This is a genomic window from Nitrosomonas sp. (assembly GCF_040240425.1).
Classification (GTDB): Bacteria; Pseudomonadota; Gammaproteobacteria; order Burkholderiales; family Nitrosomonadaceae; genus Nitrosomonas.
On the sequence record NZ_QPHG01000013.1, the window covers coordinates 1 to 57,671 of the forward strand.

44 protein-coding genes and 1 pseudogene (1 of these 45 running past the window's edge) are annotated in these 57,671 nt (G+C 51.5%); 16 read left to right on the plus strand and 29 right to left on the minus strand.

Annotation, left to right across the window (positions count from 1 at the left end; translation table 11 throughout):
• The 22 genes from DU481_RS06620 to DU481_RS06725 all read right to left on the minus strand — a co-directional run.
• On the minus strand, positions 1 to 3,727 hold a 3,727-nt coding region (locus DU481_RS06620), incomplete at its 3' end, for a contractile injection system tape measure protein (protein ID WP_350133434.1).
• 4 nt (positions 3,728 to 3,731) lie between these two features.
• A complete protein-coding gene (locus tag DU481_RS06625; protein ID WP_350133435.1) occupies positions 3,732 to 6,848 on the minus strand; it encodes a baseplate wedge protein in 3,117 nt (1,038 codons plus the stop codon).
• A complete protein-coding gene (locus tag DU481_RS06630) occupies positions 6,835 to 7,164 on the minus strand; it encodes a hypothetical protein (RefSeq protein WP_090318262.1) in 330 nt (109 codons plus the stop codon). Before DU481_RS06630 ends, DU481_RS06625 begins: the two co-directional genes overlap by 14 nt.
• The gene (locus tag DU481_RS06635) at positions 7,165 to 7,989 is read right to left on the minus strand and encodes a hypothetical protein (RefSeq protein WP_350133436.1); all 825 of its coding nucleotides are present in this window, start codon (positions 7,987 to 7,989) and stop codon (positions 7,165 to 7,167) included. It lies immediately after the preceding gene.
• Entirely contained in the window at positions 7,962 to 11,810 is a 3,849-nt protein-coding gene (locus DU481_RS06640) for a baseplate J/gp47 family protein (protein ID WP_350133437.1), read from the minus strand. The genes DU481_RS06635 and DU481_RS06640 overlap by 28 nt, the downstream gene beginning before the upstream one ends.
• A 13-nt stretch (positions 11,811 to 11,823) precedes the next feature.
• Complete coding sequence (locus DU481_RS06645) at positions 11,824 to 12,249, minus strand: GPW/gp25 family protein (protein WP_350133438.1); 426 nt, start codon at positions 12,247 to 12,249, stop codon at positions 11,824 to 11,826.
• A 15-nt stretch (positions 12,250 to 12,264) separates the two neighbouring features.
• Positions 12,265 to 12,564, minus strand: coding sequence for a PAAR domain-containing protein (locus tag DU481_RS06650; RefSeq protein ID WP_121167321.1), 300 nt, complete (start codon positions 12,562 to 12,564; stop codon positions 12,265 to 12,267).
• Positions 12,565 to 12,612: 48 nt separating this feature from the next.
• On the minus strand, positions 12,613 to 14,403 hold the full coding sequence (vgrG, locus tag DU481_RS06655; protein WP_350133439.1) for a type VI secretion system tip protein VgrG: 1,791 nt from the start codon (positions 14,401 to 14,403) through the stop codon (positions 12,613 to 12,615).
• A 7-nt stretch (positions 14,404 to 14,410) separates the two neighbouring features.
• On the minus strand, positions 14,411 to 15,112 hold the full coding sequence (locus DU481_RS06660) for a CIS tube protein (protein WP_121167317.1): 702 nt from the start codon (positions 15,110 to 15,112) through the stop codon (positions 14,411 to 14,413).
• On the minus strand, positions 15,113 to 15,277 hold the full coding sequence (locus tag DU481_RS06665) for a DUF5908 family protein (protein WP_176776388.1): 165 nt from the start codon (positions 15,275 to 15,277) through the stop codon (positions 15,113 to 15,115). It lies immediately after the preceding gene.
• 18 nt (positions 15,278 to 15,295) lie between these two features.
• Positions 15,296 to 15,766 (minus strand): phage tail protein, encoded by a 471-nt coding sequence (locus DU481_RS06670; protein WP_090318285.1) that lies wholly within the window; start codon positions 15,764 to 15,766, stop codon positions 15,296 to 15,298.
• A gap of 33 nt (positions 15,767 to 15,799) precedes the next feature.
• Positions 15,800 to 16,258 (minus strand): phage tail protein, encoded by a 459-nt coding sequence (locus DU481_RS06675; RefSeq protein WP_090318288.1) that lies wholly within the window; start codon positions 16,256 to 16,258, stop codon positions 15,800 to 15,802.
• 77 nt (positions 16,259 to 16,335) lie between these two features.
• Positions 16,336 to 17,892: a phage tail sheath family protein gene (locus tag DU481_RS06680; RefSeq protein WP_350133440.1), complete on the minus strand. Its 1,557-nt coding sequence runs from the start codon at positions 17,890 to 17,892 to the stop codon at positions 16,336 to 16,338.
• 191 nt (positions 17,893 to 18,083) lie between these two features.
• Positions 18,084 to 21,452: an EAL domain-containing protein gene (locus DU481_RS06685; protein WP_502889919.1), complete on the minus strand. Its 3,369-nt coding sequence runs from the start codon at positions 21,450 to 21,452 to the stop codon at positions 18,084 to 18,086.
• A gap of 5 nt (positions 21,453 to 21,457) precedes the next feature.
• Entirely contained in the window at positions 21,458 to 21,880 is a 423-nt protein-coding gene (locus DU481_RS06690) for a response regulator (RefSeq protein ID WP_350133442.1), read from the minus strand.
• 17 nt (positions 21,881 to 21,897) lie between these two features.
• Positions 21,898 to 25,530 (minus strand): ATP-binding protein, encoded by a 3,633-nt coding sequence (locus DU481_RS06695; protein ID WP_350133443.1) that lies wholly within the window; start codon positions 25,528 to 25,530, stop codon positions 21,898 to 21,900.
• A 230-nt stretch (positions 25,531 to 25,760) separates the two neighbouring features.
• Positions 25,761 to 26,621 carry a hypothetical protein gene (locus tag DU481_RS06700; RefSeq protein ID WP_350133444.1) on the minus strand — a complete coding sequence of 287 codons (861 nt, stop codon included), beginning with the start codon at positions 26,619 to 26,621 and terminating at the stop codon, positions 25,761 to 25,763.
• A gap of 60 nt (positions 26,622 to 26,681) precedes the next feature.
• Entirely contained in the window at positions 26,682 to 27,251 is a 570-nt protein-coding gene (locus DU481_RS06705) for a Pvc16 family protein (protein WP_090318300.1), read from the minus strand.
• Positions 27,252 to 27,412: 161 nt separating this feature from the next.
• Positions 27,413 to 27,763 (minus strand): hypothetical protein, encoded by a 351-nt coding sequence (locus DU481_RS06710; protein WP_350133445.1) that lies wholly within the window; start codon positions 27,761 to 27,763, stop codon positions 27,413 to 27,415.
• Complete coding sequence (locus tag DU481_RS06715) at positions 27,760 to 29,133, minus strand: C13 family peptidase (protein WP_350133446.1); 1,374 nt, start codon at positions 29,131 to 29,133, stop codon at positions 27,760 to 27,762. Before DU481_RS06715 ends, DU481_RS06710 begins: the two co-directional genes overlap by 4 nt.
• 281 nt (positions 29,134 to 29,414) lie before the next feature.
• Positions 29,415 to 29,702: a P-II family nitrogen regulator gene (locus tag DU481_RS06720; RefSeq protein WP_350133447.1), complete on the minus strand. Its 288-nt coding sequence runs from the start codon at positions 29,700 to 29,702 to the stop codon at positions 29,415 to 29,417.
• Between the two features lie 128 nt (positions 29,703 to 29,830).
• Entirely contained in the window at positions 29,831 to 30,031 is a 201-nt protein-coding gene (locus DU481_RS06725; RefSeq protein WP_107801705.1) for a hypothetical protein, read from the minus strand.
• 350 nt (positions 30,032 to 30,381) lie between these two features.
• On the opposite strand from DU481_RS06725, the gene DU481_RS06730 reads away from it, so the two are divergent.
• Both DU481_RS06730 and DU481_RS06735 read left to right on the plus strand, forming a co-directional pair.
• Positions 30,382 to 31,296, plus strand: coding sequence for a LysR family transcriptional regulator (locus DU481_RS06730; protein ID WP_121167299.1), 915 nt, complete (start codon positions 30,382 to 30,384; stop codon positions 31,294 to 31,296).
• A 154-nt stretch (positions 31,297 to 31,450) separates the two neighbouring features.
• On the plus strand, positions 31,451 to 32,338 hold the full coding sequence (locus tag DU481_RS06735) for a hypothetical protein (protein WP_350133448.1): 888 nt from the start codon (positions 31,451 to 31,453) through the stop codon (positions 32,336 to 32,338).
• 161 nt (positions 32,339 to 32,499) lie between these two features.
• Here DU481_RS06735 and DU481_RS06740 read toward each other — a convergent pair whose 3' ends face one another.
• The 3 genes from DU481_RS06740 to DU481_RS06750 all read right to left on the minus strand — a co-directional run bounded on the left by DU481_RS06740 (position 32,500) and on the right by DU481_RS06750 (position 34,967).
• Positions 32,500 to 32,838 (minus strand): hypothetical protein, encoded by a 339-nt coding sequence (locus DU481_RS06740; RefSeq protein ID WP_350133449.1) that lies wholly within the window; start codon positions 32,836 to 32,838, stop codon positions 32,500 to 32,502.
• Positions 32,839 to 32,872: 34 nt separating this feature from the next.
• Positions 32,873 to 33,262, minus strand: a complete 390-nt coding sequence (locus DU481_RS06745; RefSeq protein WP_350133450.1) for a hypothetical protein — start codon at positions 33,260 to 33,262, stop codon at positions 32,873 to 32,875.
• A 184-nt stretch (positions 33,263 to 33,446) separates the two neighbouring features.
• Positions 33,447 to 34,967, minus strand: coding sequence for a helicase HerA-like domain-containing protein (locus DU481_RS06750; RefSeq protein ID WP_350133451.1), 1,521 nt, complete (start codon positions 34,965 to 34,967; stop codon positions 33,447 to 33,449).
• Positions 34,968 to 35,124: 157 nt separating this feature from the next.
• Between DU481_RS06750 and glk the strand changes: the two genes are divergently transcribed.
• The 3 genes from glk to DU481_RS06765 all read left to right on the plus strand — a co-directional run bounded on the left by glk (position 35,125) and on the right by DU481_RS06765 (position 40,352).
• Complete coding sequence (gene glk, locus DU481_RS06755) at positions 35,125 to 36,123, plus strand: glucokinase (RefSeq protein ID WP_350133452.1); 999 nt, start codon at positions 35,125 to 35,127, stop codon at positions 36,121 to 36,123.
• A 117-nt stretch (positions 36,124 to 36,240) separates the two neighbouring features.
• Positions 36,241 to 38,793 carry an alpha-glucan family phosphorylase gene (gene glgP / locus DU481_RS06760; protein WP_350133453.1) on the plus strand — a complete coding sequence of 851 codons (2,553 nt, stop codon included), beginning with the start codon at positions 36,241 to 36,243 and terminating at the stop codon, positions 38,791 to 38,793.
• Between the two features lie 245 nt (positions 38,794 to 39,038).
• Positions 39,039 to 40,352, plus strand: coding sequence for a porin (locus DU481_RS06765; RefSeq protein ID WP_350133454.1), 1,314 nt, complete (start codon positions 39,039 to 39,041; stop codon positions 40,350 to 40,352).
• A 107-nt stretch (positions 40,353 to 40,459) separates the two neighbouring features.
• Here DU481_RS06765 and DU481_RS06770 read toward each other — a convergent pair whose 3' ends face one another.
• A complete protein-coding gene (locus DU481_RS06770) occupies positions 40,460 to 40,915 on the minus strand; it encodes a hypothetical protein (protein WP_350133455.1) in 456 nt (151 codons plus the stop codon).
• A gap of 562 nt (positions 40,916 to 41,477) precedes the next feature.
• Here DU481_RS06770 and DU481_RS06775 point away from each other — a divergent pair.
• Entirely contained in the window at positions 41,478 to 41,858 is a 381-nt protein-coding gene (locus DU481_RS06775; protein ID WP_350133456.1) for a VOC family protein, read from the plus strand.
• A 70-nt stretch (positions 41,859 to 41,928) separates the two neighbouring features.
• Here DU481_RS06775 and DU481_RS06780 read toward each other — a convergent pair whose 3' ends face one another.
• Positions 41,929 to 42,504: a hypothetical protein gene (locus DU481_RS06780; RefSeq protein ID WP_350133457.1), complete on the minus strand. Its 576-nt coding sequence runs from the start codon at positions 42,502 to 42,504 to the stop codon at positions 41,929 to 41,931.
• A gap of 344 nt (positions 42,505 to 42,848) precedes the next feature.
• Between DU481_RS06780 and DU481_RS06785 the strand changes: the two genes are divergently transcribed.
• The 5 genes and pseudogenes from DU481_RS06785 to DU481_RS06805 form a co-directional block, all read left to right on the plus strand.
• Positions 42,849 to 43,148 carry a putative quinol monooxygenase gene (locus tag DU481_RS06785; RefSeq protein ID WP_350133458.1) on the plus strand — a complete coding sequence of 100 codons (300 nt, stop codon included), beginning with the start codon at positions 42,849 to 42,851 and terminating at the stop codon, positions 43,146 to 43,148.
• Positions 43,149 to 43,266: 118 nt separating this feature from the next.
• A complete protein-coding gene (locus tag DU481_RS06790) occupies positions 43,267 to 43,875 on the plus strand; it encodes a sigma-70 family RNA polymerase sigma factor (protein ID WP_350133459.1) in 609 nt (202 codons plus the stop codon).
• A complete protein-coding gene (locus DU481_RS06795) occupies positions 43,872 to 44,705 on the plus strand; it encodes a cupin domain-containing protein (RefSeq protein WP_350133460.1) in 834 nt (277 codons plus the stop codon). Before DU481_RS06790 ends, DU481_RS06795 begins: the two co-directional genes overlap by 4 nt.
• Before the next feature lie 17 nt (positions 44,706 to 44,722).
• The gene (locus tag DU481_RS06800) at positions 44,723 to 45,616 is read left to right on the plus strand and encodes an ROK family protein (RefSeq protein ID WP_350133461.1); all 894 of its coding nucleotides are present in this window, start codon (positions 44,723 to 44,725) and stop codon (positions 45,614 to 45,616) included.
• 119 nt (positions 45,617 to 45,735) lie between these two features.
• A pseudogene (locus tag DU481_RS06805) lies at positions 45,736 to 45,930 on the plus strand (AbrB/MazE/SpoVT family DNA-binding domain-containing protein); the annotation flags it as partial.
• A gap of 201 nt (positions 45,931 to 46,131) precedes the next feature.
• Here DU481_RS06805 and DU481_RS06810 read toward each other — a convergent pair.
• On the minus strand, positions 46,132 to 47,034 hold the full coding sequence (locus DU481_RS06810; protein ID WP_350133462.1) for an FRG domain-containing protein: 903 nt from the start codon (positions 47,032 to 47,034) through the stop codon (positions 46,132 to 46,134).
• 79 nt (positions 47,035 to 47,113) lie between these two features.
• The gene (glgB, locus tag DU481_RS06815) at positions 47,114 to 49,315 is read right to left on the minus strand and encodes a 1,4-alpha-glucan branching protein GlgB (protein ID WP_350133490.1); all 2,202 of its coding nucleotides are present in this window, start codon (positions 49,313 to 49,315) and stop codon (positions 47,114 to 47,116) included.
• Positions 49,316 to 49,481: 166 nt separating this feature from the next.
• Between glgB and glgC the strand changes: the two genes are divergently transcribed.
• The 5 genes from glgC to glgA form a co-directional block, all read left to right on the plus strand.
• Complete coding sequence (gene glgC / locus DU481_RS06820) at positions 49,482 to 50,807, plus strand: glucose-1-phosphate adenylyltransferase (protein ID WP_350133463.1); 1,326 nt, start codon at positions 49,482 to 49,484, stop codon at positions 50,805 to 50,807.
• Positions 50,808 to 50,879: 72 nt separating this feature from the next.
• On the plus strand, positions 50,880 to 52,583 hold the full coding sequence (locus DU481_RS06825) for a glycoside hydrolase family 57 protein (RefSeq protein ID WP_350133464.1): 1,704 nt from the start codon (positions 50,880 to 50,882) through the stop codon (positions 52,581 to 52,583).
• Positions 52,584 to 52,671: 88 nt separating this feature from the next.
• Positions 52,672 to 54,684 carry an alpha-amylase/4-alpha-glucanotransferase domain-containing protein gene (locus tag DU481_RS06830; RefSeq protein WP_350133465.1) on the plus strand — a complete coding sequence of 671 codons (2,013 nt, stop codon included), beginning with the start codon at positions 52,672 to 52,674 and terminating at the stop codon, positions 54,682 to 54,684.
• Positions 54,685 to 54,735: 51 nt separating this feature from the next.
• Complete coding sequence (pgi, locus tag DU481_RS06835; RefSeq protein ID WP_350133466.1) at positions 54,736 to 56,370, plus strand: glucose-6-phosphate isomerase; 1,635 nt, start codon at positions 54,736 to 54,738, stop codon at positions 56,368 to 56,370.
• Between the two features lie 9 nt (positions 56,371 to 56,379).
• On the plus strand, positions 56,380 to 57,671 hold the 5' portion of the coding sequence (gene glgA, locus DU481_RS06840; RefSeq protein ID WP_350133467.1) for a glycogen synthase GlgA. 184 nt of this gene lie beyond the right edge of the window; the window shows 1,292 of its 1,476 coding nt (coding positions 1–1,292); it begins with the start codon at positions 56,380 to 56,382; its stop codon lies off the right edge, out of view.

The following is a 57,671-nucleotide window of genomic DNA, read 5'->3' on the forward strand; positions in this document are numbered from 1 at the left end:
CGGCGCTATGCGCCAGCAGGCGTTCGATCAGCAGCGCCGCTGGCGGCGACAGCCAGTAGCTGATGTCCAGCAGAACCGGTTGCGGCAGCTGGAGCAGTTGGGGTTTTATTGCTGGTGATTGCAGTAAACGATGCAACCGTTGCCGCCGTTCAGCCACTTGCAGCCGCAGCACGCTCGACGCAAATTCCGCGTCAATCAGCTTTGCCTGTTGCAGCGCCGCTACGATGCGGAAGTACAATGCTTCATGCACCGGCCGGGTTTGTTCCGCTTCAGCGGGCTGTGGAGCGATCTCCGGCAATCTGATTGCTTCTACATTCTCAGTCTCTTTTATTGCCTCCAATTTTGCCGGTTCACTGTGCGCCCCATCCGCTCTCCCCTTTGCCTGAGTGCTCGCAGCAAGACTTCTCAGCAATGTATGCAATGCACCGGAAGTGTTGCGCTGCGCCAGCGCTTCATGCCAAGCCTGTAATGTAACTTGTGCATCGGCTTCGCCCGATACACCACGTGCAAGCGCTTGCAAATAAGCCGCCGGTGCAATATTGGCAGTATCCTCAGTCAACAAATAACGCATGCTGGCCGTCCATAAGCACTGTTCCCATTGCTTCTGGCTGCTTTGTTCAACCCGGGCAGTCGCCCGGTATAGCGTATCCGCGTGCGCCAGCAGATGTTCGTTCAGCACGGCCGCTGGCGGAGCTAACAAATAGGCAATATCCATCCGGATTGATTGCGCCAGCTGATTCACCCAGTCGTGTGCGGCTATCGCACGCAATGCAGTCCGTAACCGTTGTCTGAGGTCCGCGGGCTGAATACTTTCTTCTATAGCCGCGAGACGCTCATGAATCAGCCCTAATCTACACAGTTCCGCCATAACGGTGACATACAGCGTCTCAAAACCGGTTTGGGGTTGCGGCGCCATTGGCTGGAAAGTCGATCCGGTACTCACCGGTTCCGCGGTGATCGGCTTGTCCCGATTTTTATGGGCAGAATCGTTTTCAAGCAATGTTTGCTGCGGTAACGCTGCAATCGCTTTCGGATCAATTTTCCGTTCTTCTAACTGGCTCTCCGGCAGCGGTTGAAAGTCAGCCGTTTGCGCTTTATCACCAGCTTCGCCTTGCACCAACACGTCATACCAAGCCCGTAGCGTGATCTGCACACCAGTCTCGTCCGATACGCCGCGTGCGAGTGCCTGCAAGTAGATCGCCGGTGTGATTTCAGCAGTGTCCAGGGTCAACAGATACCGCAGGCTGGCAGCCCATAAACGCTGTTGCCATTGCTGCCGGTCATTTTGTCCGGTTACCCGGTATAGCGTGTCTGTCTGCGCCAGCAGGTGTTCATTCAGCACGGCCGCTTGTGGCGCCAGCAGGTAAGCGATCTCCATCCGTATGGATGGCGGTAGTTTGTTCACCCAGCCGGGTACGGCTATCGTGCGCAGTGTCATGCGTAACCGTTGCCTGAGTTCAGCCGGTTGAGTGCTTGTCTCAATCGTTGCATGATGAGCGTCGATCAGCTGCGCCTCGCGCAAGGCTACGATTACTGTTGCGTACAGTGCTTCATCGCCTGCCAGGGAGTGTTGTGACGTTGATCCAGTTGCTGATTCCGTTTCGGCTTGTTTGGCTTGTTTGGTTTGCTTGCCTTGTTCGTTCCAATCCTCACGGGCATTACTCGATTGGAAAGGTGTTTGCTGCGACTGGATTGCAATCGCTTCCAGGTCGATTTCCCGGTCATGCAGTAGCTCTTCCAGCAGCAGCCGGTAGTAGGCTTGCCGGTCATTGGCGCGATCCGCGTACTTTTCTATTGCTTGCAGGAAGGTGTGCCGGTCGGCAGTGTCGCTGGCGGATTCCATCCGCAGCAGTTGTTCAACCAGGCTGTGCAGTTCGATTTCGTCCAGTTGCGCTGCCGTTACATCGTAGCGGCGGTTGCGCAGGTCTTGATACAGTTGCCGCAGTTGCGCCGGGTGATTGGTTGCTAACGTTTCCAGCAACGCGCTCAGACTGTACCCGGCAGCCGGTTGACCGGTTGTGAAACGTTGCTGAATCTGCCAGTAAGCAGCATGTGCTTCGCTTGCTGGGTTTAACTCCTGAACGGAATGCGGGGTTTCTTCGGTTGTCCGCTGCCATGCCGGTGCGCCGCCGATGAGCGTTCGCAATAACGCCGCTATCGCGCTGCCGGTTTTGCTGTGTTCCAGCGCTACGTGCCAGGCGCGCAGGGTCGTCTGTAAGTTCGCTTCTGCTGGAGAGACAGCGCGCACGAGTGTTTGCAAGTAAGCAACCGGATCGATCTCTGTAGCGGTTTCGGACAACAGATAATTCAGGCTCGCACCCCATAGCCGCTGCTTCCAGTGTTTTTGCGTTGCTTTCCCGGACGATCCGGACAACCGATACAAGGCGGCGCTATGCGCCAGCAGGCGTTCGATCAGCAGCGCCGCTGGCGGCGACAGCCAGTAGCTGATGTCCAGCAGAACCGGTTGCGGCAGCTGGAGCAGTTGGGGTTTTATTGCTGGCGATTGCAGTAAACGATGCAACCGTTGCCGCCGTTCAGCCGCTTGCAGCCGCAGCATGCTCGAAGCAAATTCCGCATCGATCAGCTTCGCCTGTTGCAGCGCCGTTACGATGCGAAAATACAATGCTTCATGCACCGGCTGGGTTTGTATTGCTTCAGCGGGTTGTGCAGTGATCTGCGGGGGTTGCACCTCCTCTTCCCAGCGCTCGCTTTCTATCCCTTTCGTCTTGCTTCGTGCTGCATCCCGATCGTCATTCCGGGGCATCGGCAAAGCTGAGTTTCCTGTGGAATCTGCATGCGGATTCCGTGCATAGGCATTTTCCATGGCCAGCAATGCGTCATGCAGTAAGCTGCCGGTTCTCCCTTCGTGACGAAACTGCGCGGCAAATTGGCGGATTCTTTTCAGCAGGGCGAGTGATTCTCGCGCTTGCGGCGGTGCAATTTCCCGGAAAAGGCGATCCAGTAAAGTCACCCGGTTAGCCTCAGGCTGGCCGTTTTGCAGCAGCATCGCCAAGAGCTTTTCCCAGGCAGCATTGACCGCCTGTGTTTGAGCGGCTGGCATGGTATCCGTATGTGACATTGCTCGTTGATATAGCCGCAGGAAATCCAGCAGCGGATGCGCATAATCCGGCGTGATACGGCTTAAAACATCCTCCAATGCACTGCGTGGAAACTGCGAAACCAAGCGGTTAATGACTACCGCTCTTTCCGCAGACGGCAAACGTTTGAGCAGATGAACCCAAGCTGCGCTGGCGCTGTGTTCCCGCAGCACTTGCTGCAGCATCTTTTCGTGCACATGCCGATCCGCCGTGTCCATAGGCCAGGGCATCCGGCCCGTCAGCAAAAAATCCTGCAATTTTTCCAAATCTGTTTGGATTTTACTTAACCGCTGTACCGGCAATCGGGTTGGCAACGTCTTGACCGGTATCGATCCGGATTGCGCAAAATTGCTTTGCAGCGCGCGCAGCTGGTCGCTCAACTCTTCCTGCACGCGCTGAATCAGTTCAGCATAAAAATCCACGCCGGGAATATTGCCCAGGTCAATTTCCACCCGATCCAAACGCCAGACCGCATCGGTCTCATCGAATTCATCCAGGATTGAATCAATGGCAGGCAACAGCTTTGCTGTCAGGAAAGCATTCATTTCCGGCTCGTGTTCGTTGGCTAGCGAGAAAGAGTCAAACGAACAGTCAAAAATAAATTCATCAATGCGGTGCGTGCTCGACATAGTATTAAAGCCAGCATTCACAATCGGTTTCTCCTCTGTTTTTCAGCAGAAAAGAGATTATTCGTTCCGATGCTCTGTTTAGTTGCTTGAAATTATCCTGATGGTGATCGAGGTTGGCCTGCTGTAGACAAAATAACCAAGTTTTATAGCGTTGCTCGAGATCCTGCATCGGTACAAAGTCGAGCCAGTAAAACTCGGGGAGAATATGCGCGGGAAGATTCTTGATCACCGTTTCCTCGGCAAATTTACGGAATGCGGTATTTGCAAACCTCGCCGTCCAGGATGGGAAAATCACGCTGACACGAAAATCAAAAAAATCTTCAGTACCGGGGATAGCGGTAGCAACATCCTTTCCTCGATGCCGCAGCAGCACGTGCTCGATCATGTGAAAACTCTCGCATGCGATATTCAGTTGTGTAATCGCGTTGCAGAATTCATGCGCGTATCGAACCGCATCATCCCGGTTGCGTTTGCGGCTCAACGGCCATAAGCGGGTATTCTGTCCGGACTTCAAACACACGGCGGTATATTCCCTGGTGCTGATCAGCCGGAAATTTTTTATCTCGACGCCATCCTTAAAAACACCGTAACCAAACGGCGGAAGCTTTGCGGGGATAGCAATTTGTGCAAATTTTTCTTCCTCGAATACGACCGGAATTGCGCGATCTTCCATTTTCTCCGGTAAGAATTGCACACTTTCCGCCAGAATATGATCGGGAATCAGGCGGCTGTTTCTTTCCGCGAGAACATCGGTGATTAATGCAATGCGATCGAATGACTGCAATCCCAGCAGAATACTGATCCGTTTATGCGCACCGGCGAGATTTTCTTCCAGCTCGCCATGGTGTGGGTGCAATACCGGTTTCAGGTAGTTAAAACCCTTCGCCCGGTCGCGCGTGATTTCCCGGATGCATTTCAGATAATTGATTTTGTTCTCGATCACCCACTTGGCTTGATCGGGCCGCCGGTAACAATCGAATTCCTGCAAGGAGCGTTGCGGATATTGTTCGCCGTACATCGCCAACACCGTATCCAGCACGCGATTCCTGCGCTCGGTGAAGCGATCGTAACGCTCCAGAATCTTGGACAGTGTCGTCCGGCTATGATGATTGCCATCCGCATACAGCGATTCGATGCCGGGAATATTCCGGTCATCGAGAAATTGGGAAAAATAGGACTGTTCCAACCCGGAATCGAGCGAAAACAAGCGCGGCATTTCTTGCAGATGCTGCAAGTAATCCGCCATCAATTGCTCGTACGGAAAGAGGTATGCTTTGAGCTGCTTTGCCTTTGCTTTCACGTCAGGCGATTCCGACTGCGGAATACCGTAGCGGTTAATCCCGTAAACGGCCGGAAAATGATTCTGAATCGAGTAATAATCGGGGGATACCCGCCGCTCTCCTTTGGGCAGCGGGATTAAATGCGCAAACGACGGGCGATTATTTCTGAATGCATGGTATGCAAAAATTAATTTCTTCAGTTCCAGACGCGTTTCTTCCAGCAACGCTTCGTCTTGCGCATTCTCGTAGGGTGTAAATCCCGTCGCCTTGCCGTCATGATTCTTGCGGCTCACATCCTGGGGAAGCACCAGCCGCAATAGTTGTTTCGGCTTGCCGGATTTAGGAAAACACAGATCGGGAAATACGTAGCGCGATGAGTCATAGGAAATGCTGGTGTACTTCTTGTTTTCCTGGTCAATCAGGTATAGATCGTGCACCTTGCTCACACCATCGATTTGACTGATCAGGGAAATCAAATCGACTACGCTGAGAATCTCCTCCGCGCCTTCAAAGCACCGGTCGCTGATAAAACCATGCCTTGTCAGCGGGCCGGAAAAAACCTGTTCGTAATTGCCCGTTTGACTCAGAATCGATTCATAGCGGTCAATCTGAATGCCGGAAGAAATGTAGTGGGCGCATTGGAGGAAGATTTCAGCATAAATTTTGGCGCTATTGTGAGCCGGTTGTATTTCGATCTCACCCGCCAGAAAATAGGGCACCGTATGGATAACTTCAACGCGATGAATATCCTCGCACAGATTGCGATGCGCGGCGAAAACAGACCGGATTCTTTGTATGACGGCCTTTTCATCGAGTTCCCCGGCGCTTTGATCCGGTGTATTGATTTCTGAAAACAAACCATCGCCGATTCCGGCCAATATTTTATCCAATCGGGATAACACACTCCCGAAGCGCGACAGGGGAATAACCAGCTTTGCCAGCAACTCACCGCCATTGGCTATCCAATCGTCCGGGTTTGATTCGATCGCAGCCAGAATATTTTTTAACGCATCGTTGAGTTTCGCATAATGAAATACCGCGTCCAGCTTGAATAACACTTCGTTCAACCGGGTACTCAAATCCGTGCTCAGCGATGAATCCATCAAGACCGACCAGATGGAGCCAATCTTGCTCCAGATATCGTCGACACTCGATAAACTCGCATCCAGTTGATGCAGGATATCGCCTATTTGATCAGCCAGTTGCTCGTATGCCGGTAACGGCAAGTCAATATCAGCCGCAAAATCGCGCCCTCGTTTTAAGTTTTCGTGATCAGTGTCCAGTTGATGGCCGAGTTGATCCAGCAGCGAGCGAACATGCTCCGAAGCGATATTGATCCGTTCCAGCTTACCGGATAGCTCGCTCAGATTCTCATCTTGCTTGGGTGAATCCGCCCGGCTTTGAATCAGCTCATCGTCAAGCTTCACAAATACGGTGTAAAGACCGTTGGCTAACGCGTTCTCTTCCGTCGCGCTGGGTTCGAGCCAGACATAATCGATTTCCGGAATAGCGTCGTAGAGAATTTTCTGATAATCGATTCCGGTCACTGCGGCGCTGGGAAGAATTTCTTCCGGCGAGTAGAGCGCTTGCTGCTGATAATCGATCGTTCCTTTTGCACCGGTCAAATAATCCGGCACGGTAAATCCGGAACGGTAAGACAGATCGGTCAACCCATAGCAGAGTTGTTCCAGAATGGTAACGCCGGGATCATGCAGGTTATAGTCGGTCCATAGGTCACCGGATAAATCCTGAACCTTGCCGATGGCTTCCTTGCGCAACGTTTCAAAATCCAATCCATCGGGATCGATCCGGATACGCGGTATTTGCTCAGAGGCCGGCATACTCTTGCGAAGCTGCGAATGAATGCGGGTTGCTCAATTGCGCCTGGATTTGCTGGTGCAAACCGGACAGCAATGCATGGACGCGATGATAAGGCAAATTCCCCAGCGCCTTGATGGCCAGTGACAGTTCAGCCTCGATAAACACAAAGCGCTGCCGTTCCTGCGGCGCGATACCCGGCGCAAACAATTCATTGGCTTGTTGATTTAACTTGCCGATCAGTTCGAATACGGATTTGAACGGCAGCTCGGCCAGCGCTTCCAGCAGCAGATTGCCTTCCTGCAAACTCAAATGAATGACTAGCATGCGCGCGGACATTTATTTGCCTTCCTGTCTTTTGCGTAAAACTTTGGGGTACGCCGATTCCGGCTCTTTTTCGCTTTCATACATCACCGGGTCATACCATAACCGGGTAATGTAATAATTCACCCAGATCTTGTCACCGTATGACGATTCCACACGAAGCTGTAGCGTGTATTCAAAGTTTTCGATATTCGCGCCGCGCTCCCAGCGTAATTCGAGGCGATTGCACTTCGCGCCATAGTGCGCCTGATGATAGGTGATCTGGCTCTTGTCGTTATAGGCGTTGAGCGCGAAAGCATGCATCAAGGCATACTTGCCGTCGGCATCTTTACCGCCGACACCGGCCATCACCTCGAAGGCCTGACAGCCGGTCAACGTTTCGGTGATATCGTGCCAGTTTCCATCCGCTGGCACCGGCAGCTCTCCGCGGCGTCCGACTCTGCCATGCGAAGCGATGGTACCGGCGACATCCAGTTCAAAGCGGGGATTGTCGGTATTGATACCGACACCGGCTGTTATCGCATCGCCAGACTCGGCGCTGCCATCGGTACTGCGCAATGTCAGAATATGCGGGTTATTTTTATTGCCGAAGCTCAAATTTCCCGTTGCTTTATCGATACCGGCAGACCACATGGCACTAAGCGTTGCCATATTCTGATAAAAACTCATCAGCTTGCCGTCGCCCAGCTGAAAAATTTTCAACCCCTCTTCGGCGGTTTTCTCGAATCCATCATCAATCAGATTCAGCGTCGAATCGATTAAATCGGCAAATGCCACTTCAGAAGGCATCCTGCCATTCTTGAATTTGGCTTCTAGTGTTTTTCTATCTTTTCGCGCCATTTTTCGTCAGAAATTATAAAAGTACTGCCAATCTCGAGTTCGCCGATGCCGGTGATTTGCGGCTCGATTAAATCGTAGCGATCGTCCATCTCGATAAAATGCTGCTTGATAGGCGCCACGATACTCCAGGGATAGACCGGAATAATATCTTTTACTTCCGAATCCTCCGGTTTATCCGCGCTGTCTAACAGGTCGAAATAGTCTTCGCCCGCCGGTGCAATTCGCAGTATGGAAAGATTGGTGACACGATCGACATAATCGAGACTCTGGATAAAAGACTCAATATCATGTTTACTGACCATCCAGCCGAAGTGACGGGTATACCCTATGGTCTCGTTCCACGGCGACAGAAAATCCGTGATCGCCTGATTCAAACGCTCCAGATACATACCGGCCAGTAATGGATTTTTCAGCTTGACCGTGCAGCGCACCTGGATGACTTCGTAAACCGGGTTAAGGATATGCGCAGTCACAAAAGGCGGCACATACTGGTTGATAAAATCCTGTATTTCAGTAATCAGGTGACCATTCAGAAGCGGCTTCTGCGTGACACTTTCGTTCTGAGCGAGATAAGGCACCACCACCATCAGCACATGGCCGGGACTGAAGCGCTGCCTGATCACAAAATCAGGGCTCATGCCAGGAAAACACTTAACCTTATAGATTTGCGGAAACTGCTCGAGTATCAGCAGCTCATAATCGGCTGGCAGCAACGCGCGTTTTTTATGCCTCAACCGCTCGCTGACACGAATGCGCAGATGAGCGCGGTCTTCCGCCAATCGGCCGCCAAAAGAGGGTTGAATTTGTTTGACGGCGCCTATGCCCGGAATTGATTTGCGCGCACGCGACACCGCACCGGCCGGTAAGCGGATGGAATTGCCCGGCACGGCATCCTGTTCCAGATGCCGGCTGGCTCTTAACGCCTGCGCATGAATTGAATACAAACTGCAAAATTTTTCCAGATCATGATCGGACGACACCCGCAACCAGGATAATCCGGCCGGTAACACGGTATTGTCCTGGGAAATATCCGCCGGAATATTCAACGTGATTATTCCCGATCTCATGAACCGCTGCGTGGAGTCGGATACGATCTCTCTAGCGCTTAGCGCAACCCATTGGTTATCCGTCAGATAAAACCACTGCATCTCCTTCAGCGAAGCGGCTTCTACCGGCAATGAATTCTCCCGCAAATAAAAATATAGCGTAATCACACCGCCACCGGTCAAACCTTTTAAGCCAATTAATAAATTCCCGGAGTGGAGAAATTGCGGCAATAAATAATGGGCTTGATCGGCTCGCATAGTGACATTTTTCCATCCTAGCGGATGCAAATAAATCATCCTCTCTTGCAGCGCCGCAACGCAATTGACTTCTTCCTTGCCCATGATCATTTGCGCAGAAGCTTTATAGTTGACTGCGATGGATGTGATCATCGGTGTGTACGGCGGATTAGGCACGTGTTTAAGAAACTTGGCATGTTTCTGTTTGGCGTTGAAAGTCAGTACATTAGCCAATGCAGTGGGATAATCGCGGTGACCGAATGCTTGCCCCGGCGCCGCCAGGGTGAATTTGAAGAAGCCTCGATGCGTGGAGGGCGTGTAAGCGAATTCTGCCAAAGCATTGCGATATTCAAAAGGACTCCAATAGGAAATGACCGGAGCACACGACAATTTACGGTATGCGCTGACTTCACTGCCGCCATCCAAACTGGCTTTAATTTGAAAAAGAGAATTGACAACCGCCGCTTTGGCATTCTCCGGCAGCCATTTGCCATTTGACAGTACCGTTGTACTGACCCGGAAGTCGGTATCGCCGAAAGTTTCATAGCCCCGGTAATGGGTTTTAAAACCGCCGATACCGGCAGGTAAACCGCCCCACTGGATCTCGACATTGAAATCCGATAATTGCTTACCGGCCGCTTCCGGGCAACCCACGATCAGATACGAACCAACCTCCGGCAGCGGGCCAAACGGCGCAAACGGCGCGAGCGGGGATAATTGTCCGATGTTATTGTGCAATTGCACCGTGCGGCATCCTTCCACCGCGACATCAATGCGGATCGAATCCAATTCCAGCTCGCTCAAAATCCCATAGGGATATAAGTAGCTCTTGGGATTCAGAACCAATCGCACCACAGGCAATCCGGTTTCATAACCTTCGCCGTGAATTTTGGAATCGTAGGGAACAACCGCCGGAAAGTTTTCCGGCAGGAAAAAAGTAAGCGTCAGGCTATTTTCTTCCTGCCGTTGTTCAACGCCTGAGTAGGATGGCAGATACTCGGCGATCTCCCGCCACCCGCCTTCGGCCGATAAACTGATAATGAAAATATCCCGGAACGCTTTGAAAAAAGCTTGCTGCTCTTGAACCGACCTTTTTTCATCGGCACTTCCAGACAGTTGCATGGCTACCGCGATTTTCCGGATCCATTGTTCCAGGGTGATTTTATTATCACCCTCCAGTCCAGTGGCGTATTTCATATGGATAGAGACCGTCCGCCGTCCTTCTTGTAACCACAACGCCTTGCTGGCCAGCGCAAACCCGATGCGGGCATGCTGCACCAGAATGGTTTCCTCTCCTTTTTTAGGGGCGCCGAATAATGGGTACATCTGAACATTATCGCTATCTGGCGCGCTATCGCCGGCTAAAACCGGCACATCATTCAACCAGCCGCCAGTAGGAATCTGCCGGGTGATCGCGCCCGCTTGATCATTCAGCACAACCGATTCGCACAAACCATTTTCGGGAAAATTTAATGGATCACGCTTAAAAAATAACGTATGGATAGCGCTCACCGAGGCGTCGTTTATCAAAACATCGTCGTCAGCGGTATAAATAATATCCTGCTTGTTCTCATCCTTACCCGCCAGAAATTCCGTTCCTTTCGGTATCAATACGCTGTGATTTTTTTTGTTGGGAACGAGCGCCACATAAACATGATCGGGTGTGAAACCACGTGGCTGAACTTTGAGCACCTGGTCGTAATAAAAATCGACATAGTTCAAGGTGAAGCGATTAATTTTATTGTGCAGTTTCTGAAACAACTGCAAAAAGGCAAGCAACAATCCTGCGGCGGGTTCATGATCCTTGCTGGTTAACGATACGGACAATAATTTTTCCGCACTGCCTTGCACCATCTCAATGGCTTTGACGAACGCATAGAAACTGGACCGGATAGGAACGGCATCGGCGACATCAACCGCCGCATTGGTGTGACTGAGCGCGGTTTCTTCCGTTACTTGCAACAATGTCATCAAATCGCGGGAGAAAATTGTCTCGAGCGTGTGACGCGAAACATGCTCAGCCAAATATTGCCCGAGCACATCGATATCTTTCCTGAGTCCGGTAATGACGCTTTCCAACACCTTGCGCAATTCGGTACCGATGGCATTTTTTGTCCGCGCCAGTAATTGCAACCACCGGTCCAGCAACCTGACCGCAGTATAAGACGACATCATATGCTGGCTGATTTCTTTTGCGGACAATGCACGCAATGCCTTTGTCAATTCATCGTCAGCCATATTGCCCTGACCGGCAGCGCCGGTCACCAGCTTATCCAGATCGACAGCCAGAATCGTGGCAATGACAACCGTCTCGTCCAGCGAGAAAAAATGCGCCCAGGTTCCGTCTTCCCGATTATTCAGGTTATAAAACTTCATCACTTGCGCATATTCAACCAGCAGCGCCAATAAGGTGTGAAAACGCATATCGGCGACGTTGAAATAATCCTTCTCCAGCGCCGGTAATAATCTTTTCTCCTGATTCTTACCGTCACTGATGTGCAGATGATATTGTGTTGACCAATCGGTGCGAAGCTTCATTCACCCAGAAACCTTATAATTTAACATTCGTGCCTTCAGTGAAATAAAACGGGTACACGATATTGTGGCGGTTATTTGTGGTCCGCACGATGTAGGTAATATCAATCTTGATCAAGCCATTCAAGATATCTTCCTGGTTACCGGAATCCACCCGGATATTTTCCACCACCACGCGAGGTTCAAAAAAAAGTATCGCGCGCTTGATCAGGTCAACCATGACCGTGACCGTCGTTTCATTAATCTCTTCAAAGACCTGACTTTTTAAACCGCAGCCGTATGTGGGTTGCATCACGCGCTCGCCGGGATTGGTCGATAAGAGGATATACAAGCTTTCATGGATATCCTCTTCTGCCGACACTTTCCGCATCGATCCATATTGACCGAATTCAGGCGGAAATCCCCAGCCAGTTCCCAGGAATGATTTATCGTCGGTACTCATCGATTTGCTTCCATGCTAACCACCGATCATCACCGTCGGAAAACCCAGCACGATCGTGCCGCCGTGCGCCGTTGTGTCACCCATCCGGGCAGCCGGGCGGTTGCTGATCATGACCGTCGCCGATCCTTTCACAATACTGTCGGGCGGACCGACGCAGACGCACATATCCCCTACCACAGCCGCCGGCATATTGCCGATCAATACAGTGGGCACGCAAGGACCGCTGATCGGTCCGCCCACATGAGGAATCGGCGGCACGCCCGGTGTTTGCATCGGGCAAGTATGCATATCGGTGATACGTGCGGCTGGGGGCATCGTTAAATTCCTTTCAAAACAATTGCAATCCTGAGCATTCAATACAGCTTAATTGATCATCACAATGGCGCCTTTTACCGTGGTCTGGCCGCTGGCCGACAGCTCGGCCGTGGCGTTACCTTTGGCGCTGAAACCGACATTGGCTTGATGATTGATGTTGAGTCCCTGATTCTTGATATCCGCTTGCGCCGTCAATTCGATATTGCTCACCGCATCGATGGTTACCTTGCCCTTGGCGCTGATCTTGATGTCTTTCGGGCTGTCGATAGTAATGCCGCTGGAATTGAGCTCGATTTTGTTGGAATTCTGGTCTTGCAGCAGTATCGATTTCTGATCGTCGCTGATGACGATTTTGTTATTGCCCGGTGTAATCACGGTGATCACTTTCTTGTCATCATCAAACTCAAGCTTGAGCTTGCTGCGGGTAACCACTGCTTTAATGAAATTATCGGCGGTCAATTCGTAGGGCATTTTTTGTTTGCTGCTGTACAAACTGCCGAGAATGACCGGATGCGAAGGATCGTCGTTGAAGTATCCCAGCACCACTTCGTCGCCGATTTCCGGAATGAAGAAAGCGCCGATACCGTTGGAACCGTAGAAACTGGCCAATCGCGCCCACACGCCATCGGTTTCTGCCTGCAAAACCGGCACGGATACTTGAATCTTGTATTGCCCTTCCGGATCGGCATCGAGCTTTTTCACCACACCGATGTGCAAACCGTTGACTCCGGGTACCCAGCCCGAAGCAAGCGGCGCTTCGGTTTTATACTGCTCGGCGAACCACTGTGGCGATAGACCGAACTCAATTTCCGTCACCCAGTTGCCCTGCCTGATGTCATGTTTCACTGCCGTCACCAGCACTTTGCCGTTAAAGCGGTTGCCCACGCCTTTCAACTCAACCAGAGTGCCAAGTTTCACTTTGGCGCTCCCTTGAAACGCCGCGTAACCTCGGATACGCGCCAAACCGGACTTGATTTGCTGCCCCTTCGCCCAACCGGTGAGCGAAGCATTCTCCAGCGGCACATCGGTTTGCAGGCGGAAATAATCCGGCGCCATCACGTCCGCCAGAACACTCGCGGCAAGATCACCCTGCCCGGTTAATTGTTCGGGACTCGCCTGCGCTTCCTGCACCGCCTGATCGGTCAGGCTCCATGCGATGCCTTTCACCACGGAAAATTGCGCAGCGGCATCGACCTCTGCGCTGAACGCCATCAAATCGATACCGTACGTCACGGTCAGAACCGCTTCACCATCAACCTGCGGCGCTTTGACCGTTACTTTTCCGGCGTCGATCGTCACTAGAAAACCATTAACTTCCGCTCGCGCCAGCAAATAATCCCAGTCGCTGCAATAGTACTGCACCAGTTCTTTATAACTCACCGTCGTATCCGTCACATCGGAACTCAGTCCGCTGTATGCGCCGATCAGCTTACTAATGATGTCGCTATCCTTCGAATCGACAAAATTGGCGTTCTTGCGGCCCACCGTCATGGCAACCGAACTGTCTTTACACTGCACGATCAACCGGGAGAAATTGTCACCATCCAATTTTATGCCATGCTTGACGACAATACCTTTGAACACAGTGCTCGTTTGATTGGCATAACCGGCGTTGATCGTGATTACCGCGCCGGGTTTAAAATCATCCGCATCACTGACCGGAAATTTGTTGCTCGGCATATCCCCGTCCAGCAAGACGATCTTGGCGCCGGGAATTTTATTGACCCCGTACATGATCTCGACCGAAACAACTTGAATGGTATCGGCTATGGCATTGCCATCACTCTGAATAGTCACAGATACGACACCCGTGCTGCCCGTTAATGGGGAATCTGCCATAGTGAACCTAGTTTAATGGAGGGAACTGAAGCTTAGTTCCGGGTTTAAGATCACGAAAATCCGTCAGATGATTAATCTTTGCAACATCGATATAGTAGTTACAGTCCTGATAAATCCGGTAACACAACAGCGGTAAAGTATCTCCCGCTTTCACCTCGATCAAGTGCGTCAAATCCGGGGATTCTTGCGCGGCTTCCTTGGATATTTCCTCTTTGCTCTGATATTCGACAAAAGCCAGTGTGACTTTGGCACGCAATGGCACGCCACTGGGTTTGAACAAGGTGTAGTCAAATTTCAGTGACTCCACCCGCCCGTAGAAAAGCAATTCGCCCCATTTCAATTGCACAATCGGCGCTTCGTGCTTGGTACCCCGGTAGCGATACACAACGTCTTTCAATAATTCAATCTGCTCCTTGACCGGAACCGGATCGCTGACGACCGAGAGCGGATTAGCCGAGACAGCTCCGGTGGCGTCCAGTATCAATTCCTTGAGAACAAATTTTTCCGGGTGGCTTGCATCGTACTTGGTTTCGGTTCCCGGTTGCCCCAGCACCTTGTTTTTGGAATAGCTCAGCTTGAACGTTTGCTCGTAACCGGCGGGATTGATCATGGCTTCAAATTTTTTCAGCGAGCCATCGACGCTGATTTTGCCGTTATTCACAGCGCAGGGCGAAATCGTCAACAGCGCCTTGGCACCGCCCAGCGACATTTAGCGCTCCCCCTGTTCGCGCAGAAAATCCGCGATCATGCGACGGCATTCCGCCAGCACTTCTTCTTTCAATAACCGGTGCTCTTCGGATAAATCGAGATCCTCGTTCCCGGTACGCTGCACGATATTGGACTTGATCAGCAGTTGTTTAATCTCTATCGCCATTGGGTATTCTTACGCCTGCTAGATAATGCGCATGGAAACGGTATAACTCAGAATGATCTTTTCGATGGCGACTTCGTTTTTAGTGGAGCCGAAGCTTTCGACTTCCCATTTCAACGGGTAAGCCGAATCGAAAGACCAGCCGCGAATCGGCATTTTGTCTTCATTCATCAGATACACCAGAACAGGCAAGGGCTTAATCGCCAAATTAAAACCGGATTCAAGCGTTGATTTGCACCACACCACCAACGGTGAAGTCAATGGCGCAATGCCGCGCTTCAAGGATAAATTGGGATGCTTGATGCCTTTCGGCAATTGCCGCACGAACCGGTTTTCACCGCCTTCGACAACCGATTCCACTTCCATTTCCGTTTCGATTCCGGATACTTCCTGAAAAGAAGTGTCCGCCGACAGTCCAGCCGGTGGCCCGATCACGACCTTAAAATAGAAAGCAGAGGGTGGATAAACATTTCCGGATAATGAAATATTCATGAGTCACCCATCTGCTGGCAAGATTTAAAAACACTAACTGTTGGCGATCGTCAGGCCTTCATGCACGATTTCGATGGATTCTATCGCCACTTCGTTGCCTTCCGATTTTAAATCGGTACCGGTAATCTTGGTCGGCCAAGCGTTCGTGAGCGTCCACACCATCGTCGCCTTACCGCCTTCATCCAGCAAACTGATGGTAACCGGCAAGCGCTTAATGGTATTCATCTTGATCTGTTTAAACCAATCCCAGAATTTATTATCGCCTTTGAAAACGCCTTTCTTCATGGTGATATTGCCGACTTTTTTCATCCCCGGCATCTTGATCACGGAGAATTCCGGGCTATCGCCATGGCGGTATTTGATCTCTTCCGATTGAATATCCAGACCACTGACTTCCTGAAACCGCATGACTTGAGAATCCCACTTAACCTGAAAATAAAACTTTGGCATAGGCCAAACTGTCGTCGACTGAGCTGATCCATCATCTGCCATAATGCACTCCCAATTTTATGATTAAGAAATAAACGTTGTTTTTGTCAATTGCACCGATTAACGCGCTAACTTTCAGATTAAGATTTCTGCATTTGCTGCTGGAAGGTAATTTCAATAAATTCTGCCGGGCGGCTCAATGCAACCAGCACGGTCACTTTTAACATACCGTCCAGAATATCCTGCGGCGTCATGGTTTCACCCAAGCCGACAAACACGCCAAAAGCATCTTCCGGTGTCGCGCCAGCCAAGCCGCCACGTTTCCAGATGCTGGTCAGGAAGTTACTGATCATGCTTTTGATCGTTACCCAAGTGCTGGAGACATTGGGTTCGAATACATACGCTTTGGTCGCCAGTCTGATGGATTCTTCCAGCATGATCATGGTGCGGCGCACGTTGATATAGTTCCAGTCCAAACTGTTGCCATCGAGTGTGCGGGCACCCCAAACCAAAGTGCCTTCGCCGATGAACGTCCGGATCGCATTGATCGATTTACCGGCGGTTGTGACGTTCAAGTCCTCCTGCTGCGCATTGGTAATCTCAACGGCGGGTGAAATGACCGCGTTCAGGCTGACATTGGCAGGTGCTTTCCACACTCCGCGTGAATTGTCGACCATGGTATAAACACCGGCCATGCCCGCGCTGGGCGGCAGCAGATTGAGTTTGAGTTTGATACTTTCGATGATGCTCTTGTACAGCGGGCAAACGGCTGTCAGAATTTTGTGCAGATCGACATCGGTCGACATGGTTGCTGTTTTGGGTGTCACGCCGATTTCCGCAATCTTGCCGTTGATTTCGGTTTTTTTCTTATCATCCAAATCGCTGCCGTCGACTTCCGCTTTGAGTAATTCCTGCAATTTATCCGCATTGGAAATGTTAGCGAAGTTCAAATCACCGGTTTGCACGATGGACGTATTGAGCCACGGATAGTAGGCTGCGGCAAAATCCAGGCTATTCGTGCCGAGATCATTGCGGAATTTCTCGATGCATCCGCTATCCTGCGCTTCCTTATAGCCATCAAAAACATCCAGGATGGCAAAACGATTTTTCATCACTTGCCCGCAATGACTCAGAGCAGCCTGTTGCAATGCGATACAGTCCGGTTCAGCCAGCGACATGGCATCAGGAATCACCACCATCGTCGGTTCCTGCTCTTTTAATAAAACATCGATCCCTGCGTTCAACTTCGGTTTTTCGATGTTATCGGTATAGCCGCCAACCGATACGATATAGCAAGCGCCGCCACCGTTTTGAAAAAACAGCATCATGCTGTGATACAGAAAATAACGAGCGCCCTGGAGTTCCAGAACATATTCCTTATCGCCGCTCGCAAAATCCGATTCGACCGCAGCTGCAGCCGCAGCCGGTGCAGCCCCTCCTTTTCCCGCCTTCGCTGCGGCTGCCGCGGCAATTTCGGAAATTTGATATTGCGTTTTAGGCGGTCCGCCAAAGAAGCTGATAAATTCCGACATGGATGAAATACGCCACGCCTTATTTAATAGCGATTTTCCTTTGTTATTGGCTCTTTCCGTATAACCGATAAATGCCGGTACTGCGGTTGCCACTTCCACGACAGAATTCGGAAACGCGCTCTTTTCAACAATGTAAACACCCGGTGTCTTATATTGCCCCATCATCAGCTCCTTTTAATTGGAAATGTAGCGTTCATCGGCCATTGTTATCATTTAACTTGATAAATCCAGCCTATAACCTTGTTTAGATTGAACATAGAGCAGCTTAGCCGATGTAATGTTAATTCTCAAGCGTTAAGTAAAGAATTGGCAAAATTAGCGTCGCTAATTCCTACTTCCAGCAGAACGCGCAATTTTTACGGCTGTGCAGAGTGCTCCCGTAGCCAAGCTTCAAGTTCTTTTGCCGGCGCGGGGCGGTGAAACAGGAATCCTTGATAATAATCACAACCATGCTGACGCAGAAAAGCCAATTGCTGCTCCGACTCAACGCCTTCCGCCAAGACGCTTAATTTCAGACCGCGCGCCATCGCGATGATCGTGGCGGCGATCTCACGGTCATTGGGATCATGCGCCAGGCCGCGCACGAAGCTTTGATCGATCTTGAGTTTATCGATGGGAAAACGCTTCAAATAAGTCAATGACGAGTAGCCGGTGCCGAAATCATCAATCGCCAGCTGGATGCCCGGCGCCTTCAAGGTTTTCAGCATATCGATCGAGCGTTCCGCATGTCCCATGAACATGCTCTCGGTCAACTCCAATTCCAGGTACGCTGCCGGAAGTTTCGTTTCTTCCAGGACTCGCTGGATCACTTCAGCCAGATTCTCGGATTGAAACTGCCGCACCGACAGATTGACCGCCATCACGAGCGGTGCAAAACCAGCATCAATCCAGGCCCGTCCTTGCGCACAGGCGGTCCGCAACACCCACTCCCCGAGCGGCACGATCAATCCGGTTTCTTCTGCAATCGGAATAAATTTTCCCGGCGGCACGATGGCTTCTCCCGGCGGCTGCCATCGCACCAAAGCCTCAACCCCGACCGCCCGGCCGCTATGCGCGTCGATCAACGGCTGATAGTGCAGAACGAACTCCCCGGCGGTGAGCGCATGGCGCAGGCGGGTTTCCATGACCAAGCGTTCATTGGCGGCAATGCTCAACGCTTCCGTATGATAACGATAGGTGCTGCGGCCTTCTTTTTTCGCCAGATACATGGCCATGTCCGCGTGCTGGATCAACTCGGTGACGTTGCTGGCATCATCCGGAAAAAGGCTGATACCGATACTGGCATTAATGAAGATCTCATGACCGCTGGGCAGTGCGAAGGGGGTCGCAAGCAAATCAATCAAAGTCTGCGCGACAGAGGCGGATTCGCTCGGCTCCTTGATATCTTCCAACACCAGCAAAAACTCATCGCCGCCCAGGCGTGCCAGCGTATCTTCCTCGCGCAAACGCTTTTTCAGGCGCGCAGCCAGCATAATCAAAAGCTCATCCCCGATGGGATGTCCCAGGCTGTCATTGACATTCTTGAAACGATCCAGATCGACATACAGCGTCGCTATGCGCAGATTGTGCCGCTGCGCCCGCTCAATGGCATGATGCAGGCGCGATTGCACCAATAGCCGGTTCGGCAAGCCGGTCAATGGATCATAATGCGCCAAATGCGCCAGCTGTGCCTCGGATTGCTTCATCTGCGTAATGTCGGCAAACACGCCGACATAATTACAGGGCTCATTCCTGTCATTACACACTGTGCTGATCGTCAGCCATTGCGGATAAATTTCGCCATTCTTGCGGCGGTTCCGGATCTCTCCGCTCCAATGGCCCACGGTTTTCAGACTGGCCCACATCGCTTGGTAAAAGGGTTTACCGTGATGCCCCGACTTGATGATCTTCGGATTCTTACCCAGCACCTGCGCTTTACTATAACCGGTAATTTCGGTATAAGCGCGGTTAATGGCCAGAATGCGCGGCTCCAGGTCGGTGATGACGATCCCTTCCCGGCTGGACTCAAACACCGCCGCCGCCTGTTTCAATGTTTCCGCGGCATAGACTTTTTGCACCGCCACGGCCGCGATCGAGGCAAACTCATTGATCAGCAGCAAATCGGCAGGTGATGGCTCACGCGGGGTACGATGATAAATGGCAAAAGTGCCTAGCACACTGCCCGCTTCATCTTTGAAGGGTATCGACCAACAGGCATGAAGATTGGCTTTGCGCGTCAGTTCCAGAAAAGGCTGCCAGTACGGATGGTGATCGATGTCGGAAACAATTACCGCTTCACCGCGCCACGCGGCCGTGCCGCACGAGCCAACCCCATCACCGATCATCACCTGATTGACAGCAGCATTGTATTCATCCGTCAGACTGGGCGCCGCACCGTGCTTAAGACGACCCGCATGCCTATCCAGCAGCAGGATGGAAACCAGCATGCCGGGATTGATCACCTCGAGACGTTGCGCGATATCATTCAGAACTACGGGTAGCGGTTGGCTGGCAATGATCAGATTCGATGCGGATTGATGCGCCAAGCGTATCAGTTCGAGCCGCTTATGTTCACTGATATCCAGCCAGGCACCGACAATTTCGGCAGGCTCGCCGTCAGCATCCCGCACCAATCGAAGCTCATCGAGTATCCAGACGATTCGCCCGGATCGATGCAGGAACCGGTAGTCGTGTGTGAGCTGGCCTTCGCTCAGCAGCATCGGCCAGCGGGCCAAAGCCGCTTCACGATCATCCGGATGGATATGCGAGCGCCACCAATCCGCCGCCAATGCCTCTTCTTGTGTATAGCCCAGCAGACGTTCGATATTTTCACTCACCCAGTTGGGGCACGGCGTTTCTCCGGAAAATTTCAGGCCGTATAAAATTGTCGGACTGGCGGCCAGAAGATACGAAAGACGCTGGCTGGTTCTTTTCAAGCTGAGCCGTTCGCGGGTCAATTCCGCTTGTTGCTGCACTTTCTCCAAAGTGGCGACAATCTCGTACAGATAGCCTTCGTGCTTCGACAAATAATCATCCACACCCAAGTGCAGCGCACGCGCGGCCACTATCTCACTACCCTGGCCTGTCACCAGGATGGCAGGAATATTTAGCTTGCGCTCATACCGTAACAATTGGAAAAACTCCAAACCATCCATGCTGGGCAAGTGAAAATCGATCAGCAATGCATCGAATTCCGCCGCCTGCTTCATCGGATCATCAGGCAGCAGCGCGAGCGCATCTTGCACGCTACTCACCGCGGTCATCTGGATATGCGGCGCATGCAAAACAAAATGACGGCGCATCAAGTCGATATCAAATACATTATGCTCAAGATACAACACGCGCAGAACCGGATGACTGCGCTCCAGATTGTCGCGAAAATGCTCCCGGGCGCCCTGCAATACCCGCGGTAGCCGTTCCAGATAATCATCCCGTTTGATCAGATAATCATCCGCGCCGGCCTTGAGTGCGGCCACAGCGGAATCCTGATCGCCCGACCCGGTAAGAATGACTACCGCGATGGGCAGTCGTTGCTCCCGCACATGTGCCAGTACATCCAAACCAGAGCCATCGGGGAGGGACAGATCAACCAGCAGCAGGTCATAACAATCCGGCTCGGCCAGCCGTTTGAATCCTTCAGCCAGGGTATTCACCACATCCAATTCGATATCCGGTGCAATCCGGCGCAGGGTGCGCAGGGCCAGATCGGCATCGCTGGCGGAATCTTCGATATACAGAACGCGCATCATGATTATTGGGGATGCTCGTTGAGAACGCACCAATACAGTTCGATATGCTGCGCCACGTCCATGAAGTTATCAAACCCCACCGGTTTTACAATATAGGAATTGGCGCCTAAATCGTAGGCCGCCTGGATATCGCGATCTTCTTTTGAAGTGGTGAGAACAACAACCGGAATGCGGCAAAGCACCGCGTGTTGTTTCAATGTCCGTAACACCGTCAGACCGTCAATGCGCGGCAAATTCAAATCCAGCAGAATGACGGCCGGCTGAATCTCGCCCGCTTCCCAGCGCGGCAACCACGCCAAGGCTTCCTCGCCATCCCGCGCGACCAATACCGGATTAATCAGCTTGCGGCGCTGAAAAGCGCGTAGCGTCAGATCCACATCGAGAGGATTGTCTTCGACCAGGAGAATCGGTGGGCATAGTCTCATCGTTATTGACTCCGTCACTATTTCAGGTTTTCCGCCATCGCGGTCAATTCCAGATAGAAGGTCGCGCCTTCACCCGGCGTGCTTTGCGCCCACACCCGTCCTCCCATGCGTTGCATAGCCTTCTTGACTAAAGCCAGACCGATCCCGGTACCCGGGTAATCTTCCAGCCGATGGAGACGTTCAAAAATCTCAAAGATGCGCTGATTATACTTCATGTCAAAACCGATACCATTATCACGGACCCACAAGATCACATGCCGATCATCCCGGTCAGCGCCAAACTCTATGCGCGGATGAGCCGCATGCTGGCTGAACTTGATCGCATTCTCCAGCAGATTGCGCAGCACCATAGCCAGACCGTCGCGATCACCATTGACCATCAACACCGGTAAATCGCAAATGACTTCGATCTGACGCGCGGCAATCTCCTCACCACACTCCGCAATCACCCGTTGAGTCAATGCCGTCAGGTCCAGCGCATGGGATTCCAATTTACGCCGCTCCATGCGTGAATAAGCCAGCAAATCATCGATCAACTCATTCATGCGCGTGACACCCGCGCGCAGGTTGGCGATGAATAAACGTCCTTCGTCATCCAATCGATCGGAATAGCCCTCTTCCAGCAACCGGCTATAACCTTCGACACCGCGCAGTGGCGCCTTCAAATCATGCGAAACGGAATACACAAAGCTTTCCAGTGATTGGTTGAGCATCTTTAATTCGGCGGTACGCTCCGCAACCCGTTTTTCCAGATCGGCATTCAGTTGCTGTAATGCCGCTTCGGCTTGTTTCCGGTAAGTGATATCCTCGGTAAACATGGCAATGCCGCCGATACCCCCATCGGCCTGATACCAAGGCCGCACCTCCCAGCGTAACCATTGCATGCTGCCATCGGCCCGTTCAAAACGATCCTCATCGGCGCGGATGATTTCACCAGTCAGGCAGCGGCGATGAATCGCTTTCCATTCTTCGTCGATCTCAGGAAAAGCATCGTAATGACATACCCCTAATAAATCGCGATCGCCCAAGTTGTAATCGTTACGCCAGCGTTGACTGTAAGCAAGATAGCGCATTTCCCGATCAACCATGGCCAATGCAGCCGGTGCATATTCAATGAGCAATTTAAGCCGCTCCTTGCTTTCCTGCAGCGCCATCTCGCCCAGCTTGCGCTCGGTGATATCCTGCACAGTTCCGCGCATAGCAATGATATGGCCGTCAAAATCGGGTACTGCTTCTCCGCGTGAGATCGTCCAGCGATGCGCGCCATCCGGCCGCACTACTTCCGCATCGCACTCAAATGCAGCGCCGTCATGCCAACACTTTTGCACTGCGGCAGCCAGCTTGTTCCAGCTATCCACGGTGTAAAAACTCTCCATTTCCTGATAATCCGCAGGTGGCAAAGCGGTATCACGGCCATAAATCAGGTAAAGCTCCTCGGACCAAGTTTGTTTATCCGCGCCGTTCCAGGTCCAATGCCCGAGGTTGGCGATGCGTCTGGCTTCTTTGAAGTTTGCCGCAATCTCCTTGCGGCTTTGGATATCTTCAACCACGGCGATGAAATAATCCGGCGCGTTATCGGGCTTACGCACCAGGGAAGCGTGAAGATTGATCCATATCACGCGGCCATCCTTACGAATATAGCGTTTCTCCATTGCATACGCAGTGATTTCACCGTTCAACATGCGCTTTACGTTATTGATGTCTGCTTCCAGATCATCGGGATAAGTGACATCCTGAAATGTAAGCGCCATCAATTCATCCTGACTGTATCCCAGGATAGCGCAAAGCTTGTGATTGACACGCAACCAATATCCTTCCAGTGAAATAATCGAAATCCCGACGGCGGCTTGCTCAAAAGTAGCCTGAAATCGTGCTTCGCTTTGCCGCAGCTGTTCTCTGACAAGTTGTCTCTCGAACACCAGTTTATCAACGCGCACCAGAAGTTCATCCACGGCAAAAGGCTTGTTCAGATAATCCTGCACGCCGGATTTCAGCAATTTGACACAGAGATCGTCATCGGCCTTGGCGGTAAGCATGATGATGGGCACGCCATCCAGTTCCGCATGCTGGCGTATTTGCCACACCATTTGTTCACCATTCATTACCGGCATCATCACGTCGGAAAGAATCAAATCGGGTGCCAGCTTCAGCGCTTGCTCCAATCCTTCACGGCCGTTGAAAGCGCTGGCTACGCGGTAGCGAGGCTGCAACATGCCGGCAATGAAGCGATTCATATCCGCATTGTCTTCAACAACCAAAACCAAGGGCAAATGGGTGGCGGCCACCGGGAGCGGCGGGGTTCTTTCCGCACGGCTCTGAAGTTCATCCATGACTTCATGCACAATGATCTCGTCCAGGGAAACCGGCGCATCCCGTAATACCGAACCGGCTGGCGCGGTGCGCGGCAGCGTGATCCTGAATAGCGCGCCACCCCCGGGTGATTCTTCGAGTTCGAGCTTGCCATGCAATAAATCGGCAAAATCCTTGACGATCGCCATCCCTAAGCCGGTGCCGTCATGCTGCCGGGTTACGCTGCTCTCCACCTGCATAAAGCGTTCAAACACGTGCTCACGCATTTCCGCCGGTATGCCGGGGCCATTGTCCTGAACTTCGATCTGCGCGCGCGCTTCGGTGGTAACAAGCCGAACGAAAATACAACCTTTATCCTGCGTGAACTTGAATGCGTTGGACAGCAGATTGAGCAGGATGCGTTGCAGCTTCTCGCTATCACTTTCGATCGCACAGACTTCCGGAACGATAACCTGTAATGCGATATCGCGCCCCTGCGCCAGCAATTCAAAGTAACTTGCCGTGACTCGCACCAGCTCCGCCAAATCGAACCGCGCCCAAAAAACCGGCATGCGCCCCGCCTCAAGCTTAGCCGCATCCAGCAAATCGGTAACGTGGCGGTAAAGAATGCGCGCGTTACGCAGCATCAATCCGGTTTCATGACGTTCTTCCGCGGAAGCGTTGCTGCCGGTGAGCCACCGCATGCGGTTCTCCAAAGGAGCGATGATCAGCGTCAGCGGTGTGCGTAATTCATGGCTGATATTGGCAAAAAACTGTGATTTAAGTTGATCCAGCTCAGTCAGACGCTGATTCATCTGCTCCAATTCTTCCAGCGCCGCTTTCAAAGCGCGATTAGCTTGATTCACTTCAGCCGCACGCTGCACGATCTCCGCTTCCATGCGCTGTGCGCGCGCTTTCACCTTGCCAGGTTGCGCTTTATGGTTATGACTGACGATGTACTCAGTCACATCTTCCGCATGATGCAAAATATAGGCAACCCGGCCCGCTTCATCCAATACCGGCGTATTGACCGGACTCCAGTATTTGACTTCGAAGCCTCCACTGCCATCGCGCAATGGAATATCGTACTTTTGCACGTTCATGACATCCGCGCGTTTTTTACTGAGCACATGATTCAGCGAAGTACGTAAATCTCTTACACTGGCGCAAGCCGGATCTTCCGGGTTATCGGGAAAAATCTCAAACAGACCATGTCCGACAATCGCGCCACGTTCGGTACGCGTCATCTCTGCATACTTGTTGTTTACGGCGGCAATGGTAAAAGCGGAATCCGCCCGGAGGAGCAAATAAGGATGCGGGCTTACTTCAAATAGCTGCTGGTAAGGTGGAATTTCAGACATGAAGATCTCATATTGTTAGAAGATGACCAGCAAGTATCAGGTATCTATGCGTGCACTATAAGATCATGATTTTTATTCAACAACATTGATGTTGTCAACAGGGTTTTAGCTGCCGTCAGAATCAACTGACAGGTATGAGCCATCTCGCGTTAGTCTATCGAATCCAGTCAGAAACAAATCAGGAAGAGATAGTACGCAAGCAACTCTGCCACTGCGCGCCATTTTATCTATCAATTAATATAAATCTCGGAAACACTCGCTATTTTGTCACTGATCATTTCCGCATGTACCTGCTCCACGCTGGCATTCGGCAAGCGTTTGACCAGCACTCTATCGCCCGTGCCGGTAGATTCTTTCAACTGCAAGCGTTGATCGGGCAGCTCATGCAGCGGGATCGCCTTTGAAGACAGCAATTGAATCGCAGTGCGATTTCCGGGCAAGGTCACATTTCCCAGATTCTCGAATTGCAGGGCATTGTCCAGATCCGTAATGAACACATTGCGTTTCGATAAATCGCCGAGAATGTAGTATTTCCAGTAGGTCTGATTGGTGTTGAAACGGATATAGAACTTGCGCGCGGCGGCATCCAGCTTGTCCGAACACAATCCTTCCGCTCCGGCAGTAATGCATACCCGCACAATAAACACCGGCTTGACGAGATAATCCTTGCGTTCCAGTATGTCGGGCAAGGGATCGGCCGTGAGCTTCAGCCAAGCATCCGCGGCGGCATACGCATCCGGATGCAGCAGTTGTTTATCCGCCGCATCCCGGGTGACTTGTTGCGTATCGAAAAAAAGAATCGAGTCATCGGGCGGCGCGCCAGGCGCGGTATAGCGGAAGAAGTTATTGTCCTTGGAAAAAACTTTAAAAGTCAGAACCAAATCGTCTTCCGCATGAAGACGCAGGATATTGATTTTTTCTTCGTCGAAATAAACGGCAATTCCGCTTTCCGATGACTTGAGCAGTAATCCCGCTCTTCTCAATAACACCGCACAAGATTCGCTGGGAATGAATTCCAGGGTTTTGCAATGTTGGCCGGAGAAATAGGCATGTTCGACAGTTACATTGACGAGTAAACGATAAGCACCCATATTCCGCTCAATCTATGGTTATTTTCCAGATCAACTCAACCCAAAACCATTCCTGAAACACTATTGCACCATCGACTTCGGCTCGCCCGCAACGGGGATACGGCCAACTACATCCTCGGTATCGAAGGCCACCATGCGCACCTTGTACAGAATGGATGGCAAATATTTACCCCCTAAAGAACCCCATAAGTTACTGAGATCCTGGATGGAAAGATTCTCGATGTCCAGGATCAGTTTCTCGATGCGATCATCCATCTCAGGTGCTGTTTGATGATTGATCACATGATTCTTCTGAAAAAAAATGATCGTGCTGGATAAAAATTTCAGCGCTTCGGGATAATTGTTGCCGGTAAAATTCGCCGCCATCATCAGGTGCAAATTAAAATAGAGCGGCACACTGCTCTGTACCTCCCGTTGCCCGACTTCATGCAGGCTGACTTGCCGGAACGGCACGCTATCTTTCTCGATATTCACCAAAAAAACGACCAGCTTATTATTCACATTGACCGCCACCGTACCGTCGATCTCCAATAAATTGGAAACCACCACTACATCTTCACCCAGATTGTAAGTACGGCGCAAATACTGATTCAGCTGTGTCGCAAGGAGTTGCACGGCCACGTTGATCATAATGGATAATCGATAAACCTAGTTATGGGTGAATAAGGCGAGCTGTTACTGAACGAATCAACTTGCTGAAGGCATATACAAAACACCCCCGCTTTCATGCGCGAATGTACTGGAACCCCGTTGCACTGTCAAACGCGCACCGATCCGGCATTCCGCCCTGTTTACAGCGTTGCAACCGTCCATTCCGGAACTTCAGCACCCTTCGACAGCAAGCGGAACGGCATTCCACCGGGTTTGAGAAAGGGGGGCATTTGCGCATCTTTGCGGATACACCCGCTGCCCTCACACTGTAAGATGATGTAGGCACAGCAATGCCCCCAATTGGCCCTAGGCTCAAGATCGACAAACACAATGCGCGCTTCCCAGGGAATATCAATCAGCACATCTCCGGCGTGAACTCTGGCTCCGGCATGCGCAATCTCGCGGCTCAGATAGACGATCGCGTTGGATAACGTCTCATCGTCAAAGACCGCACTGACACGCTCGAAAATGCCCTGATCGGATTCTCTCATCTATCCAGCGTCTTTTTCACTACATCGCCCAGCGTTGCCCGCAGCTCTTTCTCTTGTGCCGCGGAAGCATTTTCCAGCTTGCTTTCAATTTCTCTCAACTGCGGCACCAGCTTGGCATGGACCATATCGTAAAACTCGGGGATCGGTTTGCGCAGGTAATACGGCTGCAAAACTTCCACCAGCAAACGGCAGTAAATCGGCCAGACATGCCAGTAGCGCTGCCCGAGGAAACAGTTACCCGCCGCTGCCGAGGATCGGCTGAACACCGGCGTGTCATAGGGATCATGCACCGAATCAGCATAGTCATGCGCCTCACGCGCGGAAACCTTACCGGATCCATCCGTATCGGGATTGGATGCCAACGCGCCTCCATACGGCGTATGCCCTGCCATCGCAGCAATCCAGTCGCGTGCAAACGGATCGAATTGCGCGCCACCGATGGAATTGTTCGCTTCCAGACAGGCGGACGAAACGCTGGTGTAGGCTGCGGTTGATTTCGCCAGGATCGGCGCGTTAAAACCGCCGGCATGGCACTGCTCCATCATCACCATCATGCAGTAGTGTTTGGGTAGAGTCGCCAGCGTATCGGCAAAATCCGAGGCTAGATAATCCGCCCCGCTGTACGTACAGAGGTAGGACTGTGTCCCATTGTGACCGCCGTGATTGTTGGTATGAATCAACAACAGATCGTCCGGTTTCAATTTTGCCTTGAGTGTATTGAAAACCGTATCCAGATCGGCTTTCGTTCCCTTGCCGTTGACCGGCATCCGATAGGCGGAACTGTCCCCCGGCCAGCTCACCACCGGGTGTGGATTGCCGCTGTAGTTAATCGTGCCGTCGTAGTTCAGCACGAAGATATTCGCGGCGGGAAAGCCGTAAATATCGCGCAAAGTACGGTAGAGAAACTCCAGATCGTTGGTATGCCGGTTGTTTGAAGCACCCGAGAACAACACCGCGTAACGCTGGCCTTTTGTCCAGCGGATCGGACAGCGTAACCACGGCAAAACGGGGTAATAAATTTCAGGTTCAGCGATCTTGATGGGAGTATGAAACGCTTGAAAGGTGTTGGGAACATCGGCCGTCATATAAGGTGGAAACTGAGCACTCACCTCATTGTACAAATCTCCGGTTTCCGCATCGTGCAACAAATAGCGGCACGGATGTGACCAGTTGAACTGCGGCGCGTCATCCGCAAACACCATGATGGAATTGCGCTCCATGACGATGCGCTGCTTATATGCCAGCACAGCTTCACCCTTTTTGAGCACTTGGTTTTCGATATGGAGATTGGTATTGCGCGCAGCTCTCCAAGACAGATTACTGACAATACCGGATTTAATTTTGCTGATTAATGCAGAATCTCTTGCCATGATGTGCCTCCCGTGGATAGAAAAAATAAAGCTACTTTTTCATGAGAAATGAATGCACTAAGAAAGAGTTTGATGATCCGCCAACAACAGAATTGATCAATCAAAACTCTATTCCAGTGTGATCCAATCAACACAAGAAAACAAGACATTTTGATCCAATCCCTTACTGCGTGCGGCTATGAGCTGGAGTGGGAGAGTCGGTGTTTAAGCGGACTAACGAAACATAGCAGCTGATGCCAGCTATCCAGCTGGCATTAAAAACAGGGCTTCATCCATCCATCTCATCCTGGCATTTGGGCATGACAATTTGAAATCAGGCACATACCGCCAAAGCCTTTCATGGCCACGCCGAGTTCATTCAGCACTTTCTGCGCCCTGTCTTCTTTGCAAGCGAGAATGATCACAATGTTTTCATCGGTTATCAGAACATCATCGGGATTGCGGATACCCCGCGATCCGATACCGCCGACATTCTTGAAAAAGGTATATCCGCTGACTTCGGTTCTTTCCAGCAATTCCGTCAACTGATCGACATACTCCGCTCCAATTACGATTTCGAATCTTTTCATTACTATCGAATTATCCATTGATTCCTCTCCCAAACTTCAATTAATGATTACTAACCAATCCGGACGCCCCCGTGGGCATATTTCAATGATTTTCCAGGCACAAGCACGGGGGCGCAATCCACACTCCGTTAACCCGAGCTGTTATCTCTTACAGCTTCAAGATGAACAGGACGACCTGTTTCCACCTGGGCAACCTGATAAATCCTGTAGTGTTTCTTCGTCGCAGACGGCTCTGTAAAAGCGGCCAAGTAAAACGTAATCGTGTAAAGAATCGTGATTGCATAAACTACAACCAGCTGCGGTGCTTTAAATAACTCTTTAGTTTCCATTTATTACTCCTCTTTTAGGATGTTTACCGGCTATTCATACCAACCGGCAAAAAACGCATCGCCGGTTCGAATAAATATCCAGGTTAATAATACGTTCTTTCAGGTTGACAATAAAACTACTGGCCTATCAACCAATCACCCTCAACTGCAGTGACCAAAGAACAAACAAAATAAGGATCGATATATAATAGTCATTTAAATGAAATGAAAAAAACCCTATTAATTAAAGGTACAAAATTAAAGGTACAAATTAAATATCTCACCTTGGGATAGATCATATAGATTGAATGTCTTGGTGATAAGTCCAATAAAGCGAAACATTTTGTTTCCGAATTAGATACAATGACACGATGCAAGATCTTAATCTTTTCGTCATATTTGCGCGGGTGGTAGAAACTGGCAGTTTTGCCGAAGCGGCGCGGCGCATGGACATCTCGCGCTCAGCGGTGAGCAAAGCCGTTGCAAAGCTTGAGAAGGATCTCAGCACCCGCTTACTGCTCCGCAGCACGCGGCACCTTAGTCTGACGGAAGCAGGTATCGCGCTTTCGGAACATGTGAAACGCATTCTGGAAGAAGCCGAACACGCCGAGCGGGCCATCAATAGCCTTCATGACGAACCGCGCGGAACCCTGAAAGTGAGTACGCCAAGCTCATTCGGAACGCGCCATATCGCTCCGGCGCTGCCTTGCTTTCTCGCGCGCTATCCTGAGATCAAAGTTGACTTAACCATTACGGATCATGCAGGCGATTTGATTGAAGAAGGATATGACGTGCAAATCCGCGTGACCAACGAGCCTGACCCTAATCTGGTAGCACGCAAGATTGCGCCTGTCCGCCGCATATTGTGCGCAACCCCGCAGTATTTTCAGCAATGGGGCACACCCCAAACTCCGGCGGAACTTGTAAAGCATAACTGTCTCGATTGCGCGCTTTCACCCGAACAAGGTTATTGGCGTTTCGACGGGCCGGAAGGCAAGATCAAGGTTCCGATCTCCGGAACCCTGCGGATCAACGATAACGATGCGCTCGCACAAGCCGTGCTGTATGGATTAGGCATTGCTTTGCTGCCCACGTATACGATTGGCATGGAATTACAAAAAGGGCGGTTGCAGATGGCGCTGCCGGACTACTTATCCGTAGAGCGTCATATTTACGCCTGCTATCTCCCCAGCCGGCATTTGCCCATAAAAATACGCGCTTTCATTAATTTCCTAGCGGAACATGTCGGCGACATGCCTTATTGGGACCGGTCTTTGGTAAAATGAATTTCGTGTTCAGTCCATAATTTGCCGCGTTCACTTTCATGCTTATTTTGAAATACTTGATGACAATTAATATTGATCACAGCTATACGACATTGAATATGAAATTGCTGGAAAAAATGTCTTATATATTACGTTAGCCACTATCCAGGTGAATATGGACGACATCAGCACCGAACTTAAGAAGCGATTACAGGCGACTTCCAGACAGTTATTAGTACATGCGCTCGAACATGCTCTGACTAAGGAACCAACAGAAAATGATGTTATCCAGACGATCGTAAATTTACAAGCCTCTCTTGAACTCCTTAGCAAGTTATATGTATTGCGCCGAGAAGGCTGGAAATTCGTGATCGACCCAAAGTTTCATTCTCAAAAAGAATCTGAGCTTCTCGCCGCAATTTCTACTGGTACGATTAAGACTATTCCATTCTGGAAAAGTCGAGAGTTAGCAGCCGAAACTCTTTATCTGAATGATGACGATCTTCAACTGCTGGATAACTTCCAGAATCGACGGAATCAAATAATGCATCTTGGTCTTACGAGCCCATCACACGAGATTCTGAATGAGGCGATCTGGTTTCTCGTCAGGATTGTTCAACAGCTCGACTGGAAGGAATACTTGCCTATTCACCAACAATACCTTTCAAATAGCCTTATGCACGTCATAGGCACCAAATTATTCAAAAAACTTGTAACCAATACGTGCTATGTGAACGAATCTATAGATCGCGCTTATGAACTTTATCCAGACAGTGTTACATATTGCTTTGAATGTGGGAATGAAACGTTAGTAATAACAGATGCTGACGACTATCTGTGCTTTGTGTGTGGATTTCAAGTCGACACTGACGCAATGGGGTTGATCGACTGCCCCGTGTGCAAGGCAACGCGGTCTCTTGCTTTTGATCTGTTGAATATTGAGTGCAATGAAAAGCTTGATGGAAAATGCTGCCGATGCAAGACATTTGTATCAGTGTCAAGATGTAAAACATGCGAAACCGACTACGCTACAGAGCAAGGATGCGATCTGTGCCGTGGCTAACCCACCATTCCACCGGACGCTACGCGATAAAGCCGTGTAGCGTTCGTTGAAGGTTGAATCACTCCGGGTTTTCCAGAGATAAAGTAATTTAATGTGAAGATGAAGAATAAAATCTGTTATTCACCGGAATTCATCATTATTCACTTCATCGAAACCAAAACTCACCGCGCATGAATCAATTGACTCGGCGCAGGTATCGTTGAAGTCATTTTCGGCGCAGTCCATTGCGTGCTCCAGCGCATAACCGGCATATCCCGGTTCACGGCGGTATGCGTGGTTGCCGCATACAAGTTGCAATCCACGCTTCTGCTGGTAATTTCATTGGTCCATTCTTCGCGGATTTTCTCAGGCGCTAGTGTCGCGACGGTTAGCCGCTCGCATAACTCGTAGTTGGCTGACCATTGGTTGCGCAATTGCCGCTGCGCAGGGTCGCCGCCGTAGATCGAGTATGAAGCGCAACCGGCCAGCAGCAGGATGGGTACGATGAGTAGTGATTTCATGATGGTGTGCATAGGAATGTGAAGTGATCCGTTTTTACCAAATCTTAGTGGCTGCAAAAGCCACACCGTTCGGCAGTGAGCAAACATAATTGGGATTGATCGGACGGCATGATTTCTGGGTCAACGTTAATGTCGTCGCTGAAGTAAAGACGACATCGGTGACGGCATCGATATTGTCGTTGATTAAGCGCGTCAGCCGCACCGTGCCGTCCTTGATGTCGCCCCACGATGCGCCCCAGCGCCGATTGCCATCGAAATCGGGCGGATTGAGACCGGCAAAGATCAACCGGCCGTTATTTTCCGAGATCATTAAATAACCCGCTTCCGGCAAATCGTCTATCGTCCAGATACCGTCGTAAGTCCCGGCAGAGTGAACCAGTCCGGCAGGCAGGCACAAAAGCAAGGCACCGATGATTTTTTTCATTGTCTTTTCTCCTCAATATAAAAACAGAGCCGAGTTCTGGCTACGGAAGTTCTGAAAAAGGTAGCGAGCGATGATCAGGCAAGTCGAAATCAGGTGAGAAAGCGCAGTTTACATTGAGTAAATGAGCATTTTGACCCTGATTTCAGCGCAGCTTGAACGAGCGCAGTCGTTTTTCAGAATTTCCCTAGCGGCGCTTTTGCCCTAGGATCGACCCGAGCACCCCACGAGTAATTTCGCGCGCAATCGACGAGCCGACCGAACGTGCGGCGCTTTTTGCAAAGGCATCGAGCACGCTTTCGCGGCGTCCGCCGCGCTTGCCGGACGAACCCAGCAGCAAATCGCCCAGACCGGCCAGAATCCCCTCGTCCGCCGGTTTGCGCAAGCTTCCGGGTGCCGTGGTTTGCGCTGAATTGCCGTGCGGTTTCTCCGCGCCGCTGCGCGCTTGCAGCAGCTCAAAAGCGCTTTCGCGGTCGATTTCCTGCTCGTACACACCGGCCACAATCGACGACTGCATCAATTCTTTACGCTCGTCCGCCGTGATCGGGCCGATCTGACTGACCGGGGGCAATATGAATGCGCGTTCGGTCACGCCGGGTGAGCCGTTTTCATCGAGGAAAGAAACCAGCGCTTCGCCGACGGAAAGTTCGAGGATCGCTTGTTTGACGTTCAACTTCGGATTGGGGCGCATGGTTTCGGCAATGGCATTCACGGCTTTCTGGTCGCGCGGCGTGAACGCGCGCAACGCATGCTGCACGCGGTTGCCCAGTTGACTCAGGACTTTCTCCGGAATATCGAAAGGATTCTGCGTCACGAAATAAATCCCCACCCCTTTGGAGCGGATCAGCCGCACGACTTGCTCGATTTTCTCCAGCAACGCGGGCGATGCCATGCTGAACAACAAATGCGCTTCGTCAAAAAAGAACACCAGTTTGGGTTTCTCGCGGTCACCGGTTTCCGGCAGATTCTCGTACAGCTCGGACAGCATCCACAACAAAAAGGAGCTATACAAGCGCGGCGAGTTTAGCAATTTATCGGCGGCCAGAATATTGACCACGCCTTTGCCGTCGATGGTCTGCATCAAGTCTTCGATGTTCAGCATCGGCTCGCCAAAGAACTTGCCGCCGCCCTGCTTTTCGATTTGCAGCAAACCGCGCTGAATCGCGCCGATCGAAGCCGGTGACACGTTGCCGTACTGCGTTTTGAATTGATCCGCATTGTCGCCGACAAATTGCAGCAACGCGCGCAAATCCTTCAGATCGAGCAACAATAGACCGTGATCGTCGGCGACTTTAAACACCAACGTAAGCACACCTTCCTGCGTTTCATTCAGATTCAGCAAACGCGCCAGCAGCAGCGGCCCCATATCGGAAATCGTCGCCCGCAGCGGATGGCCGTTCTCCTGCAACACATCCCACAACGTCACCGGAAAGCCTTCCCATTGCGGCACATCCAGTTGCAACGTATCCAAACGCGCTTGCATTTTCCCGGACAGCGTTCCCGCTTTGCAAATCCCGGTCAGATCGCCCTTGATGTCGGCCATGAATACCGGCACGCCGATATTGGAAAAGCTCTCTGCTAGTTTTTGCAGCGTCACCGTCTTGCCGGTGCCGGTCGCACCGGTAATGCAACCGTGACGCGTTGCCATCGCGGGCAAAAGCGCCAAATCCGATTTATTTGTTGTAGCGATAATCAGTGGATCGGTCATAGAAGTTCTAGCATTGCGCAAAAATGTACTGAATCCGTGATTGTAAGACAAACCATCGCAAAGGCAATCAAAACATGCGCGTAGCTGTATACTATCCACCAAGTTAGTGAACGTTACTCGCTGACCTTGCAAACCGCTTTCGGGGATTAACCGGCACGTGAACAAACAGCTTATCTACGGCGATATCGGCGGCACCAAAACCATCCTGCAATTGGCTGAAATAGCGGATGGCCGGATACATAAGCGCTGCACACAACGCTACGACAGCACAGCTTTTGCAACTTTTTCCGGCATTCTCGAAGCATTCCTCAAGCAAACCGCCGCACCCAACCCACCCGCAGCGGCTTGTTTTGCCGTAGCCGGACCCATTGCCGATCAACAGGCTAGATTAACCAATTTACCTTGGCAGATCAGCAGTGCGCACATTGCCGATGCCTTCTCTATTCCATCGGTCAAACTGATCAACGACTTTGAAGCCGTTGCGCTGGCCATTGAAAATCTACCGGGCAGTGACTTGATCACACTGCAATCCGGACAACCGCATGCGCAGGCGATGCGTGTGGTATTGGGCGCAGGCACGGGAATGGGCGTAGCGTGGCTCACACCGGTCAACAATCGCTACTTTGCATGGCCAACCGAAGCGGGGCATATTGATTTCGCGCCGGTCACTCCGCTGCAAGCCGGTTTGCTCGAATGGTTGCAACAACGCTTCGGCCATGTGTCGGTGGAACGCTTGTTGTCCGGCTCCGGCCTGACGAACATTTTTAAATTTCTGCAACAGAACGCAGCGGCATCTTCAGACTTACCGCTACTCCAGCTTGAAGAAGATAGCGGCGCTGTCATCGCGGCATTGGCGCAAACGCAAAAGCATCCGGTTGCGATCCGAGCGTTGGAATTATTTGCCGAGATTTACGGCGCTTATGCGGGCAATTTGGCGCTGGCTGGATTATGCCGCGGCGGTGTTTATATCGCGGGTGGCATCGCGCCGAAAATTATCGATACACTCAGCGCGGGCGGCTTTATGCATGCGTTTCACGCGAAAGGACGGTTTTCCACACTCATGCGCGAAATTCCGGTGCATATCGTCACCAACCCCGCAATCGGCTTGCTGGGCGCTCGCCAGGAAGCCTTCCGGTTATTCAATAACGGCCCGTAAATTCCCTAAAATCCGCATCCAACGTACCTCGCTAGTGGATTCCCGTCTTCAAATCCAATCAATTAGCCGGTGCTGGGTGTATCATAGCAACGATCATTCTCAGCAAGGAGAGCCTGCATGTTTCCGCGAACCGCCTTCACCATCACCGTTAATCCTAAAATACCACCACGCCTGAAACGTCTGGAAGAGTTAGCCAATAACCTCTGGTACAGCTGGGATCGCGCCACCCGCACGCTGTTTTCACGGCTCGATCCGTATTTATGGGAAGCGGTAGGCCATAACCCGAAGGCATTCCTGAAGCGCGTGGACGAATCGGCGTTACTGAAAGCGACCGAAGACCGGGTTTTTCTCGCCACCTACAATAGCATTCTGTCGACGTATGACTCCTACCATGACGCATCGGCGCTACAGAACAACGGAGGGCTGAGTTCACAAGACCAAGTCGCTTATTTCTGCTTTGAATTCGGTTTTCACGAAAGCCTGCCGATTTATTCCGGCGGTTTGGGCATTCTCGCCGGTGATCACTGCAAAGCGGCGAGCGATTTACATTTGCCTTTCGTCGCCATCGGCTTGTTGTATCGCCAAGGGTATTTCTTTCAAACCATCGATAGCAAAGGCAACCAGCAAGTCACCTATACCATTTCCGATTTCGACGACCTTCCCGTCACACCGGTACTACGCCCGGATGGCTCGGGCTTGCAAATTGAAGTGCCTTTGCTGCACCGCCAAGTCACGGCCAAAATATGGCAAGCAAAAATCGGCCACGTCACGCTTTATCTGCTCGATACCGATTTGCCCGAAAACTCGCCGCAAGACCGCTACATCACGCACAATCTATACGGCGGCGACAGAATCATGCGGATTGAACAGGAAATCATTCTGGGCATGGGCGGCGTGCGCGCATTGCATGCGCTCGGCATCAAACCGACGATATGGCACATCAATGAAGGACACGCCGCCTTCATGATTCTTGAGCGCATTCACGATCTGGTGCAGCAAGGACTTGATTTCGCCAGCGCACTGGAAAGCGTCGCGGTAAATACCGTTTTTACCACGCATACCGCGGTGCCTGCCGGGCATGACCACTTCAACACGGAGATGATGCAAACCTATTTTGACGCCTTCTACCGCAGCTTGAACATTACGCGTGAAGAATTCATGGCGCTCGGTCATGCATCCGGAAGTCCGGACTTCAATATGACGGCGCTCGCGATTCACGGCTCACGCACGCACAATGGCGTCAGCAAGATACACGGCGGCGTATCCGCCAGTATCTGCCGCGATTTGTGGCCGCAGATCGAGCCGGAAGAAAATCCGATTTCCTACGTCACCAACGGTATTCATGTGCCAACCTTTCTAGCGCAGGAATGGTCCGATCTGTTCGACCGCTATCTCGGTCACGAATGGCGCAACAAAATGTGCGACACCGAATATTGGTCGCGGATCGATGCGATACCGGATCATCTGTTCTGGAGTGTGCGGCAATCGTTGAAATCACAGATGTTTTACGGCATCCGCTCGCGCATCACCGAGCAAAACACCCGGAATCGCGGTTCCGAAGCGCATCTTGACCGGCTGCTGAAGTTTGTCGATCCGATCAATCCGAATGTTCTGACACTGGGTTTCGCACGCCGCTTCGCTACCTACAAACGCGCCACGTTGTTATTTGAAAACCTCGACTGGCTGCGCAAAATTATCCTGGATCAGGAACGCCCGGTATTGTTGATTTTTGCCGGTAAGGCGCATCCGGCGGATGTACCGGGGCAAGATTTAATCCGGCGCATCAGTCAAGTCGCCAGTTTTCCCGAATTTGAAGGGCGTCTGCTGTTAGTCGAAGGTTACGACTTGCGTCTCGCCCGGCGGCTGGTCGCCGGTGTCGATGTCTGGCTGAACAATCCGATTTATCCGCTGGAAGCCAGCGGCACCTCCGGCATGAAAGCGGGCATCAACGGCGCGATCAATCTCAGCGTGCTGGATGGCTGGTGGGGAGAAGGCTACGACGGTAAAAACGGCTGGGCGATCAAACCCGGCCCGGAGGATATGGAAGGTACCGTGCGCGACCAGGAAGAGAGCCGCGCATTGTATGAAATCCTGCAAGACCAGGTGGTTCCGTTGTATTACAACCATGGCAAGCTCGGCTACTCGCCCGGCTGGGTGAAAATGGCCAAGCACTCGATGATATCACTGCTGCCTAGCTATAACGCGACCCGCATGGTCGATGAATATGTCACTAAATTTTATCGTCCGGCCAGCGGCAAAGGCACCCTTTATGCTGAAAATGATTTTGCCGGCGCAAAAAACATCGCCGCATGGAAGGCCAGAATAAAACAAGCATGGCACGGCGTCACGCTACGCCGTTTAGATACGCCTTGCGAACGCATTCATTATAACGAAGCGCTGAATTTCAAGATCGCCGCCAAACTGAATAACCTGGCACCCGAAGATATCGTCATTGAATTATTGATTTGCCGCCAGTTCAAGACCACACGACTGTGCAATTTCAATCATTTCAAGTTCACCTTTACCGGCATCCAAGATTCCGGCGAACATCTGTTTGAGCTCAACCTGACCCCGGAATTATGTGGCAAGCAGGAATATTTCATCCGCATTTATCCGTATCACCCGCTGCTGACGCATCCATTGGAGATGGGATTGATGGTGTGGTTGTAACCGGCTGAAATGAGGATCTCAGGAATTATCTGGTGAATACGATAACCGCTACTCCGGTTGCTCCGGAGTAGCTTCCCGTAATGCAGCGTGTGGCTTCGTTCGCGGCATCTATTCACCATGAACTGGTAAAATCAGTTATCATCCGCGCAGTATTTCCAGGCCGTCGTAACTCATTAATGAATCACTATTATCGCTAGTGCAAGATGAAATATTCAAAATGGCTGTTGCTTGCTGCGACAAGCAGTATGTTTCAATTTATAGCTTCCCCGGCTCCACTCTATGCCAGCAACTTAAGCAATCTAAAGAATTTTATTAAAGACAGCCGGGTGGAAGTCGGCGGATGGGTTAATGGCGGCGCAACCTTTAATCCAAGCCAATCAGATGGCTTCAATGGACCGGTTGCTTTCGCCGATCAAGCCAATCGTTTTCAGTTGAATCAATTCAATACGTTTATTCAACGTCAAGTGGTTTCCGAAACCCACAAATGGGATTTTGGCGGGCGGTTCGATTTTCTGTTCGGAACCGATGCCATTTTTACTGAAGCCTTTGGCGTACCGGCTTTTGACGTCAACACCGGTGAAGCGCTAAAGCGCAGCAGCTGGGATCTCGGGTTGTGTTGCGCCTCTACCAAAACCTACGGCATCGCGCTGCCGCAAGCTTATTTGGAAGCCCATGTGCCCATTGGCACAAAAGGAATTAATATCAGAGCCGGTCATTTTTACTCTCCCACCGGTTTTGAAACAATTCCAGCACCCGACAATTTCTTTTACACGCGCGCTTATTCTTTTAATGCAGGCGAGCCTTTCACACATACCGGTTTACAAGCCAGTTATATCATCAATAAAAATTGGTCTGTTCTGGGTGGCGCTGTGACCGGCAGCGCCACCGGGGGCTGGGATGGCGGCTGGGACAAACAGCTTGGCAACTGGAGCGGAATTGCCGGTTTCACCTGGAAAAGTGATAATCAGGCCACATCGTTCAATGCCACCGGCACTTACGGCGAAACTTCAACACACAGCAGTGAATCGTGGGGAATGTTTAATCTCGTGCTGCAACACAAAATCAATCCCAGAACCTTATTGGTCTTGCATCATGTGCATGGGTTCGCGGACGGCATTCTATTAAATAATCTGAAATACGCCAATGTAGTCAAAGATACCCAGTGGATGGGGTTGGTCACGCATCTATATTATGATCTGACCGAAAATTTATCGATTGGGCTTCGTGGCGAATGGTTCCGCGACAGAGACGGATTTCGCAATCCTTCGCCATTCCGGGTCGCGGCGGCAACCAATATCGTCAATGGCGTACCGGTAAGCTATGCGGGAAATATCAACAACGTTACGGTTGCACCTGCGGATTATTACGCGGCAACGGTGGGAATGAACTGGAAAGCGGCCAAGACGTTAAAACTTCGCTGGGATCATCTGAAGAAGCTCACCATTCGGCCGAATATTCGCTATGACAGTGTCGATGCCTATCGTACTGTTGCGTACAAACCGTTTGCTGGCCATAAGGATCAAATTTTGTTCTCGCTGGATTTTGTGCTTCCCTTCTAAGGAACAGTTTTAAATCAGCGTTGTGACTGGAAATCGATGTTGCAGGTTTTTTGTTGCAGGTCTTAAAGACCAACCACCGAAAAATTCGGTGGTTGTTCGTTACTTACTCAAAGGCCATTGTTCACAGAACTCTCTGGACTCTTTGAAGTGAGTTCACGATCTTGATTAGCTTTCGCTTTATTTATTACTTTGCCTTTTTGCTCTAACGCCATTTTTCTATGGAAATCAGCATGTATCTGAATTTCCCGCAAAGTCTTTTCGTATTCACGAACGTTTGCTGTTGCATGCGATTGAGCTTCTAGGCCTTGTCTACCAAAGTAATAAGGATGCGCTTCATACTCCTTGAGAATTTTTTTATTCTCCCGCAACCTTGCTTTGGTTTCTCTCCCTATATCCTCATAATACTTGACTAGAGCATCATGATCATTATTGGAAATTCCAACTGGCGCAGCGACGGAACTCATTTGTGCGCAAGCGGATAAAATGGAAATTGTTAAGAATAGTGAAAATACTTTTAGTGCTTTTTCGATCGATTTTTTCGAATCATATATCAATAATGTCATTTTAACTCCTCCAAGGTTCAGTGTAGGTTGGAAAAACTTTTGTGTATGACTGCAATGCCATTGCACTTGACATCATAGAAACCCTCCGCGCTCGGGCATTTGTTGAAAAAATCACGACACTTGTGATCATATTTCTCTCCTCCGTTAAATTTGTTAATCAGAAAAAAACTATAGTTTTTTGGTAAGGAAAATAGTGCGCTTCACCAATCACAACCACAGTTTCCATTGTAGCCACCATTAACCACAATCCATTCAAGGTCATGAAATATAAGACCTTTTAGTCATGGAAAACAAAGTTTATCATAATCAAAAATGAAAGCCAACAAAATATCTGACTTTTTTACTCGGGAATAGTTCAGGAGGGAAAAATAGCATGAAAAACACTAAAATAACGCAACAAGTAAATGTTCTGCGTTTAGATGGTCAAGAGACAATCTTGCTCAATGCCAGCCCAGTTAATTGGACATTTCGATGCTCAATAGAGAATCGAAATCGAGGATATTCAAACCTTGGTTAAGATAACAATCCATTCGAAACTTAAGCACGCACAGGAGAAATTTACATGAACAATAATCCCGTAGGCTGGTTTGAAATTTACATGCAGGACATGGAGCGCGCCAAGCGTTTTTATGAATCGGTGTTCCAAACAAAGCTGGAGCGACTGGATAGTCCCGCAGGCATGCCGGTTGAGCTTTGGAGCTTTCCCATGATGAAGGGTCAAATGGGTGCATCCGGCGCGCTGGTCAAAATGGCGGGTGGGCCGTCCGGCGGAAATGCCGTGCTGGTCTATTTTTCCTGTGCGGATTGTGCTGTTGAGGCTGCTCGCGCAGCCTCTGCGAGAGGACAATTGATCCGCGAAAAAATGTCCATCGGCCCCTATGGCTTTATCGCTTTGATCCGGGACACCGAAGGCAACATGATCGGTTTGCATTCAATGCAATAGCCCTTTCTGCTTTCAACCGCAATAAAAACCCCGCTACACGGAGCGGGGCATCAAACCGCCCGGAATTGAATTATTTGTTACGCACCCCGGCACGCTTTTGTTCGAGCACCTTGGCAACGGCTTTGATATCAGACTCGCTTATACCGGCTAACTCGGCTTGTTGACCGATGATTTGAATGAATTTTGTAATTGTTCTATCCGGAATGTTTCGCCCCTTGTGAATTTTAGGCATCGAACCGCGGCATTTATGGCCGGTATCGAGCAGAGTGCCGTCATGCCGCGAGGAACCGCCCAAGTCATGATCCAGCATCATGGCCAGGCACTGCGAAATATCCGCGGGGGTTTCCGTCAAATTACCAAAGAACGATGCAATTTCACGATCGGACAATAAAGCAGGCAATGCATAGTGCTCCAGAAACGCCAAAATGCCATAATACCCGCCCAATCTGGCCGCAACCGAATCGCTTCTGATCACGAGACGCGGTTCATCCGCACTGTCGCTGGCATCCGTTTGCTGAACGTTGGTCTTGACTTGATCCGCCATCACCGAACCGATGCCGTCGATGGCAACGAGCGCGCAAATCAGAGCGATCGCGAAATATTTAACCCATTCCGGTGAAACTGGTCTTGATTGTGCAAACATCATGATTTCCTCTCCTGTTCATTAATTCCAAGTTATTGTGCCCAGTGAGCGCTATCTGCTTTCACTGGAAGTCAGTGGATTCCCCTGCATATATTTTTTGAGTACCTCCACTGCTCAATACGCAGCTACTTGAAATTTGGATGCAAACAAACACAAGATTTTTAAATTTCCCATATATTCAATCTATATACAGACATTTAAATCGTATCCGCAAGAAATCCCAGTTCACTCAATCACACAGTAATAATCCGTTGCATCCAAACAGCAGATTCCTTCGTATAGGTTTGTAGAAGCGATCCACTGCATATCGCTTGAAATAACTCATCAACCGGAGGAGGAAAAATTTCATGTCGAAGCAAACTATCAAAGTCGTTGCGCACGTCATCGCGCGCACAGACAAAATTCCAGAAGTGCAAACGATTCTGCACGGAATCATCGCGCCAACACGCCAGGAAGCAGGATGCCTGAGCTACCAGTTATTCAGCAATCACAGTCATCCGGTCGAGTTTCTGGTTATCGAAGAATGGACAGACGAAAATGCCATCGCCGCACACTTCGCCACGCCGCATATCCAGCAAGCGCTGACAGAAATAGCGCCCCTGTTGGCCCAAGCGCCAGGCATCCAGAAATACACCTTACTGGACTGACAGTTTTTTACTGCTTTAACGAAGAAGCGAGGAAAAGTGATACGCAAACGTATCTGATGATATATTTCAGAACAGACAATGAACAAGGTTAATCTTAATGATTAGGGTTTGATCAGCCGTGGCAACCAGCGATACCCATCGCAGTGACTGCAATGCCGGCGATGCGCATATGCATGCGTGGGTCACCGCTATTGCCAGGCATGACGAACAAGCATTGGCGGAACTATACGAAGCGACACTGGCGCGCGTTTACGGCATCGCGCTGCGGATCACACGTAACCCGCAAGCAGCGGAAGAAGTCAGTGAGGATGTTTACTGGCAGGTCTGGCGCGAAGCGCCGCGCTTCGACGCACAACGTGGCAATGTCATCGCCTGGCTGCTGACGATCGCGCGCAGCCGGGCACTGGATTATTTGCGTAAGGCGGACGATGCCGAACTTTGTGAAGAACCGGAGCTACTATTAACCAACGAACCTTCGCACGACGGCGATCCGCAAGACTTGCTGGCGGCAGCGCAAAATAACGCCAAATTGAATCAGGCGTTGCAACAGCTCGAACCAGTACAGCGCCAATTGGTTGCGATGGCTTTCTTCCGCGGCTTGACGCACGAAGAAATCGCCGTTTTCAGCGATATGGCCTTGGGCACGGTCAAATCGCATATCCGCCGCGCGCTCAAGCAGTTGCACGATGTGCTCGAGGACGATTTAGTCAAAGGTTTTGAACGATGAAAAAACGCTACTCATTAGACCCGGACAATCCGCAGCACGCCGACAAAGTTGAAGCGGCGCTGCTGGAGGGATTGAAACCAGCACAGCCAAGCGATCAACAGCGTGCAAAAATCCGCGCCCAGCTTTTCCAACGTATCCATGCCAGCGCCGCTGCGGAAGCGCCACGCGTCACGATCCGCAGCGATCAAGGCCAATGGCGCAAGATTCTCCCCGGTGTGCGCGCCAAAACACTCGATCAACATAATCGCGCTTTCCTGCTCGATATCGAACCCGGCGCCAGCCTGCCGATGCACCGCCACCACGAAGACGAGGAGTGCGTGGTGTTGCGCGGCTCAGCCAGCCTCGGTGACCTCAAGGTGAACAGCGGCGATTACCATATGGCGCGCGCGGGCAGCCGTCACGGCAAAATATCGTCGGAAAGCGGCGCGTTGCTGTACCTGCGCGGTATACCGGTGGGCCACATCGCCGAAGTCGCGCGCGATCTGCTGACCGCATACCTGCCCGGCGAAGGCCGCGAGTTGATCACCATCCGCGCCAACGAAGGCGACTGGTCGGAACTGGCGCCCGGTGTCTCCAGCAAGCCGCTGTACGACGACGGCCAAACCCGTTCGTCATTGCTGCGCATCGATGCCGGAACCCATTGGTCATCGCAGCAAGCATCGCTCGCGCACGATGAAGAATGCCTGTTGCTCGAAGGCGACGCCTTTTTCGGCGACACGCTGCTATGCAGTGGCGACTGGCAACTCGCACCCACAGGCTCGGAATCCCGTCCAATTTCCTCCGATCGCGGCGCGCTGTTATTCATACGCGGCGCGCGCATCGCGGCGTAACCGTTCGAGGCTCGACCATGCGCATCGGTATTGATCTCGGCGGTACAAAAATAGAAGGTGTGGTGCTGGACACTGACGGTAAAGAGCGGGTTCGAAAGCGCGTGGATACGCAGCAATCGGCTGGCTATTGGGCGATTTTGCACACCATCGTGCAACTCGCCCGGCAGCTGGAAGCGGAAACCGGCCAGCAATGCCCGGTGGGCATCGGCACGCCGGGCGCGATCTCGGCGGTCAGCGGCAAAATGAAGAATTCCAATACCGTCTGCCTGAACGGACAACCGCTGCTCGAAGATTTGCAAGGACTATTGAACCGGCCGTTGCGCATCGCTAATGATGCTAATTGTTTTGCCTTGAGCGAAGCGCTGGACGGCGCGGGCAAAGGTTATAGCGTGGTGTTCGGCGTCATCATGGGCACCGGCGTCGGTGGCGGCATCGTGTTCAACGGACAATTACATCAAGGCCGTCAACACATCGGCGGCGAGTGGGGTCACAACATCCTGGAACGAAACGGGCCGGATTGCTACTGCGGGCAGAAGGGCTGCGTCGAAACCCTGATCTCCGGCCCCGGCCTAGCCGCCGATTACCACCGCCACGGCGGCAATCGCGCCTTGCAAGCCAATGACATTGTCGCACTGGCGGCGCAAGGCGAACTCTTGGCAGAAGCCGCAATGCAGCGCTTCCTCGACCGCTTCGGCCGCGCCCTGGCAACCGTCATCAACATCCTCGACCCGGATGCGATCGTGCTCGGCGGCGGGTTATCGAATGTCGACCGGCTCTACAGCGAAGGCCGCGAGAATGTTGCACGCTATGTATTTAATGACCAATTCATCACGCCAATCTTGAAAAATATCCACGGCGACAGCTCCGGTGTTAGAGGGGCTGCACAGTTGTGGCGGTGCGATGAAGTCTGACGGACAAACAACGAAAATCAAAAATATCCCTCGTTTAAGAGTCCAAGATATACTACCAACCAACGTATATCACCAACTAAGGATAAAAAATGCAAGTTTCCAAATGAGGCGATAGCTTAGCAGTCAGATTACCCGCCGCCGTGGTCGAAGTATTGGATCTCAAGGAAGGCGACGATATTGAAATTCATGTCACCGGATCTCGCAACCTGGAGATCAGCAAAACACCCGAAGCACGCGAGATTCTCGCCCGCTTAAGAAAATACCGGGGAAAATTACCGGCAGATTTCAAATTTGACCGTATCGAAACACATTAACGATAAGGTATTTCTGGATACCAATATTCTCTTGTACTTACTGTCCGTGAATCCCCTGAGTACCGGCTTCAAGCAACACACTTCAACCGCTTCTCGATCCCTCCCGAATTCAACAGTCAAATTTGTGATCGCTCTGACAAACGGATATACCGTCAAAAACAATTCAAATATCAGAGTGAATCAAGAATCCAGTACCAGAAATTAAGCATTAGCTTTTACTTCAAATAAACTCTTGACATGCGAGGCTACTGAATCAATTTCAGGGTAAATCTTTCCTCCGTTAATTCCCAAAGCTTCTAGTTGCTCTCGCATTTTCTTTTTATCTCCGGCTTTCACGACTAATCTAAGTTCATTTGGCTTATAAATGTAAGAAACCGGAATTCGCGAAGATTCTGACTTTCTGTCACTGATGCCAAACAAGAAGAATGCACCATCCTGCCTAATGATTCTCGGGTTATTCAGTAAAGGTTTGACGCAGATTACTGATCGGAGATGTTCTGACTTGATCTTTGGTTCAAATGACGACCTTTCCTGGCGTATGTCATGAATCAATAATTTGATCGACTCTTGCTCTGAAAATTTTTCTGGAGTTTCGTCTGGCTTTACAACGAATTCGAACTCAAAAAGCTGCTTACTGACATTAGAAATTACGCTCACCGTGTCACTATCAAAGTATTTGATTTCTTTCTTTGGCAGTCGAAAGATAATTACCTCACCGTCTGCAGATTTTTCTTTGGTCTTTTCGTCGTCTTTATATTTTTCATCCTTGCACGCAAAAAGAAGAGCTATTAAAGGATTGCCGGTAATATCCAGTAAACGAGTGGGTAGAGCGTAATGCTGCATTTTCACGAGCTTTTGAAATGTAGTTTCTAGTTCATGAAAATCATCTGGACAACGCAAGATTAACTCTCTGAACATTCTGTGCTCATTGGCGATCCAACCAGAATTCCGGTAGACAGAGGGAACCAGTTCGTATTTCTTATTGGAGTGACCTCGATAATAGTATTCATAGTCTGGGTCTTGTGTAAGAGACTCCAACTCCGTGAGCAGTGTGCGGACACTGCCAATCCCTATCTCGCTTCTCTCTAACGACGGACGTTCCATATCTGAATCTCTTTTCTAAGCTAACTAAAATTAGCCATATAGTTTAAAAAAATGAACCACTTCCATGAGGCTGCTCATTTTAATAGCCTGCTAAACCACCGACACCATCAGGCGCACTAGTATCATTTAACGAAAAAATACCCCCCGCCAGCGGCGGTAACGTAATCGCGATCGAGTCGGAAAATCCCATCCAGGGCATTTGCACGCTGGCGATGTTGCCGAGGTTGCCCATGTTACTGCCGCCGTAATACGCGGAATCGCTGTTGAAGATTTCGCGGTACATGCCCCCGGCGGGAACGCCGATGCGGTAGCCGATGCGCGGCACCGGGGTGAAGTTGAGGACGATTAGCACGAAGCTGCCGTCCTTGGCGCGGCGCAGGTAGCTGATGATGGATTGCTCGGCGTCCTGGCAGCCGATCCAGTGGAAGCCTTCGGCGGCGAAGTCAAGCTGGTGCAGCGCCGGGATATTTTTGTAGCAGTGATTCAAATCGCGCTGCAATGCTTGCACCCCGACGTGTGGCGGTTGTTGCAGCAAACCCCAGTCGAGTTCGGCATTCACGCGCCATTCGCGCTGTTGCGCGAATTCGTTGCCCATGAAGTTGAGCTTCTTGCCCGGCCAGGTCATTTGGTAAGTCAGCAGCAGACGCACGTTGGCGAACTTTTGCCAGTCGTCGCCGGGCATTTTGTTGAATAGCGAACCTTTGCCGTGCACTACTTCGTCGTGCGAGAACGGCAGTACAAAGTTTTCGCTATACGCATAAAGCTGGCTGAATGTGAGCAGGTCGTGGTGATAGCGCCGGTAGACCGGATCTTGCTGCATATACGAGAGGCTATCGTGCATCCAGCCCATATTCCATTTCATCGAAAATCCCAGGCCGCCGACGTAAGTCGGGCGCGAAACCGCAGGCCAAGCGGTGGATTCTTCGGCGAGTGTCAGCGCGCCGGGAAATTCGCCGTGCACCATGACGTTCAGTTCGCGCAGGAAATCGATGGCTTCCAGGTTTTCCCGGCCGCCGTATTTGTTCGGCAGCCACTCGCCTTCCTTGCGCGAGTAATCGAGGTACAGCATCGAAGCAACCGCATCGACGCGCAATCCGTCCAGATGAAATTCGGACAACCAGTAATGCGCGCTGGACAGTAGAAACGACTTCACTTCGTTGCGGCCGAAATTGAAAATGTACGTGCCCCAGTCCTGATGAAATCCCAGGCGCGGATCTTCATGTTCATACAAAGCTGTGCCGTCAAAGCGCGCCAGCGCAAAAGTATCCTGCGGAAAATGCGCGGGCACCCAGTCGAGAATCACACCGACACCCGCCTGATGACAAGCATCGACAAAAAAGCGGAAATCATCGGCTGAGCCATAGCGGCTGGTGACGGCAAAATAGCCGGTGGTTTGGTAACCCCACGATTCATCCAGCGGATGTTCCGAGACTGGCATCAATTCGATATGCGTATAGCCCATTTCCAGCACATACGGCAGCAGGTGCTCGGCCAACTCACGGTAGCTATAAAAACGCCCATCCGGATGGCGCTTCCACGAACCGGCGTGAATCTCAAAGATATTCAGCGGCGCGTGCAGCCAATCCCAGTTCTCGCGATGAGTCATCCATGCCGCATCTTGCCAGTCAAAACCGCTATCCGCAGGCGCCAATGCCGCCGTCTGAGGGCGCAGTTCAAAGCGCTGGGCATAAGGGTCTGTTTTGACCAGAATTTCACCGCTGGCGCGGTTGCGAATCTCTAATTTGTACAATGAACCGGGCGGCAATTCCGGAATGAACAGTTCCCAGACTCCGCTGGCGTGGTGCACATGCATGGGATGCATGCGGCCATCCCAGCGGTTGAAATCACCGACGACACTGACGCGCTCCGCATTCGGCGCCCACACCGCGAAACGCATGCCGTTCACTCCGGCATTGCTGACAGAATGTGCGCCGAGCGTACGATACGTCTGCCATAGCTTGCCTTCGTTGAATAAGTACAAATCGTGATCGGAAATTTGCGGCGCAAAAGCATACGGATCGAATAACTCATAAACGATATGCCGCTCCCCTTTTTTCTCGATGCGCAAACGGTAAGGCATAGCAGGCGAAGTATCTCCGCGCCACTCGAAAATTCCATCCGGATGAATACGCTGCATCGGCTCAAAACCGGTTGCCGTCCTGATCCACACCTGTACGTCATAGGGACGGAACACCCGCACCAGCGTTTGACCCTGCTCACGATGCAGCCCGAGGTAGGCATAGGGATCGTGCAGGCGCGCATCGAGCAGCGCATTTTGCATGACATTGGTTTTTCTGACTGTAATCACATTATTTGACCGGTTGGCTGATATCTTGGGAATTATAGCGTGTCTGCTCTTTGACTTAAGACAATTGAACTGAAAGCTTAATGTGAGAAAGTGCCATAATACGATACTATATCGACATGCATTAGAAAGGGACATCGCGATGGACAATCATAATGAACCACACTATGCCAGTGAATCCCCGGCGCAGCACAATACCGGCAGTCACTTCCACAGCAACATCTCGCACGATACACTGGCACTGATACTGGCCGGAGGACGCGGCAGCCGCTTGCATCAACTGACGGATTGGCGTGCCAAACCGGCGGTTCCCTTTGGCGGTAAATTCCGCATCATCGACTTCCCGCTTTCCAACTGCGTCAACTCAGGCTTCCGGCGTATTGGTGTGGTGACACAATACAAAGCGCAGAGTTTGATCCGCCATATTCAGCACGGCTGGAGTTTTCTCGATGGCCGCTTCAAGGAATTTATCGAATTGCTACCCGCGCAGCAGCGCACGGCCGATGAAACCTGGTATCAAGGTACGGCCGATGCGGTTTTTCAGAATATCGACATCATGCAGCGCCACACAGCCAAATACGTGATGATTCTCGGCGGCGATCACATTTATAAAATGGATTACAGAAAATTGCTGGCCGAACATATCGAAAAAGCAGCCGATATGACGGTGGCCTGCCTTGAAGTTCCGGTAGAGGAAGCCAGTGCTTTCGGCGTGATGGGCGTCGATACGGCATGGCAAGTTACCAGTTTCACCGAAAAACCGGCTCACCCGGCATCAATACCGGGTCAACCGGGGAAAGCGCTGGTGAGCATGGGAATTTATGTATTCAATGCCGCATTTCTTTATGAACAATTGATACGCGATCATAAAACCCATGACTCAGCGCATGATTTCGGCAAAGACATCATTCCCTACCTAGTGCCTCGCAATCGTGTCTTCGCCCACCGGTTTCAGCATAGCTGCGTCAATATGGCCTACGACACAATACCTTATTGGCGTGACGTGGGAACGATCGACGCGTATTGGGAAGCCAATGTAGATCTGGTCGGTGTCACGCCGGAATTGAATTTGTACGATGCCGACTGGCCAATCTGGACGCATCAGGAACAATTACCGCCCGCCAAGTTCGTTTTCGACGACGACAACCGGCGCGGTCAAGCCTTGGATTCTTCGGTATCGGGCGGTTGCATTATCAGTGGCGCGACTGTGCGCCGTTCCCTGCTGTTCTCCAATGTCAAAGTGAATAGTTTCAGCAGCGTGGAGGACTCGGTCATACTGCCCGATGTGGTGGTCGGCCGGCATGCGCGCCTGCGCCGTGTGGTCGTGGAAAAAAGATGTTCCATTCCCGAAGGGCTGGTCGTGGGATACGATCCCGATGAGGATCGTAAGCGGTTCTATGTATCCGAAAAAGGCATTACTTTGATCACACCCGAAATGCTGGGGCAGGAAATACATAAGGCATACTGATCAAATGATCTTGAACGTTACCTATGTGACGCCTCTCCAATCACAATCATTAAGCAGGTACGTCATTCTTAAATGAAACAATTAAATCTAGTTTTACTGTGGCACATGCATCAGCCGGACTACCGGGATTATGTCACCAACGAGTTCGTGCTGCCGTGGGTATATCTCCATGCCATCAAGGACTATACCGACATGGCGTATCATCTGGAAATGCACCCGCGCACCAAAGCGGTGATCAATTTTGTGCCGGTGTTGTTGGATCAGCTGGAGGATTTCTCCACGCAATTCTCCACCGGGGAAATCCGCAGCCCTTTGCTCCGTCTGTTAGCAACGCCCGACCTGGAGCACATCTCCATCCAGGATCGCCTATACGTGTTCGACAGCTGTTTTCTCAGCAATCACACCACCATGCTACAGCCGTATCCGGCCTATAAACGTTTGCACGAGCTGTACCAGATGTTCAATAAACGCAGCGAAAGCGAGCTGACTTATTTTTCCGGGCAATATTTAGCCGATCTGCTGGTGTGGTATCACTTGGCGTGGATGGGTGAAAGCGTGCGCCGCAACAACGAGTTCGTGATGAAATTGATGGCGCAAAGCCAGGGATTCAGCTACGAAAACCGCTTGCAACTGTTCAATCTGATCGGTGAACTGATCCGGGAACTGATTCCGCGCTACCGCAAACTCGCCGAATCCGGCCAGATCGAGTTATCCACCACGCCGCACTATCATCCGCTCGCACCGCTGCTGATCGATTTCACTTCCGCCCGGGACAGTCAACCCGGCGTGGCGTTACCGGAACATCAGCTGTATCCGGGTGGCCGCAGCCGCGTTGCGTTTCATCTTGCTTCGGCCATCTCCAGCCACACCCAGCGTTTCAATGAAAAACCCACCGGTATATGGCCGGCCGAGGGCGCTTTGTCGTCAGCGCTACTGAAAATCTTTGCCGAGCAAAATTGCCAATGGAGCGCCAGTGGCGAAGGCGTACTGGCCAATAGCCTGCAGGCTTCTTATCCGGACGCGCCATTGCCGGACCGCACTGAGTATCTGTACCGCCCTTACCAAGTCGATGGAGAATCCGGGCAAGTCACCTGCTTTTTCCGCGACGACCAGTTATCCGACTTGATCGGCTTCGAATATGCCAAATGGTTTGGACGCGATGCGGCGGAAAATTTTATCCAATCATTGGAACGGATCTACCATGGCACCCCCGCTGGCGAGAATCCGGTGGTCAGCGTGATTCTGGATGGAGAAAACGCTTGGGAGTCGTATCCCTACAATGGCTTTTATTTTCTCGATGATCTCTATGGTTTGCTCGAGAACCATCCGTTCATCCGTACCACGACGTACCGGAACTATATCGCCGATCCGGAGAAAACCAATATAATTAGAATATTGCCAACCCTGGCGGCCGGTAGCTGGGTGTATGGCACCTTCTCAACCTGGATCGGCGACAAGGAAAAGAATCATGCCTGGGATATGCTCTGCGCCGCAAAACAGAGTTTTGACTTGGTCATGCAAAGCGATCGTTTAAGCGAAGAAAAGAAAATCGAAGCCAGTCGGCAATTGGCCTCCTGCGAAAGCTCCGACTGGTTCTGGTGGTTTGGCGATTACAACCCGGCGCACTCGGTCGCCAGTTTCGATCATCTGTTCCGGTTGAACCTGATGAATCTGTATCGCTTACTTAAACTGCCGGTACCACCGGCATTACAGGAATCGATTAGCAAAGGCAATGAGCAAAACGAAGCAAGCAGCGCCATGCGGCGGTCTTCGTAGCATCCGATCAGCTCCAACTGCTTCGCGCAGTTGTCGAATCGGGTGTGCGGCCGCGCTGGTTTTTAAAAACGACTACCAGGATCATTGAATGTCACAACGTGTATCGCTACTTTTCGGTGTGCATGCGCACCAGCCCGTCGGTAATTTCCCCGAAGTGCTCGAAGACGCGCATCTGCGCTGTTACAAACCGTTTCTGCAAGTACTTTACCGCTATCCGGATTTCCGTTTTTCCGTGCACTTTTCCGGCTGGCTGCTCGATTACCTGTTGCAGCGTTTTCCCGATGATATGGTATTACTGCACGAAATGGTCGCGCGGCGGCAAGTGGAGTTATTCGGCGCGGGTGACACCGAACCGGTGCTGGCAGTCATTCCCAATCGCGACCGCACCGGGCAGATTGACGCCTTCTCCAATAAACTGGCGGCAAAATTCGGTCAACGCCCGCAAGGCGCATGGCTCACCGAACGCGTGTGGGAATCCACCGTTGTTCCTTCGCTGGCGGATTGCGGCATCCGTTATGTCACCGTGGATGACTACCATTTTCTCTGTGCTGGCAAAACACCGGAGGAATTGAACGGTTACTTCACCACCGAAGAAGATTCCCATAAGCTCGATTTATTCCCGATTTCCGAATCGCTGCGCTACAAAATTCCGTTTTCCCCGGTCGAGGAAACCATCGCTTATCTGGAATCACTCGCCGATCAGCATTCGCAAAACACCCGCGCGGCGGCGATTTATTTTGATGACATCGAAAAATTCGGCATCTGGCCGGAAACTTACCAGTGGGTATACGAAAAAGGCTGGCTTGAACGTTTCATTCAGGGCGTGCTCGCTTCAAACAAAATCAGCACGCAGCACTACAGCGAATATCACGCCAGCGAAAAAACCCGTGGCATCGTTTATCTGCCCACGGTTTCGTACATTGAAATGAACGAATGGACTTTGCCCGCGCAATCCGCCAATACCTACGCGGATCTAGTACAGCAAGCCAAAACCAGCGGCTGGTACGAACACAAAAAAGCGTTCTTACGCGGTGGTATCTGGAAAAACTTCTTCTCGCGCTACCCGGAATCCAACTGGATGCATAAGCGCATGCTGAGTCTATCCGCGCGATTGAATGCACTGCCGGAAAAGCATCGCAGCGCGCTGATGCAACAAAAGCTTTATGAATCGCAGGCCAACGATGCTTACTGGCACGGTCTATTCGGCGGGCTGTACCTGCCGCATCTGCGCCGCGCCGTCTACAACGCACTGGTTGAATTGGAAGCATTGCTCGATGCCTGCGCGCCGCGCGCAGCCTATTTCACCGAAGACACCGATCTGGATGGCGTGGAAGAAACTTATTTGCACAATGGCATTCTGCAAGCCGTGCTGAAACTCGATTGCTTCGCCAGCATTTGCGAGCTGGATGCCTATCCGCTCCGGCATAACTTTGGTGATACCCTGCGCTGCCAGGTCGAACATTATTATCAGAAAATTCAACCGGGCGCGGGTGCTCCATCCAGCCTCACCGCCAGCGGCATCGCCTCCGCGCATGACAGAATCAGCTATAAACATGAAATCAGCGCCGAAGACATTGTGCCGGACGATCATCCGCGCAATCTATTCGTCGATCGCCTGGACGGGATGTTCATCACCTACCGGTCTTTGGCTTCAGCACTTGAAAACAACCACTTCCAGTCGGAAAACACCGCGTATCCGGTACATAAACTGATTATGCTGGACAACAACCGGCTACAAGTCACTTATCATTTCACCGCCAAGCTGGCGCACAGCTTCAGCACTGAAATCAATCTGGCCATGCCGAGCTGCGACGGTGTCGGCGGACGCTATATTTATCAGGGTAAAATTCCCGGCGGCTTTGGCCAGTGGCTCGAACTGACCGGCTTATCCGAACTCACCCTGGATGATGACACTTTGGACGGCAGTGTCACACTGACGACATCTCATCCGGTTACATTACGTGCACACCCGCATTTCTCGGTGTCGCAATCCGAGAGCGGCTTTGAAAAAATCATGCAGGCAACGACGCTTATCCTGGAATGGCCAGTCACGGCACCGGAATTGATCGTCACGTTGCAAATTAATACACGCAAACCGTAATCAATGAATCGGCAATCTGCACAACCCATCATTCTCAGCAACTAAAACATCATGCCATCCCTTACGCAATCACCCGCTTGGCTTGCTTTACAGGCACATCAATCCGTCATGGCGCAACAGCATTTGCGCAGTTTATTCCAGCAAGATCCGCAGCGTTTTGAGAAATTCTCGCTGCTGTTCAACGATATTTTGCTCGATTACTCAAAGCAGCCGGTCAATCAGGAAACGGTCAATCTGCTGCTGGCACTGGCGCGGCAGCAAAAACTGAACGATTGGATCGGGCGCATGTTTGCGGGAGAAAAAATCAACTCGACCGAACAGCGCGCCGCATTGCATATCGCCTTACGCAGCGAGCAGCCGGTTCATGTGGATGGCATCGACGTGTTGCCGGAAGTCAAACGCGTGTTGAAACAAATGGAGCGCTTCACCATCGCGGTGCACAGCGGCGCGCGTAGAGGCTACACCGGCAAAATGTTCACCGATATCGTCAACATTGGCATCGGCGGCTCGGATCTCGGCCCGGTGATGGTGACCGAAGCGCTCAAGCCTCACCAGCTCAGCAGCATCACACCGCATTTCATTTCCAATATCGATGGCGCGCAATTATCCGCCACGTTGTGCCATCTCAATCCTGAAACAACTTTGTTCATCATCGCCTCGAAAACCTTTACCACGCAGGAAACGCTCACCAATGCGCACGCCGCGCGTACCTGGTTTCTGGCGCATGGCGGCGGCGAGCAGGACATCGCACAGCACTTTGTCGCGGTATCGACCAATCGCACCGCCGTGGAAAAATTCGGTATCGATCCGGATAACATGTTTGAATTCTGGGATTGGGTCGGCGGGCGTTATTCGTTGTGGTCGGCGATCGGCTTGCCGATTGCACTCGCCGCGGGCATGGACAACTTTTATGCGTTGCTCGCCGGTGCGCGCGCGATGGATCAACACTTCGCCACGGCGCCGCTGGAAAAAAACCTGCCCGTGATGCTCGGTCTGATCGGTATCTGGCAAATCAATTTTTTCGCCACATCATCCCATGCAGTATTGCCGTACGATCAATCGCTGCATCGCTTTTCCGCTTATTTGCAGCAACTGGAAATGGAAAGCAACGGCAAGCGCATCACCCGTGACGGTGAGGCGGTCGATTACGCCACTGGCGCGGTCGTCTGGGGTGAACCTGGCACCAATGGCCAGCATGCGTTCTATCAATTATTGCATCAGGGCACGCAAACCGTTTCCGCCGATTTTCTGGCGCCTTGCCAGAGTCATTATCCGGTGGGCGATCACCATCGCATGCTGTTGGCGAATTTCTTTGCCCAAACGGAAGCCCTGATGACCGGCAAGAATGCGCAGGAAGTCCGCGCCGAGCTCGCCGCACTGGGCATGAACGCGGATGCCTTGGAACAATTGCTGCCGCACAAAATTTTTCCCGGCAACCGCCCGACCACGTCAATTCTGTTCAAAAAACTCGATCCTGAAACGCTGGGAGCATTGATTGCCCTGTATGAACATAAAGTGTTCGTGCAAAGCGTGATCTGGAATATCAATCCATTCGACCAATGGGGCGTGGAACTGGGCAAGCAGCTGGCCGGAAAAATCCTGGCCGAACTGCAACAAGACGGTGCCGTGACTTCGCATGACGCATCCACCAACGGCTTGATCGGTTACTTCAAGGCCAATCAGTAGACAATCCTCATGCCTTCACCGCAAGAACTGCGTGTTCTATTCATCACGCCGGAAGTTTTTCCACTCTGCAAAACCGGCGGCTTAGGCGATGTCAGCGCGGCATTGCCCGCCGCGTTACGCGCGTTGCATACCGATGTGCGGCTGCTGCTGCCGGGTTACCCGCAAGTGCTCGCTGGAGTTAAATACAAATCCAAAGTCGCCGAGTTCACGGCACTGCCGCAATTCCCTCCCGCCACCTTGCTGTCGGCACGGCTTTCGCTAAGCAAAGCCGAGCACATTCCGGTTTTTGTCATCGATTGCCCTGGATTGTATAACCGCGATGGCGGGCCTTACATGGATGAATTCGGACGCGACTGGCCGGACAATGCGCTGCGTTTCGGCTTACTGTCGAGAATCGGCGCTATTTTGGCCAGCGATGCCAGTCCGATCGCCTGGCGCCCGCACATTGCGCACTGCAACGACTGGCAAAGCGGTCTCACGCCCGCTTACCTGCATTTTCACCCCGGTAAAAAAGCCGCCACGTTGATGACAATCCATAACCTCGCATTCCAGGGTGTTTTCCCGCCCGGCAGCGTGGTGCAACTGGGATTGCCGCCGCACAGTTTCGCTATCAACGGCGTGGAATATTACGGCAATCTATCGTTTCTCAAAGCAGGGCTTTTTTATGCCAATCACATCACCACGGTCAGCCCAAACTACGCAGAGGAAATCCAAGCGCAAACGTTGGGATTCGGCTTGCAAGGATTACTGGCCGCGCGCCGCAGCCATTTGACCGGAATCGTGAATGGCATTGACGTCAACGAGTGGGATCCCGCGGCCGACCGGTATCTGGTCAAAAACTACAGCAGTAAAAAACTCGCGGATAAAGCGCTCAACAAGAGCGCATTGCAACAGCAGATGGAACTGACGGTAAATGCCGAGATCCCGCTATTCGGTGTGATCAGCCGCTTGAGCCACCAGAAAGGAATCGATGTGCTGATCGAGATAGCGCCGCAACTGGTAAAAATCCCCGCGCAACTGATCGTGCTCGGCAGCGACCAAGCACAATTGGAACATCAGCTGTCGATGCTGGCGCAGGCTCATCCCGGCGCCATCGCCGTGCGCATCGGCTTTAACGAGGCGCTATCGCATTTGATCGGAGCCGGCGCGGATTGCTTCCTGATGCCGTCACGCTTTGAACCGTGCGGCCTGAATCAAATGTACAGCCAGCGTTACGGCACGCCGCCTGTAGTACATGCAACCGGCGGCCTGCTCGACACCGTAGTCGACTGCACACCGCAAGCCCTGGCCAATGGCAGTGC

Coding starts and splice junctions, on each gene's coding strand:
- DU481_RS06625 (WP_350133435.1), bottom strand. CDS start 6,848: ATGCCGGCCTCTGAGCAAATACCGCGTATCCGGATCGATCCCGATGGA.
- DU481_RS06630 (WP_090318262.1), bottom strand. CDS start 7,164: ATGTCCGCGCGCATGCTAGTCATTCATTTGAGTTTGCAGGAAGGCAAT.
- DU481_RS06635 (WP_350133436.1), bottom strand. CDS start 7,989: ATGGCGCGAAAAGATAGAAAAACACTAGAAGCCAAATTCAAGAATGGC.
- DU481_RS06640 (WP_350133437.1), bottom strand. CDS start 11,810: ATGAAGCTTCGCACCGATTGGTCAACACAATATCATCTGCACATCAGT.
- DU481_RS06645 (WP_350133438.1), bottom strand. CDS start 12,249: ATGAGTACCGACGATAAATCATTCCTGGGAACTGGCTGGGGATTTCCG.
- DU481_RS06650 (WP_121167321.1), bottom strand. CDS start 12,564: ATGCCCCCAGCCGCACGTATCACCGATATGCATACTTGCCCGATGCAA.
- vgrG (WP_350133439.1), bottom strand. CDS start 14,403: ATGGCAGATTCCCCATTAACGGGCAGCACGGGTGTCGTATCTGTGACT.
- DU481_RS06660 (WP_121167317.1), bottom strand. CDS start 15,112: ATGTCGCTGGGCGGTGCCAAGGCGCTGTTGACGATTTCGCCCTGCGCT.
- DU481_RS06665 (WP_176776388.1), bottom strand. CDS start 15,277: ATGGCGATAGAGATTAAACAACTGCTGATCAAGTCCAATATCGTGCAG.
- DU481_RS06670 (WP_090318285.1), bottom strand. CDS start 15,766: ATGAATATTTCATTATCCGGAAATGTTTATCCACCCTCTGCTTTCTAT.
- DU481_RS06675 (WP_090318288.1), bottom strand. CDS start 16,258: ATGGCAGATGATGGATCAGCTCAGTCGACGACAGTTTGGCCTATGCCA.
- DU481_RS06680 (WP_350133440.1), bottom strand. CDS start 17,892: ATGATGGGGCAATATAAGACACCGGGTGTTTACATTGTTGAAAAGAGC.
- DU481_RS06685 (WP_502889919.1), bottom strand. CDS start 21,452: ATGCGCGTTCTGTATATCGAAGATTCCGCCAGCGATGCCGATCTGGCC.
- DU481_RS06690 (WP_350133442.1), bottom strand. CDS start 21,880: ATGAGACTATGCCCACCGATTCTCCTGGTCGAAGACAATCCTCTCGAT.
- DU481_RS06695 (WP_350133443.1), bottom strand. CDS start 25,530: ATGTCTGAAATTCCACCTTACCAGCAGCTATTTGAAGTAAGCCCGCAT.
- DU481_RS06700 (WP_350133444.1), bottom strand. CDS start 26,621: ATGGGTGCTTATCGTTTACTCGTCAATGTAACTGTCGAACATGCCTAT.
- DU481_RS06705 (WP_090318300.1), bottom strand. CDS start 27,251: ATGATCAACGTGGCCGTGCAACTCCTTGCGACACAGCTGAATCAGTAT.
- DU481_RS06710 (WP_350133445.1), bottom strand. CDS start 27,763: ATGAGAGAATCCGATCAGGGCATTTTCGAGCGTGTCAGTGCGGTCTTT.
- DU481_RS06715 (WP_350133446.1), bottom strand. CDS start 29,133: ATGGCAAGAGATTCTGCATTAATCAGCAAAATTAAATCCGGTATTGTC.
- DU481_RS06720 (WP_350133447.1), bottom strand. CDS start 29,702: ATGAAAAGATTCGAAATCGTAATTGGAGCGGAGTATGTCGATCAGTTG.
- DU481_RS06725 (WP_107801705.1), bottom strand. CDS start 30,031: ATGGAAACTAAAGAGTTATTTAAAGCACCGCAGCTGGTTGTAGTTTAT.
- DU481_RS06730 (WP_121167299.1), top strand. CDS start 30,382: ATGCAAGATCTTAATCTTTTCGTCATATTTGCGCGGGTGGTAGAAACT.
- DU481_RS06735 (WP_350133448.1), top strand. CDS start 31,451: ATGGACGACATCAGCACCGAACTTAAGAAGCGATTACAGGCGACTTCC.
- DU481_RS06740 (WP_350133449.1), bottom strand. CDS start 32,838: ATGAAATCACTACTCATCGTACCCATCCTGCTGCTGGCCGGTTGCGCT.
- DU481_RS06745 (WP_350133450.1), bottom strand. CDS start 33,262: ATGAAAAAAATCATCGGTGCCTTGCTTTTGTGCCTGCCTGCCGGACTG.
- DU481_RS06750 (WP_350133451.1), bottom strand. CDS start 34,967: ATGACCGATCCACTGATTATCGCTACAACAAATAAATCGGATTTGGCG.
- glgP (WP_350133453.1), top strand. CDS start 36,241: ATGTTTCCGCGAACCGCCTTCACCATCACCGTTAATCCTAAAATACCA.
- DU481_RS06765 (WP_350133454.1), top strand. CDS start 39,039: ATGTTTCAATTTATAGCTTCCCCGGCTCCACTCTATGCCAGCAACTTA.
- DU481_RS06770 (WP_350133455.1), bottom strand. CDS start 40,915: ATGACATTATTGATATATGATTCGAAAAAATCGATCGAAAAAGCACTA.
- DU481_RS06775 (WP_350133456.1), top strand. CDS start 41,478: ATGAACAATAATCCCGTAGGCTGGTTTGAAATTTACATGCAGGACATG.
- DU481_RS06780 (WP_350133457.1), bottom strand. CDS start 42,504: ATGATGTTTGCACAATCAAGACCAGTTTCACCGGAATGGGTTAAATAT.
- DU481_RS06785 (WP_350133458.1), top strand. CDS start 42,849: ATGTCGAAGCAAACTATCAAAGTCGTTGCGCACGTCATCGCGCGCACA.
- DU481_RS06795 (WP_350133460.1), top strand. CDS start 43,872: ATGAAAAAACGCTACTCATTAGACCCGGACAATCCGCAGCACGCCGAC.
- DU481_RS06800 (WP_350133461.1), top strand. CDS start 44,723: ATGCGCATCGGTATTGATCTCGGCGGTACAAAAATAGAAGGTGTGGTG.
- DU481_RS06810 (WP_350133462.1), bottom strand. CDS start 47,034: ATGGAACGTCCGTCGTTAGAGAGAAGCGAGATAGGGATTGGCAGTGTC.
- glgB (WP_350133490.1), bottom strand. CDS start 49,315: ATGCAAAATGCGCTGCTCGATGCGCGCCTGCACGATCCCTATGCCTAC.
- glgC (WP_350133463.1), top strand. CDS start 49,482: ATGGACAATCATAATGAACCACACTATGCCAGTGAATCCCCGGCGCAG.
- DU481_RS06825 (WP_350133464.1), top strand. CDS start 50,880: ATGAAACAATTAAATCTAGTTTTACTGTGGCACATGCATCAGCCGGAC.
- DU481_RS06830 (WP_350133465.1), top strand. CDS start 52,672: ATGTCACAACGTGTATCGCTACTTTTCGGTGTGCATGCGCACCAGCCC.
- pgi (WP_350133466.1), top strand. CDS start 54,736: ATGCCATCCCTTACGCAATCACCCGCTTGGCTTGCTTTACAGGCACAT.